The following is a 51718-nucleotide window of genomic DNA, read 5'->3' on the forward strand; positions in this document are numbered from 1 at the left end:
GCCGCCGACCACGCCTCCCACCACTCCGCCCACGACTCCTCCCACGACGCCGCCGACCACCCCGCCGACCGGTGACACCTGCCCCACCAAGCCCCGCCCCGCGGGCAAGGTCCTCCAGGGCTACTGGGAGAACTGGGACGGCGCCTCCAACGGCGTGCACCCGGGCATGGGCTGGGTCCCCATCACGGACAGCCGGATCGCCGCGCACGGCTACAACGTCATCAACGCCGCCTTCCCGGTGATCCTCTCCGACGGCACCGTCCTGTGGCAGGACGGCATGGACGCCGGCGTCAAGGTCTCGACCCCCGCCGAGATGTGCCAGGCCAAGGCGGCCGGCGCGACGCTGCTGATGTCGATCGGCGGCGCCGCGGCGGGCATCGACCTCGGCTCCAGCACCGTCGCGGACAAGTTCGTCGCGACCGTCGTCCCGATCCTGAAGAAGTACAACTTCGACGGCATCGACATCGACATCGAGACCGGCCTCTCCGGCAGCGGCAGCATCGGCACGCTGTCCGCCTCCCAGTCCAACCTGATCCGCATCATCGACGGAGTCCTTGCCCAGATGCCCGCGGGCTTCGGTCTGACGATGGCCCCCGAGACCGCGTACGTCACCGGCGGCAGCGTCACCTACGGCTCGATCTGGGGCGCCTACCTGCCGATCATCAAGAAGTACGTGGACAACGGCCGCCTGTGGTGGCTCAACATGCAGTACTACAACGGCAGCATGTACGGCTGCTCCGGTGACTCCTACCAGGCCGGCACCGTCCAGGGCTTCACCAAGCAGACCGAGTGCCTGAACAACGGCCTGACCATCCAGGGCACCACCATCAAGGTGCCCTACGACAAGCAGGTGCCCGGTCTGCCGGCCCAGCCCGGCGCGGGCGGCGGCTACATGGCGCCGAGCCTGGTCAGCCAGTCGTGGGGGGCCTTCGGCGGCGCCCTGAAGGGCCTCATGACCTGGTCGATCAACTGGGACGGCTCGAAGGGCTGGAGCTTCGGCGACAACGCGAAGTCCCTCCAGGGCCGTTGATGCCCCAGTGACACCGCGCTGACGTCGCGCTGACGTCGAGCGGACCGTCCGTTGCGGCAAGGGGTCCCGGGAGCACGTGATGCTCCCGGGACCCCTTCGTCGTCCGGTCGCCCAGGTCGCCGGCGTGGCCCCGGTCCGGGAGGGGGTTCAGTCGACCAGCGCCCGGAGGGCCAGGCCGGTGTACAGCAGGAGCAGCGGGATCGCGAAGCCGCCGAAGACGGCGGGCAGGACCGACTCCGGGCTGCCGATGCCGACGCCGGTGAGCAGTGGGCGGATCCACAGGAAGAGGAGGGTGGCCAGGACGGGGAGGGCGGTCTGGGCGAGGGGGCGCCAGGCCAGGTCGTGCAGCTGGTCCGCTTCCGCCGCGACGGACAGCGGCACCACGAAGCAGACGAAGAACAGGCCGAAGAACAGCAGCAGGAAGAGGCGCATGCCGCCGATCGTCGTGCCGGTGTCGACGTGCTGGGAGAGGTCCGAGGTGCGTACCAGGGGGCCCAGTTGGGGCGCCGACGGGGCCCACAGGACCTGCACCCGGTCGTCGGTGCGGGGCTCCTCGTAGGTGTCGGCGCCCCAGGCGGTGATCCGGCTGCCGTCGGGGAGGGCGAGTTCCAGATCGGAGTCGTAGTGCGTCACCACGCCGTCGGAGTCCTCGACCGCCCCGGCGTCCGTCACCCCGACCACTGTCGCGGTGGACAGCACCGCGCCCGCGTTCTTGAGCGCGCGCACGTCCTCGCCGCCGTCCATCGCGTGCAGGGCGCCCGGGAGCGCGGCCGCGAACGGCAGCAGCAGGAGGACGGCGGCCACTCGCACCCAGACCCAGGGGGTCGCGTCGAAGGTCAGCGGCACCCGGAACCGCAGCGGGCCGGTGTCCTTGGACAGGGAGACCCGGCGGCGCTTGCGCCGGGTCCACACCCGGACGGCCTTGGACGCCCACAGCGCCGCCACCCGCAGCCAGAGCAGACCGATGCCGATCCGGCCGAGGGTGTCGAGCGTGGTCAGCGGCTGGCGGGTCCCGCCGCCCAGGCCGAACGCCCAGACGACCGCGACGGACAGGACCGCCCACGCACCCACCGCACTCACCCGCGCCGTCCAGACCAGCACGTGCCCCACCGCCCCCGATGTCGATCATCCGGGCGGGATCCTCCCACACCGAGGTTTCGGGCCTGCGGTGCGGGGCTGTGCGGTGCGGGGCCGGGCTCCCGGCCCGGGTGAGGGGTGGTCGGTGCCGGTCGGTCAGCGGTTCTCGACGACGACCTTCTCGATCACGACGTCCTGCACCGGCCGGTCGTTGCGGGGGTTGGTCTCCGTGGTGGCGATGGCGTCGACGACCTTGCGGCCGGCGTCGGTGGTGACCTCGCCGAAGATGGTGTGCTTGCCGGTGAGCCAGGTGGTCGCCCCGACGGTGACGAAGAACTGGGAGCCGTTGGTGCCCGGCCCGGCGTTGGCCATCGCGAGCAGGTAGGGCCTGGTGAACGCGAGGTCCGGGTGGAACTCGTCCGCGAACTTGTAGCCGGGCCCGCCGGTGCCGTTGCCCAGCGGGTCGCCGCCCTGGATCATGAAGCCCTCGATGACGCGGTGGAAGACCGTGCCGTCGTAGAGCGGTTCCTTGCTCTTCTGGCCGGTGGCGGGGTCGATCCACTCCCGTTCGCCGGTGGCGAGTTCCACGAAGTTCTTGACGGTCTTGGGGGCGTGTTCCGGGAACAGCCGGATCTCGATGTCGCCCTGGTTGGTCTTCAGTGTCGCGTACAGTTCTTCCGCCATCACAAGTTCCTTGTCGGGTCCGACTGATGGGGCCAGTCTTGCGGCCGGACCGGGGGCCTCGGGGGCGGCGACACGGGATCTCACCCGATCGGGTGGCTTCGGCGGCCCGGGCCCGTCGCGGGTCGGTCAGAGCGGGTGGCCCGCTCCGTCGGTGTTCAGGCTCTGGGTGTTGAACCTGATCTGCCAGACGACCACCCGTCCGTCCGCGAACTCGCAGACGACGGCGCCGTCCTGCCAGATGCCGTCGGTGTCGTACCACTGACTGCCCAGCGGGTCGCCCTGGTTGAGGTGCACGTCGTGGACGCCGAGGCCCGTGGTGAAGCGCTGGCCGAAGACGTAGATCCGGTCGGCGGAGCGGAGCAGGGGCTCCAGCACGTCGAGCGCGTTGTCGCCGTTGCTGGCCACCCACGGGTACACCGCGACGGGGCGGTTCGGCAGCCTGTGGAGCAGCGCCACCAGCCGGTCGGCCACGGTCGGGCCGAACGCCGGCGCGCCGACGGGCTGCTTCTGCAGCAGCGAGACCACCCGCAGTACCAGCCCCCTGAGGGCGCGCAGCCAGTCCGGGTCGCGGAGCAGCGGGCTGCGGGCGTAGTCCAGCGCGCCGGAGGTGGATGAGGACTCGAGTCGCTGGAAGCCGTCGGGGAGCTGGGGGAGGGAGCCCAGGTCGGAGCGGTGCAGGCCGTCCACCAGCCGGTAGGAGACGCCCACGCTGCCGGGCGCGTCGACGTCGAGGGCGGCCTCGAAGGTGCCGGTGGGCGTCGTGAGGGTCAGATGGCCGTGGTACCACTGGCCGAAGTCGTGCGAGGGGTCGCGGGAGAAGTCCTGGAAGGTGCCGACGGCCACGCCGTACAGGGGAAGGGGCATGGCCCAGGTTTGCACGCCGCGGGCGCGTGCGCGCCCAGGCGCGGCCGGGCGCGCGTGGCCTTGCTCCGGGCGTGTCCCTGCCGGGGGCGGTCTGCCCCGAGGACGGTCCGGCCCGGGCACCCCGGAGTGCGGGGCGCCCGGGCCGGACCGACGGGTTCCGACGGGTTCCGGCGAGTTCCGACGGGTTTCGGGCGGTTTCGGGCGGGCTCAGTAGGTGAGGAGGCCCGGGTCGGAGAGGCCGGGGGCGCCGGTCTCGACGTGGCCGGCGAGGCGGCGGACGAAGTCGGCCGTCACGGAGGAGGTGACGGTGACGTCGTACCAGTTGCGGCAGCCGCGCAGGTCCACGGTGTACCCGACGGTCGCGCCCCGGCGGACGGTGACGGTCTGCGGGGCGCCGCCGTAGGCGTTGGCGACGGTGAGCACGGCGTCGGCGCCGGCGGGGTTGGTGAAGGTGAGGTCGAGGTTGCCGGTGGTCGGGTTGTGGCGCGCGGAGACCTCGGGCCCGGCGGTCTTGCCGGGGTTGCGGAAGCGGCGCAGGAAGCCGTTGGGGCCGTGCACGGTGAGGTCCGTGACGCCCTTGGAGTAGGTGGTGTTCCAGGCGTCGGAGATGTTCTTGCCCGCCTCCGCGGTGTAGGTCCACGGACCGTCGGTGCGGTTGGGCGAGGTGACCAGGAACTGCGCGCCGGCCGCCGCCCCGCCGCTGAAGGCCAGGCGGTACTTGCCGGTCGCGATGTCGGCCGAACCGTCCACGTACGGAGCGTACTTGAGCGGACGGGTGGGCTTGCTGCCGGCCTCCTGCTTCGGCATGGTGCCGACGGCGGGCGGGGCGGGTATGTAGTCCGGGTGCCGGTTGGCGTCCTGCGGGCGGTAGCCGGCGGTGGACGGCAGGGCCGCGGGCGCCGGGTTGGAGGCGGTGAAGTCGAAGGCGGTGGTCAGGTCGCCGCAGATCGCGCGCCGCCAGGGCGAGATGTTGGGCTCCAGCACGCCGAAGCGGCGCTCCATGAAGCGGATGATCGAGGTGTGGTCGAAGGTCTCCGAGCAGGTGTAGCCGCCGGTGCTCCAGGGCGAGACGACCAGCATCGGCACCCGCTGGCCCAGGCCGTAGGCGCCGGCGCCGTAGCCGATGCCGCCGCCGTAGTAGTCCGCGCCGGTGGCGACGGTCGACAGGCCCTGGGAGGCGGAGGAGGGCGGGAACGGCGGCACCACGTGGTCGAAGAAGCCGTCGTTCTCGTCGTAGGTGATGAACAGCGCCGTCCGGGCCCAGACATCGGGGTTGGAGGTGAGCGCGTCCAGGACCTGCGAGATGTACCAGGCGCCGTAGTTGGCGGGCCAGTTGGGGTGCTCGGTGAACGCCTCGGGGGCGGCGATCCAGGAGATCTTCGGGAGCGTGCCGGCCTGCACGTCGCGTCGCAGGAGGTCGAACAGGCCGTCGCCCGCCTTGACGTTGGTGCCGGTGCGGGCCTTGTCGTACAGCGGGCTGCCGGGCTTGGCGTTGCGGTAGTTGTTGAAGTACAGCAGTGAGTTGTCGCCGTAGTTGCCGCGGTAGGGGTCGTTGATCCAGCCCCAGGAGCCGGCCGCGTCCAGGCCGTCGCCGATGTCCTGGTAGATCTTCCAGGAGACGCCGGCCTGCTCCAGCCGCTCGGGGTAGGTGGTCCAGCCGTACCCGGCCTCCTGGTTGCCGAGCACCGGGCCGCCGCCGGTGCCGTCGTTGCCGGTGTGGCCCGTCCACATGTAGTAGCGGTTCGGGTCGGTGGAGCCGATGAACGAGCAGTGGTAGGCGTCGCAGAGGGTGAACGCGTCGGCGAGCGCGTAGTGGAACGGGATGTCCTGGCGGGTCAGATAGGCCATCGTGGTGGCCGTCTTGGCCGGCACCCACTGGTCGTACTTGGCGTTGTTGAACGCCTTGTGGCCGCCGGCCCAGTCGTGGTTGAGGTCCTGGACGAACTGCATGCCCAGGTTGTTCACCTGTGGGCGGAACGGGAGGATCTCCTTGCGGGCGGAGTCCGTCTGGTACCAGACCGGCTTTCCGCTCGGCAGGGTGACCGGGCGCGGGTCGCCGAAGCCGCGCACGCCCTTCATCGCGCCGAAGTAGTGGTCGAACGAACGGTTCTCCTGCATCAGCACGACGATGTGCTCGACGTCCTGGAGAGTCCCGGTGGCGCCGGCCGGGGCGATCGCGGCGGCACGCGCGATGCTCTGCGACAACGACGAGAACGCGGCGGTGGCGCCCGCCAGTTGGAGGAAACGGCGCCGGTTCGGCTCAGCCATGGGTGGGAGACCTCTGCCTGTCATGGGGGGTGGAGGAACGGTGCCTGAAGAGGACAGCGGCTACGGGGTACGTCCGGGCCGACCACCGGTGTCCGGTTGCTGTACGTCAGAAGAACGCCTCGACTTGTATGGACATCCTGTGGCGCCCCCGGGGGAGTGCGGCAGGGGTCGTGCGTCACCTGTGGCGGGCGTCACAGTACGGCCGTGCGACCGTGCGGCCCCCGGGGGGCGGGTGCGCGGCGGACCTGCGGTGCTGCGGTTCTGTGAGAGGGTCGGCCCATGGAACAGCGCGTTTTGGGACGAACCGGCCGATCTGTCGCGGTCGTGGGACTCGGCACCTGGCAGCTCGGTGCCGACTGGGGCGACGTCCGGGAGGAGGACGCCCTGGCGGTGCTGGACGCCTCGGTCGAGGCCGGCGTCACCCTCTTCGACACCGCCGACGTCTACGGGGACGGCCGCAGCGAGCAGCTGATCGGCCGCTACCTGAAGGGCCGTCCGGATGCGGAGGTGTTCGTCGCCACCAAGTTCGGCCGCCGGGCCGAGCAGCGACCGGAGCACTACAATCTCGCCAACTTCCGGACCTGGTCGGACCGTTCGCGGAGCAATCTGGGCGTCGACCGGCTCGACCTGGTGCAGCTGCACTGTCCGCCGACGCCGGTGTACTCCAGTGACGAGGTGTACGACGCGCTCGACACCCTGGTCGCGGAGCAGCGCATCGCCGCGTACGGGGTCAGTGTGGAGACCTGTGCCGAGGCACTGACCGCGATCGCCCGCCCGGGGGTGGCCAGTGTGCAGATCATCCTCAACGCGTTCCGGCTGAAGCCGCTGGAGGAGGTGCTGCCGGCGGCCGCCGCGGCCGGGGTCGGCATCCTGGCCCGAGTGCCGCTGGCCTCCGGCCTCCTGTCGGGCCGGTACACCGCGCAGACCCGGTTCGCCGCGGACGACCACCGGACCTACAACCGCCACGGCGAGGCCTTCGACCAGGGCGAGACCTTCTCCGGCGTCGACTTCGCGACCGGCGTCGAGGCGGCCGCCGCGTTCGCCGGGCTCGCTCCCGCCGGTGCGACGGCGGCGCAGACGGCCCTGCGCTGGGTCGTCCAGCAGCCGGGCGTCACCGCCGTCATCCCCGGCGCCCGCAACCCCGCGCAGGCGGCCGCCAACGCGGCCGCCGCCGGGCTCCCGTCACTGCCGGACGGCACGCTGGCCGCCGTCCGCGAGCTCTACGACGCGCGGATCCGCCCGCTGGTGCACGACCGCTGGTAGGTGCGTGACAGTCGGATGCGGCGGACGGCCAGGTGGCCGTCCGCCGCGTCTTCTGATGCCCGGATCCTGCCGGATTTCTGTGCCCGGATCCTGGCGGTTTTCGGCGCCCGGATTTTCGGCGCTGTCACCCTTGAGGCGCAAAACAGTCGTTTGACTGGAGTTAACCTGTCATTTGGTAATTAGACTGATTTGCATGCTGTCTGATCATCGCGCACTCCTTGGCTCGGTCACCGCCACGCTGCGCGCGGCGGGGCTCCCGCTGGCCGACGCGGTGCTCGGGACCGGTGGTGCCACGGTCTCCGACGGGGTCCACGGCGTGATCGTCTCCTGGCAGGCCGCGACCCGGGGTGCGGCGTCCGACCCGTCCGGCGCGGCCGGGGCCGACGGCGCCCGTCTGCAGGGTGGTGCCGCTGTCCGCTCGGGGCACTTCCAGGCCACTCTTCGCGTCGCCGCACTGCTGGCCGAGGTCGGCTTCCACAGCGAGCACCTCGGCGACCGCGTCCTGGTCAGCGGCCGCAACGCGGGCTGACCGGCCGCTCCGGGGCGCTTTCCGGGCGGGGTGCTTCCTGGTGCTGCACGGGCCTGCCCGGCCCGGGCCCGCTTCCTTCGGCGATCAGGATGTTTGCGATCCGGACCGGCGGTCCGTATCTTCCTGGAATGAAACGGACCGCTGGTCCGGATCGCCTCGGAGGGAGACGTCTGTGACACCCATGCCCGAAAGCGCCGGCCTCGCCGCGGGGAGCGCCCGATGACCGCCGCTGCGACCGCCGCCACCCTGGTCGTCGGCGCCACCGGGACCACCGGCAGCCGGACCGTCGCCCGACTGGTCGCGGCCGGTCGCCCCGTCAGGGCCGCCTCCCGTGGCGCCACCCCGCTTCCCGGTGCGGAACCGGTGCGCTTCGACTGGTACGACCGCGCCACCTTCGCCGAGGCCCTCGTCGGCTGCGACCGCGTCTACCTCGTGCCCCCGGTGGGAGAGCCGGACCCGGCGCCGGTCATGCTGCCGTTCCTGCGCCTGGCCCGGGCGGCGGGCCTGCGCCGCGCCGTCCTGCTGAGCTCCTCGGCCGTACCCAGGGGCGGACCGGCGGTGGGCGCGGTGCACGAGGCGCTGCCCGGGCTGTTCGCGGAGTGGGCCGTGCTGCGCCCGTCCTGGTTCATGCAGAACTTCACCGGCGCGCACCCGCATGCCGAGAGCATCCGCGGCGAGGGCGCCGTCCGGACCGCGACCGGCGGCGGCCGGGTCGGCTTCGTGGACGCCGAGGACATCGCCGCCGTGGCCGCGCACGCCCTCACCGACGACCCGGCGCCCAATCGCGAGCTGGTGCTGACCGGCCCAGAGGCCCTCGGTTACGACGACATCGCCCGGATCGCCGGGGAGGTTCTGGGTCGTCCCGTCGTGCACCGGTGCCTGACGCCGGAGGAGCTGACCGCCGCCCTGGCGGAGCGGATGCCGGCCCGGTTCGCCGCGCTGCTGGCGGACCTGGACCGCGCCATCGCCGGAGGTGCCGAGGACCGCACCACCGACACCGTCCTGCGCGTCACCGGCCGTCCGCCGAAGGGCTTTCGGGAGGTCGCCGAAAGGGAATTGACGACTCGTCAAATTGCTGCCCCGTGAGCCTGTTGGCGCGTGGGTTCGTGGGTTCGTGGGTCTATTGGTCCGTGAACGGGTGAAGTGCTGGGCCCGGCCCTCCCTTCGGGGGAGGCCGGGCCCCGTGCTGTTCCGGGCGGGGCGCCGGAGTGCGGGGGTCGAGGAGATGGTGCGCGCACCCTTGACGGTGTAAGTAATGTTCCTTAACTTAATGCCCGCGCCGCCTCCTCCTCCGCTCCGTCCCCCACCTCATGGAGCCACCCGTGTCCACAGGCTTCACCCGAAGAATCGGCCTCTTCCAGGCCACCACGATCAACATGAGCCAGATGTGCGGGATCGGCCCGTTCGTCACCATCCCGCTGATGGTCGGTGCTTTCGGCGGTCCGCAGGCCGTCGTCGGCTGGATCGCGGGCGCGCTGCTCGCGCTCGCCGACGGCCTGGTCTGGGCCGAACTCGGCGCCTCGCTCCCCGGCGCCGGCGGTACCTACGTCTACCTGCGCGAAGCCTTCCAGTACCGCAGCGGGCGGCTGATGCCGTTCCTGTTCGTGTGGACGGCGATGCTGTTCATCCCGCTGATCATGTCGACCGGCGTCCAGGGCCTGGTGCAGTACCTCGCCTACTTGTGGCCGGGCATGACGACCGGCCAGGGCGACATCGTCGGCGTCGCCGTCCTCGCCCTGGTGGTGCTGCTGCTGTGGCGCAAGGTCGAGAACATCGGCCGGGCCACCGTCGTGCTCTGGGGCGTGATGATCGTCTCGGTCGGTGCGGTGATCCTCGCCTCCTTCACCGACTTCCACCCGTCGATGGCCTTCACCTGGCCCGCCCACGCGATCGAGCTGACCCACGGCCAGTTCTGGATCGGCTTCGCCGCCGGTCTGACCATCGGGATCTACGACTACCTCGGCTACAACACCGCCTCCTACCTCGGAGCCGAGATCAAGAACCCGGGCCGGGTCATGCCGCGCGCGATCATCCTCTCGATCGTCGCCATCATGGGCATCTACCTGCTGATGCAGATCGGCGTCCTCGGCGTGATCCACTGGCAGGACATGCTCGACCCCGACAGCGTCGCCTCCACCTCGGTCGCCTCCGCAGTCCTGGAGCAGACCTGGGGCAAGGGCGCCGCCGACACGGTGACCGTGCTCATCCTGATCACCGCCTTCGCCTCCGTCTGCGCCGGTCTGCTCGGCGGCTCCCGCGTCCCCTACGACGCGGCCCGCGACGGGATGTTCTTCCGCGCCTTCGGCAGGCTCCACCCCGAGCACGGGTTCCCGGTCGTCGGCCTGCTCTCCATGGGCGCGATCACCGCCGGCGGCTTCCTGTTCGCCCGGCACATCGGCAACGTCGCCGCACACCCGCCGCTGACCGTCCTGATCACCCTGCTCACCAGCGTCATGGTGATCGTGCAGGCGCTCGCCCAGATCGCCGCCGTGATCGTGCTCCGCAAGCGGCAGCCCGACCTGGCCCGCCCGTACCGGATGCTGCTGTACCCGCTGCCGGCCGTCGTCGCCGCGATCGGCTGGACGGTCATCTACGGCTACGCGGACAAGGCCAACCCCGGTGTTCACCCCGTCGAATGGTCGCTGGCCTGGGTCGCCCTCGGCTGCGTCGCCTTCCTGATCTGGTCCAGGGCCGAGGGCGCCTGGCCGTTCGGCCCCAAGGAGATCCGCGAGGAGTTCCTGGCGGACCGGGCCACCGAGGCGGAAGCCGCGCGGGCCGGGTAGCCGCCCGGACCGTTCCCCCCGACCGCCGGGCGGCGGGTGGGCGGCGCCGCACCGCCTCCCGCCCGCCGTCCGGCCACCACCCGGCCACCACCCGAGGACGCTCTCTTGACCACCGACCCCGCCGTCCGCCCGGACCCCGTCCCGCGCGCCCACCCGCGCTCCTGCCCCGACGGAGCCGTCATCGGCATCGACTTCGGCGGCACCAAGACGGAGGTCGCGCTCGCCGACTCCACCGGCACCCCCGTGCGGCGGATCCGCTTCGCCACCCGGCCCGAGCAGGGGCCCGACCGGGTCCTCGCCCGTGCCGGTGCGGCGGCCCGCGAACTCACCGAGCACGCCCGGTCCGTGCTCGGCCTGCCGGTGGTCGCCCACGCCGCGGTCAGCCCGGGCGTCATCCGGCCGGACCGGATCCTGCTGACCCCGAACCTGCCCGGCTGGGAGACCCTCGCCCTCGCCGACCGCCTGGCGCTCGAACTCGGCGTGGACAGCGTCGCGGTGGCCAACGACGTCCGTGCCGGGGCCCTCGCGGAGCTGCGCCGGGGCGCCCTGCGCGGCGCCGACCCCGGCGTCTACCTCAGCCTCGGCACCGGCGTCGCCGCCGCGCTCACCGTCGGTGGCCGGGTGCTCGACGGCGCGCACCAGGCGGCCGGCGAGATCGCCTACCTGGACCCCGGCCGGTCGCCCGGCGTGTCCGGCCCGCCCGCCGCCGCCTTCGCCGACGGGCACGCGCCGCTGGAGGAACTGGTCGGCGGCAAGGCCCTCGGCGAGCGCAGCGCCGCCGCACTGGGCGAGGAACTCACCGCCGACCGCCTGTTCACCAGCCCCGACCCGGCTGCCCGGCGGATCGCCCGGGAGGCGCTCGACACGCTCGCGACGGCCGTCGCCAACATCGCGGTGCTGCTGGACCCGGAGCGGGTCGTGGTCGGCGGCGGCATGATGGCCGCCGGAGCGGTGATCCTGCCCGCCCTCACCGAGCGACTGGACCGCGCCGTCCCCTTCCCGCCGGCCGTCCTCCCGGCACACTTCACCGCCGACGCCTCCCTCCACGGGGCGATCACCCTGGCCCTCGACCACCGGTGCGTCTCCGCGGGTTGTTGAGGCCGGACCGGAACGGGAGCCGGGGTGGGTGCACCGACGGCGGCCGGACTCCGTGCCCCCGGCCGGACGCCGCCGGCCCCGGTCCGGGCCGGTGGGCAGAGGAGGAAGGGCTCGGGAGCACCGTCCCCGGTCAGGGCGGCTCCGGTCAGGACGGCATCGGTCAGGACGGCTCCGGGGCGGGAGCCGCGGCGGGTTCGGTCGCGTAGCGGTGCATCAGCCGGAGCTGCGCCTCGGGTGTCACGGCCTCGCTGCCGGCGTGGAGGTCCCGCAGCTCCCGGAAGTACCGGACGTACGGGTCGGGGGTGAAGGTGCTGAGCATGACGGCCGGTTCGCCGCGGACGTTGGCGAAGGTGTGCGGTGCTCCCGGCGGGACGACGACCAGGGTGCCCGCGACCGCGTCGTGCTCCTCGGCCCCGACGGTGAACCGCACCGAGCCGGAGACGATGTAGAAGCCCTCGTCGTGCCCGGCGTGGCGGTGCTGCGGCGGGCCCGGTGTGTGCGGGGCGATGACGGACTCGGCGATGCCCAGGCGGTGTCCGGTGGTGCCGCCGTCCTCCAGGATCCGCATCCGGGTGGTGCCGAGCAGGACGGTCTCGCCCTCGCCCGGGCCGACCACGGACACGGTGGGGGCGGTGGGGGCGGCCGTTGTTGCGGCAGGCGCGGCAGGCGCGGCAGGGTCGGTGCCGGACGGGCCGGTGTTCGGTGTTTCGGTCATGCCTCGATTCCACCGCCGGGGCGGGCCGTCCGTCCAAGACCCGTTCTGTGGCGGCCGATACCGCGCGGGTATCGTTGCGGGTATGGAGCTGCGGACGCTGCGCTATTTCGTCGCGGTCGGCGAGGAACTCCACTTCGGCCGGGCCGCGGCCAGGCTGCACATGAGCCAGCCGCCGCTGAGCCGTGCGATCCGGCAGTTGGAGAGCGAGCTCGGAGCCGTCCTGCTGAACCGCTCGGCCACCGGGACCACGCTCACCCCGGCCGGGGAGGCCCTGCTGACGGAAGCGCGGGAACTGCTCGACCGGGCCGAGCGGGCCCGCGCCCGGGTCACCGCGGCCGCCGGCCCGGCGTCGCTGACCGTCGGCATCCTGGCCGACAGCTCCGACCTGGGGGTGAACCGGCTGGCCGCCGCCTACCGGCAGAGGTTCCCCGAGGTGGAGGTCCGCGTCCGCGAGGCCGACCTGACCGACCCGACCTGCGGGCTGCGCGCCGGCCTGGTCGATGTCGCGCTGACCCGCGGCCCGTTCGAGGAGACCGGCCTGGCCGTGCGCGAACTGCGGGCCGACCCGGTGGGGGCGGTGCTGCGCGCCGACGATCCACTGGCCGGTCGTGCGCGGCTGCGGCTGGCCGACCTGGCCGACCGGCGGTGGTTCCAGTTCCCGGAGGGCACCGATCCGCTCTGGCAGGCGTACTGGAACGGCGGTGAGCGACGGCAGGGTCCGGTCGTCCGCGCCGTCCAGGAGTGCCGGCACGCGGTGCTCTGGAACGGCACGGTCGGGATGGCCCCGCTCGGGCACGAGCCGCCCGCCGGACTGGCCGTCGTGCCGGTGGCCGACATGCCGCCGAGCCAGGTGGTGGCGGTCTGGAACACGGGGGACCCGAATCCGCTGGTCCGCTCCTTCGTGCGCACCGCCGCCGCCGTGTACGGGGCCTGACCGTCCGTCGGCGGGCGGTCGTCCAGCGGCTCGGCAGGTCCTCGACGGTTCGTCCGAGGGCCGTCGACGGTTCGTCGGCGGGCTCTCGACAGTTCGTCGGAGGGTCGGAGTTCCGGATTACCGGATTGTTGAATTCTGTTGCACCGGCGAATCGGTGACGGATCGTCATGCTCCCGGTGCGGAACGTTCCGGGGCCGAACGGGGTAGCGGTAAAGGACTTCCAAAGGAGATGTGACATGTGCCATGGTACTGATCACCGCTCCCCACCGGTCACGACGGAGCCCTGTCAAGGCACCGTCGCCCTTTGGTCCTCACCCCCACCGGTCGCGTCCCCAACGCGACCGAACCATGGCCCGGAGGCCCCCACGTGAGAACCGCACGTCTGTCGCACCTTCGGCAGTTGGCAAGACTATTGACGCTCGCGCTCTCCCTGGTCCTGACGATCGGCCTGTTCGCCCCACTCGGGCAGGCCGCACCCGTCGCCACGTCCCCTGTCGCCGTACCGCCGGCCACCCGGGACGCCGCAGGAGCCCACACGGCTCCCTCCGACGAGCTCCCGCCGCCCGGCGTCGAGCAGGTCGAACAGTCCGACAACGCCGCCGCGGTACCCGCCGAGCACAACGGGGCCCTCAGCTCCGCCGACATCGGGCCCCGCCACGACTTCGCCCCCTGGCGCACCCAGCAGCCGGCGGCCAAGCCGTCCGGCCGGGGCGCGGCCACCGGTGAGGTGACCGCCGAGGACTCGGGCGAGGCGGTGGCGTGCAACCCGACCGACTTCGGGCGGACCGGCGCGGAACTGATCAAGCTCATCAAGTCCGTGGACATGAACTGCGTCGACAGCCTGTTCCGGATCGAACCCCGCTACGCGGCCGCGGCCTTCCGCGAGTCCCAGATGCTCACGGTCACCGACGCGGTGCGCGCGGCCGCCGTCGCCTACCAGGGCAACAACAGCGGCTCGATCCAGCAGCTGATGTACTACCTGCAGGCCGGCTACGCCGTGCAGTGGGTCAACAAGGCAGTGGTCGGCAGCTACGACCGGCTCCCGGCCGCGATCTACACCGGCGTGCAGGCCTTCTTCGCCAACCCGCACGCGCTGGAGGCCACCGCCGAGAACGCCGGCCCGCTGATGAACGCCGCCACGCTGGCCGACGTCCCCCGCGAGCCGCTCGCCTACCTGCCGATCGTCAAGCGCCTGCTCACCGCCTACAACGGCGGCGCGTGGGACAAGAACAACCTGATGTGGTCGCTCAACCCGGCGTTCCTGGTGCTCTACCGGGGCGTCCGGAGCGAGGACCCGGCGTTCCGCGCGGCGCTCCAGGCCGACCCGGCCCTGATCGACGCGGTGGCCGCCTTCGCCAACCGGGCCCTCGTGCACGCCGGCGGCCCCTACGACCCGGTGCTCACCAACTCGGTCAAGGAGTTGAGCCGGTTCATGTCCTTCCCCGAGTTCCGGCCCAGGGTGCGGCCGTACCTCCAGGCGCTCACCGCGAAGTTCGAGGTCACCGGCCCCACCCGGAACCAGCGCGCGGAGGCCGCGATCGGCGTGCGCAGCTACGACAAGGAGAACTGCGCCCTCTACGGCACCTGCCAGGACGCGGAGCGCTTCAGGACCGCCTACCTGACCAACATCAAGCAGTGCAGCCCGAGCATCCGCATCCTCGCCGAGGCCATGACCCAGGCCCAGCTGGACGCCACCTGCACCAGCCTCAACGGCCAGGACGCCTACTTCCACGCCGTGGCACGGGACAGCGGCCCGGTCGCGGACGACCTCAACAGCACCATCGAGGTCATCGTCTTCGACGACTCGCCCGAGTACAAGGCGCTCTCCCCGGTGATGTTCGACAACGCCACCGACAACGGCGGCATGTACCTGGAGGGTGACCCGGCCAAGGCCGGCAACCAGGCGCGGTTCGTCGCCTACGAGAAGTCCTGGGCGCGCCCCGACTTCGAGGTCTGGAACCTCAACCACGAGTACACCCACTACCTCGACGCCCGCTTCAACATGTACGGCAAGTTCGAGCTGGCCGACCCCACCCCCGTGGTGTGGTGGACCGAGGGCTTCGCCGAGGTCGTCGCCGACTCCTACGTCAACGTCGTGAACACCAAGGCCATCGAGCAGGCCGCCCGGCACACCTACCGGCTGAGCGACCTCTTCGACACCTACTACGGCGACGAGGACCGGACCTACCGCTGGGGCTACCTCGCCGTCCGTTACATGCTGGAGCGCCACCGGCCCGACGTGGACACCCTGCTCGCCCTGTACCGCAAGGGCGACTGGGCCGGCTCCCGCACCCTCCTCAAGTCGACCATCGGCACCCGCTACGACGCCGACTTCGACGCCTGGCTGACCTCCTGCGCAGGCGGCGAGTGCAAGAACACCCCGAGCTTCCCCAGGCTCACCGAGTGCGCGGGCGGTGACCTCCGCAAGCTCGACCGCAACTGCGGCCGGAGCAACCTGGCGGCGACCACCGGCAACTACGCGCACTTCTACCTCTCGGTGCCGGCGGGCACCCGCCAGATCCGGGTCACCACCAGCGGCGGCACCGGCAACGGCGAGCTCTACTACAACCCGTACGGCTGGGCCTACACCAACGCGTACAGCACCCGCTCGGCGGGCCCGGACAACTCCGAGTCCCTCACCATCACCAACCCCCCGGCGGGCTACGTCTTCTTCAGCCTGTACGCCCAGCAGGGCTTCAGCGGGGTGAGCGTCACCAGCGAGTTCTGATCCCGTCCCGGCCGGGCGCCCCGCGCGCCCCGGTACGGACCCAGTTCGGACCCAGTACGGACCCAGTACGGACCCAGTACGGAACCGCCCCGGCAGCCGGCCGGGGCGGTTCCGTCCGGTTCGGCGGCGTCGGTTTCGGTGTCGGCGTCCTGGTGGTCCTGGTGGTCCTGGTGGAGGTCGTCGTGGTGATGGTGGTGGGCCGGGCCGGTGCTCAGCCGTCGATCCGGTGCTCCCGCCAGAACGGGGCGAGGTCGACGGGGGACAGCCCCTGGGCGGCGGCCTTGAACGCGGCGGTGGTCGAGACGCCGTACCAGTGGGCGCGGGCGTAGTCGCGCAACAGGGCGGCCATCCTGTCCTCGCCCAGCAGTCGGCGCAGCTCGTGCAGGGCGCAGGAGCCGTGGTCGTAGACGACCGCCTCGTACCGGTCGGGGTGCGCGTCCCAGTGGCTCATGGGCGAGGTCAGCCGCTCGTCCTCGGACGCCCAGCGCGCGGCCGCCGCGCAGTCCTCGTCGGCCCCGCCGAGGACGAGGTCGGTGGCGTACTCGCTGAAGGACTCGTCCAGCCAGGGCGCGCGGTACTGGTCGTCGCCGACGATGCCGTACCACCACTGGTGCGCCAGCTCGTGGACCAGCGCCGAGGGCTTGACCCGGTCGAGGACGAAGCCCGGGTACTCCATGCCGCTGAACCAGAAGGCGTTGTCGAGGACGACGGCCAACTCGCCGTACGGGTAGGCGCCGAAGCGGGCGGAGTGCGCGTCGATCGCCCCGCTCGCGACGTCCAGCATCCGGCGCGCGTCCTCGGCGGTGACGTCGGGGGTCGCGAACACGCCGATCCGTACGCCGTCCGCCGACCGGCCCGTGAGCCGGGTGAACGGACCGGCCGCCCAGGCGAAGTCACGGACCCGGCGGGCGGTGACGGTGGTGAGGGTCCGGCCCGGACCGCCGGGCGCCTCCACGGCGCTGCCGGTGGCGGGGACCAGCAGGCCGGAGGGGTGGTCCAGGGTGACCGAGTAGTCGGCCGCGAGGGAGTAGAAGGACTCGCCGTTGCCGGTGTACGGATCGAGGTGCCAGCCGTCGCCGTCCAGGACGGCGAGCGTCGGCAGGGCGTTGCCGAGGATGTTGTACGCGCCGTCGCGCCCGAAGCGGTCGAGGCCCTCCGGGACGTCGATGGACAGCTCGAAGTCCAGGGTGCCGGACTCGCCCTGCCGCAGCGGCCGGGGCAGTGGCACCCGCAGCGTGGTGCAGTCCGCCGTGGCCGTGCCCGTGGCCGTGCCCGCGATACCCGTCAGCCTGACGGCGGGCGCCGCGCCCCCGCCGCGGGCGTTCCCCCAGAGCCGCAGGTACACGGCGGACAACGGTTCCGGCGCGACCTGGGTGAAGCTCACCCGCTGGCGCCCCCGCCAGGCGGCACCGGTCGCGTCGCTGCGCAGCGCCACGGTGTGGGTGACGGCCGCCGGGGTCCGCGAGTCGTCGCCGGGCTTGCGGGACCCGGTGGGGTGGCGGCCGGGCGGGGCGGCGGCCACCACCGACAGGAGCACGGCGAGCACGGTGATCACGGTGAGGATCGCTGGGACGGCGTTCAGGGCGGGCGGGCCGTGGCGGCGTCGCATCGGTCCTCGTGGCTCCTGTCGGTGGCGGTCTGTCGGTGGCGGCCGGTGGGGCAGGTCGGGCGGGGGAGGTCAGGCGGGTCGGGCGGTGCCGCGGTGGCGGGCCAGGACCCGCTGGACGGCGCGGTCGACGGCGGGCAGCGAGGCGGCGAGGTCGGTGTAGACCACCTCCTCCACCTCCGCCACCGTGTGCAGCCCCTGGACCAGGAAGGTGTACTCCCGGCCGCGTTCGAGCAGCAGCACGATGGGCTTGCCGAAGGCGCTGGCCCAGCCGATCTCGATGTGCGTGCCGGGGGAGGCCGGCGAACCGGGCAGGGCGACGAAGAGCTCCGCCTTGCGGATCTCCTCCTGGTCGAGCGCGGTGCACTGCTCGGGGCGCATCAGTTCGGCGCCCCAGGCCTCCCGGCGGTGGGCGTTGTGGACGGCGACGCCCTGCGACTCGAAGTGCTTGATCAGCAGATCGAAGGGCTCCCGGGCGCCCGGCGGCATCTCGCCGGTCTCCGGGTCGAGCAGCTGGATGAACGGCCCGGCCAGGAACAGGGTCCGCGGCGGGGTGGCGAGGTGGGTGGTCATGGGCGCTCAGTCCTTGAGGAAGCACTGGATGTAGGCGTCACCGCTGGTGCCGTGGGTGTACTCGGTGGTGTCGTACGCGGTGTAGGGGTGGCGCTCGACCCGGATCGAGCGGAAGTGCGGGGTGTACTGCCAGCGCAGCTCGGGCTTGGTGCTGAAGAAGGGGATGAACACCCCGCCGGGGCGCAGCACCCGGACCACCTCGGGCATGGTGCGGGCCCACAGCTCGGCGTCGGTCCACACCTCCATGTCCAGGGCCGGGTCGAAGAACATCCCGTCGATGCTCTCCGAGGGCAGCTCGAAGACGCGCCGGAAGAAGTCCCCGCGCTCGACGGTGAGGTTCTCGGGGACCTGGGGGTGCTGGGCGCGGAAGAGGTCCTCGACCTCGTCGAAGAGTTCCAGCACGGTGTGGCGGCGGGTGGCCGGGTTCTGCGCGATCCGCAGGGCGGACAGGCCGAGGCCGAGCCCGACCTCGTAGAAGTCCTGGCCGTACTCGCAGAGCAGGTCGGCGCTCGCCCACATGAGGTCGCGCTCCCAGGCCTGCATGGCCTGCTCTCCGCCGATGCTGAGGGTCACCTCGCCGTTCTGCTCGATGAGCTGGATGTCGGGCTTGGCGCCGGGCTTGGTGCTGGTGGGGGTGCTGGTCATGGCAGTGGTGTCCTCGGGGTGTGCGGTCGGGGTGGCGGGTCAGCCGGGCAGGACGCCGAAGTGGCGCCGGGCCGTGGAGACGGCGAGGTCCTGGACGGCGAAGACGGTGAAGTAGTAGGCCTGCGGGGCGGTGGCCGGGTCGAAGCGGACGCGGAACCCGACGTCCGTCGGCCGGCCGCCGACGGCGCGGACCTTGGCGTGCTCGGGCTCGACCGTGACGTCCGCGCGCAGGTAGCTCGGGACGAACAGGCCGAGCCGGACCGGGCCGGTGCGGGCGGCGGTGAGTTCGGCGCGCACCTCCAGGACGCCGCCCTGCGGCACCTCGTCGGCGCTGTGGGCGAGCAGCGAGGGCGCCTCCGGCAGCCGGAAGGTGACGTCCCCGCAGCGCATGCAGACGGCGCAGACGGTGTCGAGGATCTGCGGCAGCAGGCCGCGCCGGGTGAACTCCTGGGCCGGGCGCCCGCAGTGGCAGGCGACCTCGCGCACCTCGGGGTCCAGCGAACTGCGGTCGCCGAAGTGCGCCGGGTAGTTCATCAGCTCGTCCTCGGGGTCCGCCGCGACCTGCCCGGCCAACACATGGTCGAGCGACTGCAGGTCGGCGGTGAGCGAGGCCCGGATCTCGGCGGCGGACTGGTCGGCGAGATGGGTGGGCCGGGCCACCCAGAGGTCCACCTTCCGGGCCAGCTTGGTCAGCCGGGGCCGCAGGGCGTGGTTGTGCGGCAGGAGTTCGGAACCGAGCAGCGCGTTCAGTCGACGGCCGACGGTGAGCAGCAGCGGGTCCGGCCGGTGGTCGGCCGGCTCGGGAGCGGGCGTGGTGGCGTCGGGCAGGCCGAACCGCAGGAACGCCGGGTACGGGTGCGAACCGGCCAGGCTGGCGTTGAGAGTGTCCACGGTGTCGCCGCCGGTGAGGGCCGCGCGCATCCAGGCGACGTTCTCGGGCCGGTCGGAGTCGTGCACCGAGACGGCGGCGACCACGGTGCGGGCCGGGCCGTCCAGCGCGTTGAGCAGCAGCTGGTACTTCGGGTCGTACAGCGCGAGGTCGGCCAGCGGGCCGCTGTTGCAGGCGCTGAGCACCACCTCGACGGCCGGCACCCGGTGCAGCGGGACGAGCTTGTCCTCGGGCTTGTAGCAGGGCAGCCCGTAGGAGCAGCGCGGGCCGAGCAGCCCGGGCCGGGCCTCGGCGGCCGGGCTGAGGCCGCAGATGGTGAACTCGCCCAGATTGACGCTGTCGTCCTTGCCGTGGCCCTGGAAGGCGACCTTGCGCCAGTGGGTACCGAGGATCGCGGCCTGGATGTCGACCCGCTCGAAGTCCCGGTCGTCGTGGACCTGGACGCCGGGCAGGTGCGGCGGCCGGTCGGTGTCGGTGAACAGCCCGACGGCCCCGATCGCGGCCGCCGGACGGGCGTACTGCTTGGCGACGCTCCAGGCGAGCGAGGCGGCGTCGCGCCCGCTCAGCAGGGTCAGGGCGTGGGTGGGGCTGCGGTAGGTGGCGAACAGCAGGGAGCGCACCGGGTCGAGGGTGAGGTGGTCGTAGCAGCCGACCAGCAGCAGGCTGCCGGGGCGGTCGCGGAGGAAGGTGGCGGTGTCGGCGAGCTGTTCCTCGGGCAGCCACTCGGTGGCCAGCGGTCCGGCCAGCTCGGCGAGGCCGTCCGGGAGCCGGTCGGCGCCGAGGACGATGCCGAGGTCGAGCGGCCGGGGGCGGTGGAGGGCGTCGTACAGCTGCTCGGCGAGGTCCAGGCTCTGCGCCAGGTCCGTGCGGCCGTCGACCGGGACCGGCACCCCGACTACCCCGACGGTGCCCGGGGCGAGTGCGGGGGAGGCGTTCGGGTCGGCGTCCGAGGCGGCCAGGAACTCCTTGACGGCCGAGGGGAATTGGGCGAGCTTGACGGGCCGGAACAGCGGGCCTTCGGGCTTCATCGTCGGTGACCTCGTGGGCGGGAGGGGAGTGGTGGGTGGCACCGGAGCGGCGGGTGACACCGTCCGGCGGGTGGTGCCGGGGCCTGCGCCGGCCCTGGAAGGGGTGCGGGTAGGGGGACGGGGACGGGGCGTCCGGTCATGCGGCGTACTCCGCGGCGGTCGCGGTCGCGGTGCCCCGGTCGAGCAGCGGGCGGACGGCGAAGGCCAGGACGGCGGCGCCCAGCGCGACGGCGAAGGCGACGGCGAACACCCCGCGTGCGCCGAGCGGTTCCACCAGCAGCCCGCCGGCCTGCTGGCCCACCGCGTCGCCGAGCACGGTGGCCAGCGAGGCCCAGGTGAAGGCCTCCGCCAGCGAGCCGTTCGGTGCCACCGAGCCGACCAGGGTCATCTCGACGGCCGACACCAGCGCGATCGGCGCGCCGCCGACGGCCAGGGCGAGGGCGAGCAGTGGCTGCGAGCCGGCCGCCAGGGTCAGGCCCGTCCCCAGCGCGTAGGCCAGCACCAGTCGCGGGAAGCGCACCGCCGCCGGGACGTCGGACTGCGAGCGCCCGAGCCAGATCGCGCCCAGCGCGCTGCCGACGCCCCAGCAGGCGTAGACGAGGCCGGTGCCGCCGGGGGAGCCGTGCGCCACCACGAAGGCGGGGATGCCGAGGGTGAGCAGCCCGATCGGCACGGCGCTGGCCGCCATGACGGCGGTGAGCGCCAGCATCGCCGGGTTGTGCAGCGGCCCGAGCAGGTCGCGCCGCTCGGTGCCGGGGTCGGGGTCCGTCCCCGGCGGGAGCCGGACCAGGGCCAGCCCCAGCGCACCGGCGCCGCCGAGCGCGGCCACGGCGGTGACGGCCAGTGCGGCCGATCCGGTCAGCATCAGGGCGGCCAGCATCAGCGGTGCCCCGATCACCAGGACCTCGGTGAGGATCGCCTCCCAGAGGTAGGCGGTGTCCCGCTCGCTGTCGGCGAGCGGCAGCCGCGCCCAGAGCGAGCGCATACAGGCGTTGGCCGGCGGCAGGGCGATCCCGGCGGCGGTGGCGGCGGCCAGCTGTCCCCAGGAGCCGGGCCGGGTGCTCCAGGCCAGCGCGGCGAGCGCCGCCGGGTAGCACAGACCGGTGGCGAGCAGCACGGGCCGCCGCCCGGCGCGGTCCAGCCGCCGGGCGACCAGTGGCCCGCCGACCGCCATCCCGGCGGTGTAGAGCGCGCTGGTCAGGCCCGCCTGGGCGAAGCTGCCGCCCTGCTCACGGACCACCAGCACGGTGGCCAGCGACATCAGGTAGACCGGCAGCCGGCAGACCAGGCTCCACCCCGCCACCGCGGGCACGTGCGGGCGGCGCAGCAGCGTGCCGAAGCGCTGGGCCAGGGTGTCCCGGTCCGGGCCGGAGGTGCTCACCTGGTTCAACGGGCTCCTTCCCGGGCGGGGGTCTGGTCGATGACGGGGGCCGGATCGATCACGGGGGTCTGGTCGATGACGAGGACCGGGTCGACCACGGGGGCCAGGTCGATCACGAAGGCGCCGAGCACGTCGCGCATCCGCCGCTCCACCTCCTCGATCGAGGCCCCGACCACGTGGACGTACCCCGAGGCGTTGTGCGAGGCGCGCCGGGCGGAGACGGTGTCGCCGACCCCGACCTTGAGAACGGCGTCGACCACCCCGGGGACACGCAGCAGCTCCTCCGCCGGGGTGATCCGGCGGACCGTCCCGGAGCCCGGCAGTGGCAGCAGGAGGTCGCCCGCACACCGTCTCTGACGATAGCTCAGCTCCGGTGCGAGCCCCCGGTAGACGTCCAGGGTGGCCCCGAAGACGTCGAAGCCGTACGCGTGCCCGTGGTTGGCCGGGATCTCGCAGCCGGCCAGCCGCAGCCCGATCTCGCCGGCGTACAGCTCGCCGTCGACGAGGAAGAACTCCATGTGCGCGTAGCCGTGGTCGATGTCCATGCCGGTGACGACGGTCTGCAGCAGCGCCCGCAGGTCCACCGGCGGCGCCTCGTCGGTGCCCACGCTGATGTTGGCGTTCATCGCCCCGTCGACGATGTCCAGCGGACGGCAGGGCATCGCGCTCGGCCAGGCGTCCAGGACCTCGCCCCGGTGGATGACCGCGCAGACCTCCCACTCGGTACCGCCGAGGAACTGCTCCACCATCCAGTCCCGGGCGGTGAGGTCGAGGCCGGACAGCGCCTCGGGGCCGTCCAGCCGGTGGGTGTCCACGCAGGCGAAGGAGTCCACCGGCTTGAGCACCAGCGGCCAGCCGTGCTCGGCGGCGAAGGCCGTGATCCCGGCGGCCTCCCGGACCCGGGCGAACGCGGCGGTGCGCAGGCCGAGTTCGCGGAAGCGGCGCTTCATCGCGGCCTTGTCGCGCACCCAGGCCACCTGCTGCTCGGTCAGGTGCGGCAGCCCGGCGAGGGCGGCGAAGCGCTGGGCGAGCGCCTGCCGCGGCTCGGACGGGTTGCAGAACCGCTCGGGCGCGACGGGGAGTTCGGCGGCCGCCCAGGCGCGGTAGCGCTCCGCCTCCCGCTCCAGCGGCTCACCGGCCCGCACCCAGAAGGCGGGCAGATGGGCGGTGCGGCGCAGATGGTCCTCGGAGAGGTCGGCGCGCAGCTCCTCGAAGCGCAGCAGCACGAGGTGCTCGGGGAGCGTGCGGGCCGCGTACCGGGTGAAGGTGGACGGCCGGTCGTCCACCATGAGCAGCACCGGGCCGGTGCCGCTCACACCGCCTCCAGCACGCGCCGGATCGTCTTGACCGCGGCCGCCTGCTCGGCCTCCGGCAGTTCGGGGGAGAGCGGCAGGCACAGGGTGCGGTCCAGCAGGTCGCGGGTGCGGGCGAAGCCGTCCCGGCTGAGCTGGAGCGGCCCCTCGGGGGCGTGGTTCCAGGGGAAGCCGTCGGCGTAGAGCGAGCGGCGGCCGGTGAGCACCGGGTGCTCGGGCAGCAGGTACTTGCCGAGCGTCCAGTGCGCGATGCCCTCGGCGGTGAGGGCCGCCACGGCGGCGTCCCGCAGCTCCCGGGACTCGCAGCGCAGGCGCATGCTCACCTTGACGTCGCCGCGGGCCCGCGGCAGCGGCCGGATGTCGGTGCGGCCGGGCAGCTCGGCCAGGGCGAGCGTGTACATCCGCTCCAGCCCGGCCAGCACCTCGTCCAGGTGCCGGAACTGCTGGCACTGGACGGCCGCGACCTCCTCGCTGGTGACGAAGTTCTCGCCGTAGTGGGCGTCCTGGTCCCAGGTCGGGTAGTGGCCGGGCACCCGCGCCGAACCGTGGTCGTGGTAGCAGCGCATGGTGGCCCCGGCCCGCTCGTCGCCCGTGACCACCAGGCCGCCCTCCCCGGAGGTCAGCACCTTGTTGTGGTGGAAGCTGAACACTCCGGCGTAGCCCGCCGTGCCGACCTCCCGGCCGTCCGGGAACCGCCCGCCGAGGGTCTGCGCGCAGTCCTCGATCAGGTAGGGCACGCCCTCCGGCAGGGTGGCCACCGAGCCCTCCATGTGGGCCACGATCACCCGCTGGGCGTCCGGCGGCAGCAGGGTCCGGTCCAGGGCGAGCGACTCGTCGGCGTCGACCAGCACCGGGACCAGCCCGCAGGACAGCACCGCTCCGGCCACGGCGACGAAGGTGACGGCCGGGATGTACACCGGGTCGCCGATCGAGGGGCGGGTGGAGATCAGCGCCAGCCGCAGCGCCTCCGTGCAGTTGTGCACGGCCAGCGTGTGGGCGACGCCGAGCCGCTCGCCCACACGGCGCTCCAGCCGGGAGGCCATGCTCTCCTGCTCGGTCTGGTAGCGGAACAGCACCTGGTGGTCGATCACCTCCTTGAGCTCCGCCATGTCGGACCAGTCGAGGTAGTTGGCGCCGTAGGGGAGGAAGCGCTGGCCTTGCCGCTGGTGGAGGGTCATCGGGCGTCCGTCTCCGTGATCGGGTGCGTCGTCGCGTCGACGAGCAGCTGCTGGCCGCGGAAGTTGTGCAGCAGCAGGCCGCCGTCGGGCGTCTCGGTGAAGGAGGGGCGGGAGACCGGGATCTTGCCGATCTTCGTGGTGAGCACGTACTGCGGGACGCCGAACCCGGTGATGTGGCCCTGGAGGCCCTCCATGATCTCCCAGCCCTTCTCGACGGAAGTCATGAAGTGCGCGACACCGGTGACGTTGTCGCAGTGGTACAGGTAGTACGGGCGGACCCGGATGCGCAGCAGTTCGGTCATCAGCCGGCGCATGGTCGGGACGTCGTCGTTGATCCCGCGCAGCAGCACGGTCTGGTTGCCGACCGGGATGCCGTGGCGCAGCAGCCGGTCCACGGCGGCGGCCGACTCCGGGGTGATCTCCTTGGGGTGGTTGAAGTGGGTGTTCAGCCACACCGGGTGGTAGCGGGAGAGCATCGTGCAGAGCTCCTCGGTGATCCGCTGCGGCAGCAGCACCGGGAAGCGCGAGCCGATCCGGATGATCTCCACGCTGGGGATGGCGCGCAGCCCGGCGACGATCTCCTCCAGTCGGCCGTCCTGGTAGGAGAGCGGGTCGCCGCCGGTGAGCAGCACGTCCCGGATCTCCGGGTGCTCGGCGATGTAGCGGAGGTCCTCGTCGTAGGCGCCGCCCTCGTCGTCCCGGAAGTAGCTGCCCTGGAGGTCGGTGGTGTGGAACTTGCGGGTGCAGTGCCGGCAGTAGACCGGGCAGGCCTCGGTGACGAGCAGGATCACCCGGTCCGGGTACTTGTGCACCACCCGGTTGGTGCGCCGGTAGAGGGTGTCCCCGACCGGGTCGACCTCGGCGCCGGGGAACTCCAGCAGCTCCTCGGCGGCGGGCACGGCCTGCTGGCGGACCGGGCAGCTCGGGTCGTCCGGGTCCATCAGCGAGGCGTAGTACGGGGTGATGCTCCAGCGGTAGCGGCCGGCCACCCCGGCGATGGCCCGCTCCTCGTCCTCGGTGAGGTTGATCCACTCCCGGGCCTTCTCGAGGGTGTTGACGCGCTTGCGCATGTGCCAGCGCCAGTCGTCCCACTCGGCCCGGTCCGGGGCGGGCCTGGCCGGGGGCGGTCCGGTGGTGTCTTCGCGGTCGGTGGGGGCGGCGTGGGACATGGCGTGGCTCCTCGCGAGGGGGGACGTCGGCCGACGGCGGTGGGCGCGGCGACTGCGGCGACTGCGGCGGGGGTGCCGACTACGGCGGTGCGAGCAGGAGTTGGCGGACGGTGCGGGCGACGCCCTGCGCGCCGCGCAGATCGTCGAGCCCGGGGCCGACGGCGCCCCACTGCTCCTCGGCCGACGGCGGCTGCCAGAGCGCGGGATCGGTGGGGTCGGCGGCGCGGGGCACCGGTACGAGCCGGGTGACCCGCTCGGCGAGCTCCCGCTGGGCGGTGCCGAGCGGGGGGAGGAAGGCGAGCGGTGCGCGCCGGGCCTGGGCCAGCGCGACGGCTCCCCACGTCGGCGAGGCGAGCAGGAGTTCGGCGCGGGCGTGCAGTTCGTCGGCGTCGGCCTCGGTCGCCGCGTCGACCGTCACCCCGGGCAGGCCGGCGATGGCCTCGCGGACCGGGTCGAGCCCGGTGTCCCCGACCACGGCGCAGGAACCGGTACGGCGGACGGCCTCCCGGACGAGCGCGGGCAGCGGCCCGGTGGCGAAGGCCTCGGCCTCGGGCGGCGGGACGGCCCAGAGCGAGAGCAGCAGCAGGGTGCCGCGCCGTTCCCGCCGACGGCTCAGCCGGGCCGGCGCCAGCAGTCCGGTGGGCCGCTCGCCGGCCGGGCGCTCCAGCCAGCCGGGCCACTGGGCGCGGGTGAGCATCCGGTCGGCGGGGAGCGGGGCGAGGGCGCTGCCGGGGGCCGAGCGCAGGTGCAGTACCGGCACCCCGAGCCGGGCGAGGCGCGCGGTCGTCGCCTCCTCGTCGCAGACCAGCGCGGCGCCGGGCAGGGTCTGGCCCGGCAGCGCGTGCCCGTTGTCGGTCGACCGGGGCAGGTCGCCGAGATGGGCGGCCACCCGGCGCAGCGCCAGCACGGAGTCCAACTGCTGCTCGCGGCAGGCGAGCAGCACCGTCGGGCCGGTGGTCGGCGCCGCCGGAGCGGTGGTCAGTACCGCCACGGTGCCACCTCCCCGAGCCGGGCCACGTCGTCGCTGTAGCCGGCCGCCGTGGTCGAGCAGCCGCTGCACATCCGGGGCCCGTGCGTGCGGAAGTGGTCGGCGTGCTCCCGGAAGGCCGGGGTGTCCAGGAGCAGCGCGCCGTTCTCGCGGATCGGCGCGCCCCCGGGGCCGTCGGCGTCCTCCCGGTGCGGGATGCAGCTGCAGGCGTGCATCCGGCCGCGCCGGCCGTCGATGTAGATCACGTCGTCCGTGACGTGGCAGAGCGGCAGCGAGGCCCGGGGCGGGGTGGACTCCTCGAAGTAGTGCCACTGCTCCTCCGGGGTGTCGCCGTAGAAGCGCTTGCCCATCGGGACGAGTTCGCTCTGCGGACCGGCCGTGTAGAGCGGGTCGCAGACCGCCCGCACATGGTCCGGGTCGGGGTAGCGGATCGAGCGGTCCAGCTTGAGCGCGGACAGCTCCCACTGCCGTACCCCGGCCTCCGTCAGCACCCGCCGGAGCTCCGGCATCTCGGTGTAGTTGTGCGGCCCGACGACGGTGTTGACGCGCGGCAGCACCCCCAGCTCGCCGGCCATCCGCAGGCCCCGCAGCCCGGCGTCGAACATGCCGGGGGAGCGGCGGTAGGTGTCGTGGGTGGCCGCCGAGGCGCCGTCGAGGCTCACGATCACCTGGGCCAGCCCGGCCGCGGCGAGGTCCTTCACGAGCTTCGGAAGCATCGAGCCGTTGGTGATCAGCGACATCCGCATGCCCGCCTCGGCGCCGGCGCGCACCAGCTCCACGACGTCCGGGTGCATCAGCGGCTCGCCGCCGGTGAAGCGGACGTACCCGACCCCGGCGGCCCTGGCCTGGGGCAGCAGCTCGGCGAAGTCGGAGCGGGAGAAGCGGAAGGTGTCGCGGGAGAGCGCGAAGTCGCACATGAAGCAGTCGGCGTTGCAGGCTTCGAGGATGCGGATGAACAGGTAGCGAGCGCGCGTCGGCGTGGTGGCGGACACCCGGACCCTTTCGTCGGCGTGGTGGTCGGAGCGGTCGGACGGATCAGCGGGCGGGGCCGACGGCCCCCAGGACTTCGACCATGGCGTCGGCGACCTGGGCGGCGCCCCCGGTGCCGACCTCCGCCGTCAGCGCGCCCCAGTCGGTGCCGGGCTCCCGCTCCACCCGGCGCAGCGCCTCGGCGACCAGGCCCCGCACCGCGGCGGAGGTGGCGCGCCGGTGCTGCTGGGCGGCCCGGGCGATGCCGCCGTAGATGAGGTCGAGCGCGCGCCCCTCGCCGCCGGCCCGCAGGGCCAGCGCCTCCTCCTCGGTGAACACCTCCTTCGGCCAGACCACGCGTGTCCCGCCGCCCACGGCCCGCTCGTGGAAACGGCCGTTGAAGATCTGGCTGAGGTTCTGCGGCGGCAGGCAGACCGTCGGCACGGCCAGCCGACCGGCCTCCAGCAGCGTGGTCAGCCCGGGAGAGGCGAGCAGCACGTCGCACTCGGCGAGGCGGTGGAGGAAGTCCTCGTGGGCGAGCGCGCCGACCGTGGTGGCCGCCGGTACCGGACAGGAGTCCACCAACTGCCCGGCCAGCCAGGCCGGGAGGTTCCCGGCGACGTGCACCTCCTCGACCCCGGACGCGGCCAGTGCCTCCAGCGCGGCGGGCAGCACCAGCTGCGGATAGCTCGCCCAGTCGTCGAGCTGGGGCGCGCGCAGCCCGCCCAGGCTGACCAGCGCCCGGCGCGGACGAGGCCCGGGAACGGCGCGCCGGCCGGCCCCGCCCCCGGCGATCACCGCGTCCACCCAGCGCAGCCGCCGTACGTCGGCCAGCACCCCGGTGCACTCCGGCGGCAGGTCGACGCACCGCTGCGCGCAGTAGACCTCGGCGTCCAGGGGGAGTTCGGCGCGGTCCCCCTCCGTCCAGAGGAACGGCAGGCTGTCCACGAAGACCACCGGGACCCCGCAGTCGCCGAGGGCCCGCGCGAGCCCGCCGTCCAGCACCACCAGCGCCGCCGCGACCCGCTGCTCCCGGACGATCCGCGCCAGCTCCCGCTCCGGCTCCGCGTCCGGCAGGTCGAACCAGCGCTCCACGGGCGAGCCCGCCAGCACCGGCCGACCCAGCCCCGAGGCCAGCCCGACGAACCTGGTCCGCTCGCCGCCGCGGGCCTGCAGGGCGGCCAGTACCGCGCTCAGCTTCCCGGAGCTGCCCCAGCCGAAATCCACCCCGGCCACGGCAACCGTCCGGCTCTCTCCACTCACCCGCATCCGCCCCGCCTCCTCCCGCGCCGGCCCGTCCCGGTCGACCACCGCGCCCTGTGGCGCATGCTTCGTAGTCTTAGCACCCAGACAGGACGGGACAGTTGGCCTACTGACGGATTTGCCCGCTACTCCACCCCGGCAGGTGAACTTCGTCATCGTTGTGTTGACGTACGGCCGTTGGGCCCCCGCCCCTCCCGCGGTCGCCCGGCGTGCGGACGCGCCTCCCGCGGCCCGCCCGGGGGCACCGTCGGTCGGGGCGAGCCTCCCCCGGGTCGGCGCACCCGTGTCCGCGGGCGGTCTCGCGCGCTTCGCGCGAGTGCTCCGTCGCGCCCCCGAGCGCCCCCGGCGGGCGGCTTGTCGCCCTCGGGGCGCGCGAGTTCAGTGAAGGAGCGTGCGGTGTCGATTCCGCGCCGTCCGGCTGAACGGCCCGCGCGCCCGACTCCCGTGTGCGCCGCCTGCCGAGGGGAATCACGATGCGACCGGTCCCGCCGTTCACGGTCCTGCCGTCCGCGGCCCCGCCGTTCACGGTCCGCCGTCCGCGCGCGCCCCGGCCGGGGCGGTCACCCGGGTCGACCGCTCGGCCATGACGGTCGGCCGCCCCGGCCCTCCCGGGGCGGCGAGCACCGGGCAAAGCTTCAACGGCGGGGACATGACATCTTGATGATCGCGACCTGTGAAACGTCACATAGCACCAGGAGACGCCCTCCGCCGCCTGCTAGCTTCCCGGCTGCCGGAGCCACCGGCGACCCGGCCGACCACAAGTCGGCACCACCACCGCACCGTTGACACGAAGGGACCCTCCACGTGACCGTGCGCAAGCTGACGCTGTCAGCCGCCGCGACAACGACCGTGCTCCTCCTCTGCGGCAGCATCCTGGGCGCGACCTCGGCCACCGCGGCCGGACCGGCGCCCACCACGACCACCACGGCCACCGCGCCCGCCACCACCGCCTCCGCCCGCGCCGACGCCCCCGACGCCCCCGACGCGCCCGGCGTGCCCGGCGTTCCCACGACGCTGGCCCCGCCGGCCACCGGCACCACCTCCGAGGCCACCGTGGTGACGCCGGCGCAGGGCAGCGCGCCCGCGACCACCACCGCGGCCCCGGCGCTCGCGCTCTCCTCCTACGACCCGAAGGCCGGCACCGCCGTGCTCGCCCCGGCCGGGGCGGATTCCGCCAAGGGGGCGGCCAAGACCGAAGCGGCCGAGACCGAAGCGGCCAACCCGGAATCCGCCCAGGCCGAGTCCGCCGCGGCCGCCGTCCGGCCGGGCCAGCTGATCGACAGTCCGCCCACCCCGGCCGCCCCGCACGGCGCACTGGTCGCCGTCACCGGCGTCCAGCCGGCCGCCGACGGGACGGTGGCCGTCACCACCCGCCCGGCGACCCTCCCCGAACTGCTCGGCGCGACCAGCGCCGACCTGCACAGCGCGATAAGCCCCGCCGCCTTCGAGGTCAAGCCGTGGATCAGCGGCCTCCAGGTCACCACCGACCTCGGCCCGACCTCCGGCAGCGGCTCGGTCTCCGGCGGCCTCGGGCTGAGTGCCGACGCCACCGTCCCGCTGCCGGGCGGCTCCTCGGCCAGGCTCTCCGGCTCGGTCGAACTCCACCCGGCCGTCGACTTCTCCTACCGGGGCGGCCTCGGCCTGATCGACCCGCAGCAGGCCCGGATCGGCTTCACCCTGGGCGCCCACGCCGACTGGCACGTCAGCGCCGCCCTCACCGGCAGCACCGGCCCGGTCCGGATCGCCCTGGCCTCGTACAGCGCCAGCCCGGTGGTCATGGTCGGCGTCCTGCCCGTGGTGATCAACCTGGCCTTCACCCTCTACGCCGACATCAGCGCCGACGGCACCGTCACCCTCGACGCGGAGCAGGCGTACGACGGCACCTGGGGCGTCCACTCCGACTACGTCAAGGGCCCGGGCTGGACCACCACCACCGACCCCGGCACGTCCACCGTCTCCCCGCTGCGCCTCGACCTCCGGGGCTCCGCCACGGCGAAGGCCGGGCTGCTCGCCGAGGCCTCCGTCGCCCTCTACGACACGGTCGGCGTGAAGGCGTCGATCGAGCCGTACCTGCGGGTGGCGGTGAACGGTTCGGTGCTCCTGGACGCCACCCACCCCGAGCCGGAGATCAACGGGACGATCGCCCTCTACGGCGGACTCGACATCAACGGGGCGCTGATGGCCCGCCTCGTCATCCTCGGCACGCCGATCCTCGAACAGGACCTGCCGTTCCTCGCCTTCCACCGCGAGTGGCCGATCACCTCCTGGAGCGCCGGGCAGTCCCCGGTGCCGCTGGTGAACTGGACCACGCTCAGCGCGAGCCTGATCGACGACAACCAGTCCGCCTACCTGCGGACCCGGCCCGACTGGGACCCGTCGGCCCTCAAGGCCTCCTGCCCCGACGGCAGCCGGCTGCTGGGCCTCGCCCACGGCAGTGACAACGGCCTGTGCAGCGACGTCACCCGCGCGAACCTCTGGGGCGCGAACCACGGCTACCTCGTCGACCACGGCGGGACGTACGTGAACACCGACTGGGCACCGGGCTACGCCAAGGCGCAGTGCCCCGCCGGCTCCTTCGTCTCCGGCTACAGCCGCAACGGCCGGACGCTCGGCGTGCTCTGCGCCGAGTCCGCCACCCCGCTCGGCACGGCGAGCCGCACCCTGTGGTTCGACAACGGCGACAACCGCCCGGCGGTGGCCGGCGGCGGCGACTTCGCGTACGGCTTCGGCAAGGGCCAGTGCGCGGACGACGAGTTCATCGCCGGTGTGGCGTACAGCCAGCCCTGGTGGCAGCTCTGGGCGGCGCGGCCGTACGCGCTGCTCTGCCAGAAGCTCGCCTGACTCCGCAACCGCCCGGCGGCGGTCGGTCCGCCGACCGCCGCCGGGTGTCCGGGTGTCCGGGTGTCCGGGTGTCCGGGTGTCCGGCGGAAGTATCCTCGGCGCGCCCGCCGCCACCCGCCCGGGCACGGGCAGGTCGACCGTGCTCGACTCTGGTGTGCCCGGGCACCCTGAAGGCCCTCGGCGGCGGTACGGCGATCGTCCCCGGCACCTGCGTGACCGCCGGACCGCGCAACGACCTCAACGGGTTGGCATGCCTCCGTGCGGGCTGTTGACCACCAACGGCAGCGACCCTTCAGCAAGGTAGAAGTGCCCGGGGAAGTAGTCGATGTGAAGGTGACCGCCGTCCTCGGCGGAAGCCATGCCGCGCAGGTTTTCCGCAAGCACCGTCCTGCCGGCGGAGTCACCACTGATCACAAGGACCTGTCGCTCGGAATCCAGATGGACAAGGACACCGGGGCCGGCGGTCTTCTTGACCTCGATCCCCGCCAGGGCGTCGCTGCCCGCCGAGGGCGTGGAGCTGAGCAGCCCCTCGCCCTCGGCCACCGCGGCCGCCAAACGGTTCAGTTCCTCTGCCGACGCCGTGAGATCCACTTCGCCGTGCACGGGGTCGCAGATGAGTCTCACGCGGTCGGCACTCCTTCAGGATCGGACTCCCATGATGCCAGCCGGCTGCCAGACACCATCGGGCACTTCGGATCCACTCGTCCAGGGGCCAATCGACCGCTCTTCCAGTCCGAGCGGGCGAGGCGGTCGCGCCTCGCGTGTCCCGTCCAAGCGGGCCGGCTGCGGCTGCGGGCGTCAACGGCCCATATTGATCAACTTCGGTGCGCCGACGAGAGCGCGGCCGAACCCCGCCAGGACCTCAACCCCGCCAGCGCCGGGTGCCCCGGGCGCGAGCGCCCGGCGGGAGGTCGGGTGCGCGCTCGTACCCGAAAGCCGTCCGAGAAGGTGAGGTGCTCGGGCCTGCTGTCGCCGACCGAGCAGACGCGGCTGGCGATGTAGAAGTCCTGTGCCGACGACTCTCCGGTCCGGTCGTCGTCGACGTCCGCGTCGGGGTGCACACGCCGGACCACCTCTTCGATGCCGTCCGCGAGATCATCCGCGCCTGCCTTTTCAGGCCCCTGCGGGTCGGCGGTAGGCCCACGGCCGGTCGGTGTCGATTGTCTGATCTGCCGCGGGTTCGCTCGCATAGCAGAGCCTGGTCGCGCTGTATTCAAGGTGGGGCAAGGTTCACTCCAAGGTGCGAAGGTCATGACAAATGGTCAGGACTTCTGACGCTGTACTGGCAATCTCGACACACAATCAGTTCCTCGGCCGTGGACAGGGTGAGGCGCCATTCGGGACCCCTGTGGGGCAGCCTGCGGTCCGCCGTGAAGGCCGACCTGTGGCGGCGCGCGGTGCGTTGGGGGTGGTGCCGGTGATTTCGGGATGGTTGGACCGTCCTTCCGTTGACCGTACGTATGTTGGAGATTCCGATGAGTGAAGAGCCCAAGTTCGTTCTGCTGGCGCTGACGGTGAGTTCGGAAGGGAGTGAACGGCTGCGGCTGGACCCTGCCGACACTGGCCTCCTGACCAATCCGGTCGTCTTCAAGGAAGGCGCGGAGTACAGCCTCGGCGTGGAGTTCCGTGTCAATCCCGGCGACATCTCGCGGTACACGTACGTACACCTGGTCAAGCGCGCGGGCGTGAAGGTGGACAAGCTGGAAGGCACCCTCGGTTCGTACGGTCCCTCTCCTGAGGGACGACCGTACAAGAAGGAGCTCACGACCGAGGAGATGCCCGAGGGCGTGCTGGCCCGCTCCGGCACTTACGCTGTCCAAAGCCGGATTCTCGACGATGACGGGACCGTGTACGCCGACTTCAAGTGGTCCTACAAGATCGCCGCAGATTGGCGGTAAACAGCGATCACAGGGTGCTCGGCCTAGCCGAGCCGGCCATGCCGCGCTGTCTGGTCGACGACAGCGTCAGCATGACCGAGAGCCGCCGCACCCTCAAGATCGGCCGGTCCACCGTCTACGCCGTCCGGCGTGGACGGTGGACCGCGCTGTGCCCGCCGACCGGCGTGATCGTCGGAAGCGCCCGGTACTGTCCAGCTCCCAGCCCGCCGCGACCACATCCTCGCCCACCTGCGCGAAGCCGGCCTCGGCGCCTTCGCGGACCTCGGCTCCCGCCGCCGGCCCGCTCCGCCTGGCCGGACCACCTCTTCGACGCGTCCGCGAGATCATCTGCATCGGCCTTCTAACGGCGCTGTGCGCGATTGAGGTCAGGGCGTGTCGGCCTGGCGGGTTGTCTGATGAGTGATCACCTCTCGGCAGCGCGGTCGGAGACCGGGCCGGCTACGGCTGTGCAGGTCTCGTCGAAGTCTTCGCGGCGGCCGCGGAAGCGTTGCAGGGCGCGCCACTGCTCGTGCTCGGCGTTGGGGTGCTCCACGCAGATCCGCTCCGACGACTGTTGGTGGCGTTCCGCGTTCCAGGCGGCGACTTCTTCGGGCGTCGCGTCCTTCTTCGGTTTGAGCGGCGGGGCCTGGAGCTGGTCGGGAAGCTCCTTCGCCAGGCCCCGGTATCCGGCGTCGACCTTGGCTTTGACCTGTGGGAACTGCCTGAACAGGTCGGCGATTCCCTCTGTGCGCACCGCCGTCCGGTCGTGCATCCGCCCGGGGCGGAACGCCCCGGCCCATAGAGCACGCCCAAGGCCGCGTGCGGGAGCTGGAAGCGCAGGACGACCAGCGTGGCGATGACCCGGTCGGTGAACACCAGCTGGTGATTCGGTCCCGCCCCGGCAGCACGCAGGCGGTCACGACCCCGCTGCTCGTGCAGTCCTCCCTCCTCCGAGGCCGTCCATGCCGGGGCCAACTTGTTGATCAGCGAGCCGAGTCGACGGCGTGGCAGGCCGGTGAGGATAGGATGGGACAAGGTCGTGCGGGTCAGGGATTGCGTCACAACAGACCCAACCCGCACGGCCTTCCTCACGTCACGGCCGCTCCCGTGCCCGGCCGACACGTGGGCTACTCCTGCCAGCCCGCTGTCGTGGCAGCGCGCTCCTGCCACTGCCTGACTCCCGGGCCGTTCGACTCCCAGCGGTGGCAGAACAGCTCCAGCTCTGCGCACCTGGCCAGCATGGCCGCCTGGCGAACCGGCCACGCGGGCACCGGCCCGCCGTAGGCGTGGAAGAAGCGGTCGAGCGCCTGGCGGTGCTCGGCGTGGTGCATCCGTACGATCCACTCGCACCAGGCCAGGTCCTCGACCGCATCGCCGAGGTGGGCGAACTCCCAGTCGACCACGGCAGCGACCTGGAACGTCACCGGGTCCAGGAGCATGTTGTTGGGCCCGAAGTCCCCGTGGACGAGCACCTGCCCGGCATCCTGGGCACCCGCCCCGAGAACGCTCGGCGCGGTCTCATGGATGCGGCGCAGCAGCGTCCCACATGCCTCCAGGACCTGCGCCGCGCGACCAGCGTCGATCAGGTCCTGGCCCGGAGTACCGGTGACGAACCCGAGGGTGAGGATCCCGTTGTCCAGGCCATGTACCGGGGGCACGGGCAACTTCCCCTGCAACCGGGTCAGCAGCGTGTGCTCCCGCGCACGGCGGAGCCCCGCATCGGGGCCTTCGTAGGTCTTCTCCACCACCGATCCGTCGCCGACGGTGCGGTTGGTATAGCCGTGCTTCAACGGACGCATCCACAGATCATCGATCACGGCACCACGCTGCATCTGCACCAACCCTGACTCCATTCGCGCACCACGTCGTAAGGAAATGAGTGGCCGCTCGCACGTTGACGGCATCAACAAGTACAACGACTTCCTGAACAAGCAGGGCAAGAGGTAGTGAGCACGCTCGGCGCTTGACCGCTCTGCCCTGGTACGGCCTCTCTCGGACGCCGCGCCAGGGCAGAGCGGCGGCGGGAACTGTCGGTGGGGTAGGGCTGGGCAGAGACTGTTCGGCCGATCGCGTGGATGCTGCCTGACCTGGTCATCCGGCCGCGACCTGAGGCGTTCCGTCGCCGGGACGGGCCGGCCGGACGGTGGACCTCGCGGTGCCGATCAGGCCAGGGGTGCCCTTGCGGGTCAGGGCCGCTGCCCGAAGTCGACCGTGAACTCCAGGCAGAAGACGTCCTCCTCGCGCCCGGTGAAGGCCTCGAGCCGAATCTTGAACTTGGCCGCCGGGATCTCCCTCGGCAGCGTCTTGGAGAACTCGACATCGAACCGTCCCGTCGCCGACGGCACCGACGCACCCCACTCGGCGAAGAACTCCTTCAGGGTCTGCCGCTTCTGGTGGACCTTGATCAGCCCGAGCTTCACCGTGATCTCGACGTACGCCTCGTCGTCGAGCAGCTTCTGGACGTCCCCTCCGACCCTGATGGTCAGGCCCTGGCCCGGCCTCGGCGGATCGGGGGTCACGCTGATGGAGCGGATCAGGAGGGTGCCCTCCGGAGTCCCGCAGTCTTCGTAGCTCCAACCGGCCATGCTGCACTCCCAACGGTGAGGCCACCGCGAACCGGTGGCGGGGTCTGGTGATCACCATCGTCGGTCGGCGCCCTGAGCCAGCGGCGAAACGTCGAGCACTTCACCCGTATGCGCGGTGACACGGCCGCAGTGACGGTGAAGGCGGCGTCCGCCGGGACAGCGGTGGTGCACAGCGCGTCGGCGGTTGCTCTTGTGGAGGGGGTGGCGCCCTGGCGTGCATTCGCGCCGCCGGGCCCGCGCCACCGGCCCGGTGCGGAGTCCGTTCCTCGTACTGGTCAACCCCGTACGAGGTGCCATCACCCGCAGGGTGAGTGTTTCCCACCCCGGCGTCCTCCCCGTGCCGTTGCGGCCCTTGGGCGCGACGACCGGCGGATACATTGCGGCCACTGTGGGTGACGCTAGGAGGTCTCCGTCATGAGTGTGACGAGTCGGTACCTGGGTGCCTGGGAGGGTTTCTGGCGGGATGCGCCGGACGAGCCCGGGGCGGTGATCTGGGACGCGGAAGCGGCCCTGGTGGCGGAGCGCCACCTCGCGCTGTTCCGGCCGGGGCTGGTCGACCCGGAGCTGCCGGTGGTCGACCTCGGCTGCGGCAGCGGGACGCAGACGCGCTTCCTGGCCGGACGGTTCGGCCGGGTGCTCGGGGTCGACCTGTCGGAGGCCGCCGTGGAGCTGGCCCGGCGGAACGACCCGGCCGGACTGGCCGAGTACGCCCGGCTGGACGCCACCGACGCCGGAGCCGTCCGCGCGCTCCACGACCGCCTCGGCGACGTCAACCTCTATCTGCGCGGGGTGATCCACCAGAGCGATCCGGCCGACCGGGGGCCGGTCGCCGAGGCCGTCGCGGTGCTGGCCGGGCGGCGCGGCCGGGCGTTCGTGGTCGAGCTGGCCGAAGCGGCCAAGCGGGTCCTGGCGGACCTGGCCGCGGGGCCGGCCGGGCCGCCGCCGAAGCTGCGCCCGGTGTTCGCCCACGGGCTGGCCCCCGCCGAGGTGGCCGACGGGGCGTTCGCGGAGCTGTTCGGCGCGGCCGGGTTCGCGGTCCTGGACTCCGGTGAGCTGCCGCTGGCCACCACGGAGTTCACGGCGGACGGTGACCGGATCGAGCTGCCGGCGCGCTGGCTGCTGGTGGGCGCGGACGAGCAGGCGGCCGGCCGCGCCTGAGGTGTGCCGCGGCTGGTGTCATCTGGCGTCGAAGTGGCGCCAGTGTCGCCCCGGGGCCGCTCGGAGGGCAGTGCCACGTAGTCCGATCCGGTCCCGGAGCCGTCCGGCGCCATGGTGCCACCGGCCCGAGGCTGCCATAGGCGCCCGGATGGAGGGTGGGTGTCGCCGGACCTGAGCCACTCGGGCACATAAAAGGCTTGCGCTTGGCGTCATCATGGTGCCATCATGGCGTCATGAAGCTCATCGCGTACGCCGAGACCCCGCGCCGCGAGGTCGGGCCGGTCCACCGGTAGCACTGTCCACCGGTAGCACCAGCTGCCGGACCGACCCACCAGGCCGCCACCCGAGACCCCGAGGACGGGATCACCATGCCTTCGTTCGACACTCCCGACCCGATCGCCGTCACCGCGCACGTCGAGGCCGGTTCCATCCATTTCATCGCCGTCGACCGGCCGGACACCGTCGTCGAGGTGCGGCCGCGCGATCCGAAGAAGGACCTCGACGTGCGGTCCGCCGAGCAGACCGAGGTCGGCTACGCCGCCGGGGTCCTCACCGTACGGACGCCCAAGCCGCGCTACCTGGTCGGCCGCGTCGGCACCGTGGACGTCACGGTCGAGCTGCCCGCGGACTCGCGGATCGAGGTGAGCGGCGCCTGGGCCCAGGTACTGGGCGAGGGGCGGCTGGGCGAGACCGAGGTGAAGACCTCCTCCGGGGATGTCCGTTTCGACACCACCGGCCCGCTGCGGCTGGCCGCCGCGCACGGCTCGATCACCGTGGACCGGATCGAGGGCGAGGCGGAGATCACCACCAGCTCCGGCAGTCTGCGGATCGGCCGGATCGACGGCGCCGCGGTCCTGAAGAACACGCACGGCACTACGACCGTCGACCTCGCCAACGGCGATCTGCGGGTGAGCGGCGCCAACGGCGACATCGAGGTCCGGCGGGCCGGCGGCTCGGTCGCCGCCACCACCGCCCACGGCACCCTGCGCATCGGCGAGGTGGCCCGGGGCAGTGTCCAGCTGGAGACCTCCTACGGTGCCATCGAGGTCGGCATCCGGGAGGGCACGGCGGCCTGGCTGGACCTCGGCTCGGCCTCCGGCCAGGTGCGCAACATGCTCGACGCCTCCGACGCCCCGGGGAAGTCCGAGGACACCGTCGAGGTCCGCGCCCGCACCCGGTACGGCAACATCGACGTCCTCCGCGCCAAGCCCTGATCCCGCGGCTCCGCTCCCCACCCGGCCTCCGAACGCCCCGAACCGTCACCAGCCCCCAGCCCCGGCCAGTAGCCAGTAGTCCCCAGCCACCAGTCCGTCGTCACCGAGTCCCCGAACAGGAGGACCACATGCCTTCGATTGTCATGCCCGCGTCCAGGCGGCCCGACTCCCCTCCGCCGCCCGCCGCCGTCACCGCGGTCGGCCTGCGCAAGTCCTACGGCGACCGGACCGTCCTCGACGGCATCGACCTGCGGATCCCGGCAGGCTCGGTCTTCGCGCTGCTGGGGCCCAACGGCGCCGGCAAGACCACCACGGTGAAGATCCTCTCCACCCTCGTCACGGCCGACGGCGGGCACGCCCAGGTCGCCGGCCACGACCTCGCCGAATCGCCGGACGGGGTCCGCGCCGCGATCGGCGTCACCGGGCAGTTCTCCGCGGTGGACGGGCTGATCACCGGGGAGGAGAACATGCTGCTGATGGCGGACCTGCACCACCTGTCCCGCCGGGAGGGCCGCCGGGTCGCCGCCGGGCTCCTGGCCCGGTTCGACCTGGTTGACGTCGCCAAGAAGCCCGCCTCCGGCTACTCGGGCGGCATGAAGCGCCGCCTCGACATCGCCATGACCCTGGTCGGGAACCCGCGGATCATCTTCCTCGACGAGCCGACCACCGGCCTCGACCCGCGCAGCCGCCACACCATGTGGGGGATCGTCCGCGAACTCGTCGCCGAGGGCGCCACCGTCTTCCTCACCACCCAGTACCTGGACGAGGCCGACGAACTGGCCGACCGCATCGCGGTGATCGACGGCGGCCGGATCGTCGCCGAGGGCACGGCCGAGGAGCTGAAGCGGCTGGTCCCCGGCGGACACATCCGGCTGCGGTTCACCGACCCGGCCGCCCACCGTGCGGCCGCCGCCGCGCTGGCGGACGCCGAGCGGGACGACGCGGACCTGACCCTGCGGATCCCCGGCGACGGCAGCCAGCGCCGGCTGCGCGCGATCCTCGACCGGCTGGACGCCGCCGGCGTCGAGGCCGACGAGCTGACCGTCCGCACCCCCGACCTCGACGACGTGTTCTTCGCCCTGACCGGTGGTCCCACTCCGCCGCACCAGACCCAGGAGGTCGTCCGATGAGTTCCCTCTCCCTCGCCGTCCGCGACTCGTCGACCATGCTGCGGCGCAACCTGCTGCACGCCCGTCGCTACCCGTCGCTGACCCTGAACCTGCTGCTCACGCCGGTCGTCCTGCTGCTGCTCTTCGTCTACGTCTTCGGCGACGTGATGAGCGCGGGGATCGGCGGTGCCGGCGCCGACCGCTCCGCGTACATCGCCTACCTGGTCCCGGGCATCCTGCTGATGACCATCGGCGGCACCACGGTCGGCACGGCGGTCTCGGTCTCCAACGACATGACCGAGGGCATCATGGCCCGCTTCCGGACGATGGCGATCCACCGCGGGTCGATACTGACCGGGCACGTCGTCGGCAGCGTGCTGCAGGCGGTGCTCAGCGTCGTGCTGGTCGGCGCCGTCGGCGTTGCCATCGGCTTCCGCTCCACGGACGCCACGGTGCTGGAGTGGCTCGCCGCGTTCGGGCTGCTCACCCTGTTCGCCCTGGCGCTCACCTGGATCGCGGTCGGGATGGGCATGGTCAGCCCGAACGCCGAGGCGGCCAGCAACAACGCGCTGCCGCTGATCTTCCTGCCACTGGTCTCCAGTGCCTTCGTCCCGCTGGACGCCATGCCGGGCTGGTTCCGGCCGATCGCCGAGTACCAGCCCTTCACCCCCGCCATCGAGACCCTCCGCGGACTGCTGCTCGGCACCGGCATCGGCCACAACGGCTGGCTCGCCGTCGCCTGGTGCCTGGGCCTGACGGTGCTCGGCCACCGCTGGTCGAAGCGGCTGTTCGACCGGGACCCCCGGTGAGCCGGCGGACGGGATGTCGGTGAGCCGACACGCGGGACCCCCGCCGGGGCGGCGGGCGTCGGCACGGCCCCGAGCGTGACCGCCCCGGGGAACCCGACCAAGATCGGGTGAACCGCGGAAGGGTCTCGAATCGTCCTATTCGGTATGAACGATGTGTTGATCCACCTCGGACGGGGCCGTTCCCGGGCCGCCGTGCCCGCCGCGGCCCCGGCCTTCCGCCGCTCCATACGCGGGGCCGTCGCCCGGTGGGCCGGGTGACGGCCCGGCTGCCCGCGGGGCGGGCGAGGTACGGGGCGATCGCCCTGGTGGTCCTCGCCGCCGTGGCGGCGGGCACCTGGTGGTGGCGGCCGTGGGCGGAGGCCGCGCCGAAACCCCTGGCCTTCACCACGGCGCCCGGCGGCACCGAGCGGGTCGGCTCCGGGGAGCGCCTCTACCGGTACAAGGTACGGGCGGAGAACGGGCTGAAGGTCACGCCCGCGCAGTTCGCCGCCGAGGTGGACGCCGTGCTCGGGGACACCCGGCGCGGCTGGGCCGCCGGCGGTGAGCGGGCCTTCCAGCGGGTGGACGCCGACCCGGTGGACTTCACCGTGTACCTGGCGACCCCGCAGTCCACCGACCGGATCTGCGGACAGTACGGCCTGGACACCGGCGGCTGGGTGAACTGCGCCGCGGGCAAGCAGGTCGTCATCAACCTCAAGCGCTGGCAGGAGCTGTCCGAGTTCTACACCGGCAAGCCCGAGCTCTACCACGCGCTCGCCGTCAACCACGAGGTCGGACACATCATCGGCCAGGGCCATGTCGACTGCCCGGGCCAGGGCGCGCCGGCGCCGGTGATGATGCAGCAGATCAAGGGGCTGCACGGCTGTGTGCCGAACGGCACGCCGTACGCCGAGGACGGCACCCTGATCACCGGCCCGCCGGTGGTCGCCTCCACCGCGACGCCGGTGCCCTGACGGCGGGGACGATCGCGCCACCAACGGCCGGTCAGCCCAGGGCGGCGGCCTTGCGCAGCAGCACCGACCGCTCGCGGGTGTTGCGGCACATCCGGGCGGCGAGCTCCAGCTCCGACCGGGCCTCGGCGGTGCGGCCGAGGCGGGTGAGCAGTTCGCCGCGCACGCCCGGCAGCAGGTGGGAGCCGGACAGCCGGCCGGACTCGGCCAGCCCGTCGACGATCCGCAGGGCCTCCTCCGGTCCGGCGGCCATGGCGACGGCGACCGCCCGGTTGAGGTCGACCACGGGGGAGGGCGCGATCCGGCCGAGCGCCTCGTAGAGCAGCACGATGCGGGGCCAGTCCGTCTCCGCGACCGACGGCGCTCCGGCGTGGCAGGCGGCGATCGCCGCCTGGAGGCCGTAGGGGCCCAGGCCGTGGCCGGTGGCGGTCGCCCGGTCGAGCGCGGCCAGTCCGCGCCGGACGGCCGAGCGGTCCCACCGGCGGCGGTCCTGGTCCTCCAGGAGGACCGGTTCGCCGTCGGGCCCGGTGCGCGCGGGGAAGCGGGCGGCGGTGAGCTCGAACAGGGCGAGCAGGCCGGACACCTCCGGTTCCCCGGGCAGCAGCGCGGCCAGGGTCCGGGCCAGCCGGATCGCCTCGTAGGCGAGGTCGGTGCGCAGCAGCCGGTCCCCGCTGGTCGCCGTCGAGCCCTCGGTGAAGAGCACGTAGAGCACGCTCAGCACCCCGCCGAGGCGCTCGCGCCGCTCCTCCGGCGGGGGGACCGCGAAGGGGACGCCGGCGGCGGCGACGGTCTTCTTGGCCCGGGTGATCCGGGCCTGGAGGGTGGGCACCGGCACCAGGAGGGCGCGGGCGATCTCCTCGCTGGACAGTCCGGCGACCACCCGCAGGGTCAGCGCCGCGCGGGCCTCGGGCGACAGCACGGGGTGGCAGGCGACGAACATCAGCGCGAGCACGTCGTCCTCGATCAGGTCCGGGTCCCACGGCAGCTCGTCCGGCTCGGCGGGGGCGGGCTCGGCGCCGGAGCTCGCCCCGCCCTCGGTCAGCCGGCCGGCGAGGGCCGCGTAGCGCTCGTCGAGGGCGGAGCGGCGGCGGAACCGGTCGATGGCGCGACGCCGGCCGGTGGCGAGCAGCCAGCCGACCGGGCTGGCCGGCTCGCCGTCGCGCGCCCAGGCGACGAGCGCCTCGGCCACCGCCTCCTGGGCGACGTCCTCGGCGAGGTCGAAATCGCCGGTGAAGCGGGTGAGGGCGCCGACGATCCGCGCCGACTCGATCCGCCAGACGGCCTCGACGGCCCGCCGGGCGGCCTCGGCGGCGCCCGGCGGGCCGTCGAGGTGCCCGGCGGACCCGCCGGCGCCGTCGGTCGGTCCGGTGCTCAGAGCTGGCCGGTCCGCTCGCGCCATTCCCGCTCCTGGATGATCCACTTGTTGTCCTGCGGGAACTCGTCGATGCCCGGCACCCGCCGGATCTCGATCTTCATCCCCGGGAGGGACGGCAGCCGCTTCGCCCAGGCGACCGCCTCGTCCTGCGAAGCCACGTCGAGGATGTAGAAGCCGCCGAACAGTTCCTTGGTCTCACCGTAGGGCCCGTCGGTGACAATCGGCGCCTCCCCGGTGAAGTCGACCACCACGCCCGTCGACGCGTCGTCGAGCCCCTCGGCGGCGATCAGCACCCCGGCCCGGATCAGCTCGTCGTTGTAGCGACCCATGATGTCGAGGATCTCCTCGAAGGGCGTGTCCATCATCTTCTCGCGCGTCTCGTCGCTGCCACGCATGATCAACATGTACTTCGCCATGGCTGTTCTCCTTGGTACGGGTTTGGTGCGGGGTCGGTACGGGAGTCGCTGTCCGACCCTCTCTACCCCAGGTCGAACGGGACGGCGCGGGATCGACACGACGGGGGCGTCCGGAGCGAAATTCTCTCCGGACGCCCCCTGCCGCGCCTCCTGAGGTCCGCGTGCGGCGCGATGCCCCCGCTACACGCCCGCCCGGTCCACCGGCGGCACCCGCCGGACGGCCGCGGCCGCGCCGCCCCCGGAGCCGTCGGCGTCCAGGGCCCGGAGGATGTCCTCCACGCTCTGCTTGGCGTCGCCGAACAGCATCGCGCTGTTCTCGCGGAAGAACAGCGGGTTCTGCACCCCGGCGTAGCCGGAGGCCATCGACCGCTTGAACACGACCACCTGCTCCGCCTCCCACACCCGCAGCACCGGCATGCCCGCGATCGGACTGGCCGGATCGTCCATGGCCGCCGGGTTGACGGTGTCGTTGGCGCCGATGACGAGGACGACGGTGGTCGCGGCGAGGTCGTCGTTGATCTCGTCCATCTCCAGCACGATGTCGTACGGCACCTTCGCCTCCGCCAGCAGCACGTTCATGTGCCCGGGCAGCCGCCCGGCGACCGGGTGGACGCCGAAGCGGACCTCGACACCGCGCTCGCGCAGCCGCCGGGTGAGTTCCGCGACCGGGTGCTGCGCCTGCGCCACCGCCATGCCGTAGCCGGGCGTGATGACGACCGACTTGGCCTGCGCGAGCTGCCGCGCGACCTCCTCGGCCGGGACCTCCCGGTGCTCGCCCTGCTCCTCGGCCCCGCCCGCGGCGGCCTCGATGCCGAAACCGCCCGCGATCACCGAGAGGAAGGAACGGTTCATCGCCCGGCACATGATGTAGGACAGATAGGCACCGGAGGAGCCGACCAGCGCGCCGGTGACGATCAGCAGGTTGTTGTCGAGCAGGAAGCCGGCCGCCGCCGCGGCCCAGCCGGAGTAGCTGTTGAGCATGGAGACGACGACGGGCATGTCGCCGCCGCCGATCGAGGCGACCAGGTGCCAGCCCAGCGCGAGCGCCAGGACGGTGACCGCGATCACCGCCCCCAGGCCCGGGCTGACCGTGAACCAGACCGTCAGCCCCACGAACGCCGCCAGCGCGCCGATGTTGAGCGCGTTCTTGCCGGGCAGCACCAGCGGCCGCGAGGCGATCCGGGCGGACAGCTTGAGGAAGGCCACGATCGACCCGGTGAAGGTGACCGCCCCGATGAAGATGCCGATGAACACCTCGGCGTGGTGGATGCCCAGCAGGTCCCCGGCGACGGCGGTCTGCGCCGCGCCGTGCGCCTCCACCTCCAGGTAGCTGTTCCAGCCGACCAGCACCGCGGCGAGGCCGACGAAGCTGTGCAGCACGGCGATGAGTTCCGGCATCTGCGTCATCTCGACCTGCCGGGCCCGCCACAGCCCGGCCGCTCCGCCCAGCGCCATCGCCAGGACGATCAGGGCGACCGCCCCGGCGCTGATGCTCCTGGACGCCACCACCACGGTGGCGGCGAGGGCGAGCGCCATCCCGGCGATGCCGTAGACGACCCCGGCGCGGGAGGTGCGGTGCTGGGACAGCCCGGCCAGGCTGAGGATGAACAACAGGGCGGCGACGAGATCCGCGGCGTGGGCCGCCGTCGTGGACGTCATCGGGCTCAGCGCCTTTCCGGGGACGAGGAGAACATGCTCAGCATGCGGCGGGTGACGGCGAAGCCGCCGAAGATGTTCACACTCGTCAGCAGGATCGCCACGAAGGAGAGCACGGTGACCGTCGCGCTCCCGTGCCCGATCTGGAGCAGGGCGCCGATCACCACGATCCCGGAGATCGCGTTGGTGACCGACATCAGCGGGGTGTGCAGGGCGTGGTGGACCTTGCCGATCACGTAGTAACCGATGACCACGGCGAGTGCGAACACCGTGAAGTTCTGGGCCAGTTGGGTCGGGGCGAAAGCGATCAGCAGGAACAGTGCGAGCATCCCGGCGCCGATCAGGCCGAACCGGGCCGCCGGGGTGAGCCGGGGCCGCGCCGGTTCCACGGCCGCGGGCGCGGCGGGCGTCGCGGCGGGTGCGGGCGCGGCCGACACGGCGACCGGCGGTGGCGGCCAGGTGACCTCGCCCGCCCGGACCACGGTCACCGCCCGCTGGACCACGTCCTCGAAGTCCAGCACCGGCTGCCCGTCCTTGCCCGGGGTCAGCAGCTTCAACAGGTTGACCAGGTTGGTGCCGAACAGCTGCGAGGCCTGGGCGGGCAGCCTGGCCGCGAGGTCGGTGTAGCCGATCAGCGTGACGCCGTTGTCGGTGACCACCGTCCGGCCCGCGACCGTGCCCTCGACGTTGCCCCCCTGGGCGGCGGCCATGTCGACGACGACGCTGCCCGGCCTCATCGCCGCCACGTCCGCCGCGGTGAGCAGCCGGGGGGCCGGCCGGCCGGGGATCAGCGCCGTGGTGATGACGATGTCCACGTCCTGGGCCTGCTCGTGGTAGAGCGCGGCCGCGGCCCGGTCGTAGTCGGCCGAAGTGGCCTTCGCGTAGCCGTCGGTGCTCGTCTCCTGGGCGGCCTGCACCGGCAGGTACTCCCCGCCGAGGGACTTCACCTGGTCGGCGACCTCAGGCCGGGGGTCGGTCGCCCGGACGATCGCGCCCAGGCTGGAGGCGGCGCCGATCGCGGCGAGCCCGGCCACACCGGCGCCGGCCACCAGGACCTTCGCCGGCGGGACCTTGCCCGCCGCCGTCACCTGGCCGGTGAAGAAGCGGCCGAACACGTGCGCCGCCTCGATCACCGCCCGGTACCCGGCGATGTTGGCCATCGAGCTGAGCACGTCCATCGACTGCGCGCGGGAGATCCGCGGCACCGCGTCCAGCGCGAGCGCGGTGACCGGGCGCGCCGACAGCGTCTCCAGCAGATCGGGCCGCTGCGCCGGGGCGAGCAGGCCGATCAGGGTCGCGCCGTCGCGCAGCCGGGCGACCTCGGCGGTCGACGGCGCGTTGACCTTCAGGACGACGTCGGCCGCCCAGGCGTCCCCGACTCCCGCTCCGGCTGCGGTGTAGGCCTCGTCGGTGAACCCGGAGGCGGTACCGGCCCCGGACTCGACCACGACCTCGTAGCCGAGGGCGAGGATCCCCCGCACCGTGGACGGTGTCGCGGCGACCCGGGTCTCCCCGGCGGTCGACTCGGCGACCACACCGATGCGCCGCGGGGGGTGGTGCGTGGCGTCCTGTGCAGACATCACTCGTGCCTCTCTCCTGGGAGGAGCCAATGACGGCGGGATCCGCGTCCGGGGGAGCGTTGCTCCCCTTGGAGGCAGGAACCTACCCGCCCGGACCCGCCGGGGCACCGGGGCGAGGCCGTGACGTGCTTCACCGATTCACCGGGCGGCGGGTCCGCTGCGGCGCCCGGGGCGCCAGGGAGTGGCGGGTCGGGCTCAGAACCCCTGGGCGCGGGCTCCGTCGCGCAGCAGGGCGAAGGCGGCGGCGGTCTCGGCGACGGCCTGCGGGCCGGCCTCGGCGATGTCCTGCCCGTCGGCCAGCCTGGCCCAGGCGGTGCGGGCGAGCACCTGGCGGACGGCCACGTACTGGGCGGCGAACAGCCGGGCCGTGATGCCGCCCGCCGGGTCCAGCGCCTCGGCGAGCGCGTCCGCGTCGGCGTCGACGTAGTCCAGGAGCTGGGCGGACAGTTCCGGGGTCTCGTAGACCAGCCGGAGGAAGGCGAGCACCTCGGGATCGTCGGTCAGTCCGGTCTGGGGCTCGTGGGCGGCCAGCCCGGCGAGGTGGTGGCGCTCCAGGGCGTCCAGCGGGGTGAGTCCGGCGGCGCGGTCGCGCACCACCCGGCCGGCCTCGCCGAGGTGGTCGGCGAAGCGGTGCAGGACCAGCTCCTCCTTGGTGGCGAAGTACCGGAACAGGGTGGGCTTGGAGACCTCGGCGGCGGCGGCGATCTCGGCCACCGAGACCTGTGCGAAGCCCCGGTCGAGGAAGAGGGCGATGGCGACATCGGCGATGGTCTGCCGGGTGCGCTGCTTCTTGAGGGTCCGCAGACCCGGTTCTGGTTCGCTCGGACTCATGCCAAGGATCATAACCCGGATAAATTCGTTACTGGGTTGCGTTCGTTACTGAGTTGCTGTTTCATGGAGCCATCGACGAGTCATCGACCACCGGAAGGTACGGACACACACATGACGAACGTGGTGATCGTGGGAGCGGGGCCGACCGGACTGACGCTGGCCTGCGGGCTGGCCCGGCAGGGCGTGGCGGTACGGGTCCTGGAGCGGGCCACCGCCCACGCCGAAGGCTCCCGCGGCAAGACGCTCAACCCCCGCAGCCTGGAGATCCTGGCGGACCTGGGCATCGCCGAGGAGCTGGCCGCGGTGGGTCGCACCCACCTGCCGTTCCGCAAGTACTTCGAGGGTGCCTTCGTCAACGAGACCGAGCCGTTCGCCGGCGCCCGGCCCAGCGCCACCACCCCCTACGCGGCCAGCCGCTGGCTGCAGCAGCCGCAACTGGAGGCGCTGCTGCGCGAGCGGCTCGCCGCCCTCGGGGTGACGGTCGAGCTCGGCACCGAGCTGGTGGACGTCCGGCAGGACGCCGACGGGGCGGAGGCCGTGCTCGCGGACGGCCGGCGGATCGCCGCCGAGTACGTGGTCGCCTGCGACGGCGGCCGCTCGACGGTGCGCAAACTGCTCGGCATCCCCTTCGTCGGCGAGGGCGACCCGGAGCCGATGATGGTCTGCGGCGACGTGGAGGTCGAGGGCCTGGAGCCGGGTGCCTGGCACCAGTGGTTCGGGCCGCAGGGCGCCTTCATGCTCTGCCCGTTCGAGGACAGCCCCCGCTGGCAGCTCCAGGCCAGCCCGGAGACCGCCCCGGACGGCACAACGGTCCCGCCGTCGCTGGAGAGCTTCCAGCGGCTCGCGGCCACCCACACCGGCCGCGAGGACATCCGGCTCGGCAACGCCACCTGGCTGTCCACCTGGCGGGTCAACGTCCGGATGGCCGAGCGCTACCGCGAGGGCCGGGTCCTGCTGGCCGGGGACTGCGCCCACGTCCACCCCACGGCGGGCGGGCTCGGCATGAACACCGGCATCCAGGACGCCTGGAACCTCGCCTGGAAGCTCGGCCATGTGGTGCGCGGACTCGCCGCGCCCGCGCTGCTGGACACCTACCAGGAGGAGCGGCTGCCGATCGCCGCGTGGACCCTCGACGTCACCAGCGCCGGGATGGCGGCCGTGATGGACGGGATCGACACGCCCGGCATCGGGGTCGAGGCCGGCGGGGTCGGCGACTTCACCGGACTGTCCCTCGGCTACCGGTGGAGCAGCCTCGCCGGAGGCGCCCCGGCCGAGGGCGACCCGGAGGCGCTGCTCCGGGCCGGGGACCGGGCGCCCGACGGCCCCTGCCCGGGACCGGACGGCGCCCCGGGCAGGCTCTTCGAGCGGTTCGCCGGCGACGACTTCACCCTGCTCGTCCTCGGGGCGGGCGCCCGCCCCGAGCTCGCCGGACTGCCCGGCCACGTCCGGCCGGTGCGGGTCGAGGACCGGGACAGCGAGGTCCGCCGGGCCTACGGCGTGACCGGCGAGGCCCTGGTCCTGGTCCGGCCGGACAACCACATCGCGCTGGTCACCCCGGCCGCCGAGCCCGGCCCGGTGCACGCCTACCTGGCGCGCCTGGCCGCCACCGGGTGATCAGGGCCTCGGCACCGGTGGCGCGGTCAGGGGCGGGGGCGGACGGCGAGGCCCGGGCGGCGGCGGTGCACCGTCAGGTAGGCGACGCCCTCCGGCCCCGCCGCCACCGCGCGCTCGGCGCCGCGCGGCAGCAACCGCAGCGCGCCCGGCTCCAGTGCGTGCTCGACGCCCGCGCAGTGCAGGGTCCCCCGCCCGGCGAGGCCCAGCACCAGCACGTCCAGGTCGGGTTCGACATGGGCGGCCACGGCCGCCCCGGGGCGCAACCGCACCACGTTGGCGTCCAGTTGGCGCTCGGTGCCGGTCAGCCGCCACAGCGCCCCGGCGGCGTCGGCACCGGCCTCCCGCAGCAGCGCCTCGACCGCCACGCCGTCGCCGAACCCGTCCGGCCCGCGCGACCCGTCAGAATCCCTCATAGCGGACATCCTCCCACCGCACAGCGGCCCTGCCGGGTCCGGGCCCGTCAGTCGACGCTCCCGCCCGTGTTGCGGATCAGCTGCCGGAGCACCTTCAGCGCGGTGACGTAGTCCGCGTCGTCGATGCCCGCGTGGAGGGCGGCGCGGATCGCGGGGGCGTTGCGGGCGAGGTCGACCCGGGCCTGCTCACCCTCCTCGGTGAGCCACAGCCGCTGCTCGGCGTCCTGGGTCAGCCAGCCGCGCTCCACCAGTACGGCGGCCTCCGCCGTCAGGTCGTCCTCGGACCGGAGGTAGGAGGCCATGGCCGCCCGGAGCTCGGGCACCGTCATGCCCGCCCCGTCCGGCGAGATGTCGTTCTTCGACAGGTTGCGCAGCAGCCAGAACTGCGGCTGGGTGTAGCCCTTCTCGGCCTGCCGGGCCCGGGTGAACGCGATGAGGGCCTCGTAGGCGACACCGGTCCAGTAGGCGGCGGGCTGGCCGGCGAGTTCGGCGTCGGAGATCTGCTGGGTCGACACGGGGGTCCCCTCCTGGTGTCTCGGGTGAGCGGCCCGCACGCGGTGCGGGTCGTACGAGAACCGTAGGACTTGAAGTGCGGTTGAGGGCAAGGGAGGGAAGCCCCGGCGGTCGGCCCTGTCAGCCACTGTCAGCCCCTGGCGGCCTGCTCGGCCAGGGTCACCGGCAGACCGGCCTCGATCCGCCGCAGCAGCCGGCCGCCGTGGACGCCCGGGGTGTCGAAGCCGCGCCACTCGTCCGGGTCGGTGTCGGCCCCGGTCAGCAGCACCTCGGGGACCAGCACCGTCTCCGGGGCGACGGGCACGGCGCCGGGGAAGGGCGCGAGGTACGACGGGCGGAGCACCGGCCCGAACAGCTCGCCGCCGACGAGGTCCGGCTCGAACTCGGAGGAGAGCACGGTGACCCGGGTCCTGAGGTCCCCGTGGATCATCACCAGCTTGTCCGTCAGATGGCCGACGAAGGCCCCGACCTGGACGTCCCCGCCGACGATCAGCTTGGCGTCGCCCTCCAGGTAGACGGCGGCCGCCCGGAGGTCGCCGAGGACGACCAGCGCGGGGCAGCCGTCGTCGGTGTTGATGACCGCGCCGTCCACCAGAAGGTCGCCGTCCACGATGTAGCCGGTGCCGTCGGGCTCGGCCGCGTCGAGGTCGAGATTGCCCTCGACCGCCAGGGCGCCGGTGTGGACGTCGTACTGCTCCTCGTAGAGGTTCTGGTAGGAGTCGGCGGGCAGGCGGCGCTGCTCGAAGAGCGCCACGGCCTGGTCCCAACTGTGCGGGGTGGTGGTGATGTTCATGGGCGGAACTGTGCCACGGGCCACTGACGGCGGCCGCCACGGGGAGGGCGGCCGCCGACCCGCGGGCGGCTCAGGAACGCGGCTGGTTGATGTTGACCAGCCAGGTGACGCCGAAGCGGTCCGTGCACATTCCGAAGACGTCGCCCCACATCTGCTTGTCCATCGGGACGGCCACCGAGCCGCCGCCGGACAGCTTCTCCCAGTAGCCGCGCAGTTCGGCGTCGTCCTCGCCGCTGACACTCACCGAGATGTTGCCGCCGGGCGTGTGGTCGGTGCCGGGCGGGTTGTCGGCGGCCATCAGGGTGAAGCCGCTGCTGGTGGTCAGCATGCCGTGCATGATCCGGTCGCCGCCCGGGCCCTCCCCGGCGCCGAAGTCGCCGTAGGTGTTGAGGCTCAGCTCGCCGCCGAAGACCTGCTGGTAGAACTCCAGGGCCTGCCGGGCGTCGCCGTTGTAGGTGATGTACGGGTTGAGGATGGACGGCATGATTGATCCCTTTCCTGATGAATCCGGGGGAAATAACCGTTTCCTCAGCCTAGGGAACGCCGGGCCGGGGCGCCGCCCGGCGCGACGCCCGGCGCGACGCGTGCCCCGGCGCCGTCCCGTCGCCCCCGCTGTCGTCCCGTCGCCCCCGCCGTCGTTCTGCCCGAACGGACCTTCCCTTCCGCGGACGCGTCTGGCAGCATCGTCCGCTATTCGGTGATCATGGGCCGGTGACCGGTGGGCCGACTGCTCCGGGGTGCCCGCCGGGGGAGGGGCAGCATGCTGACGCACCGCGAGCGCGGTCGCCGAGGGGACGAGCACCGGCCCGCGCCCTGGGTGCGCACCCGGCTGCGCACGGCGCGTGCGGCCGCCGTGCTCACCGCCGTCCTCACCTTCGTCACCGTCCTCACCGTGACCGCGCTGCCCCGGGCCACCGACCGGGGCGCGAACAGCGCGCTGGCCGCCTTCGCCCAGGACCGCGGCGTCAAGGCGACCAGCCTCCACCTCACCGCCCGCCCGCGCCCCGAC

46 protein-coding genes are annotated in these 51718 nt (G+C 72.9%); 17 read left to right on the forward strand and 29 right to left on the reverse strand.

What is annotated here, in order from left to right; all coding sequences use genetic code 11:
- Positions 1-1030: chitinase (locus tag ADK60_RS26990; RefSeq protein ID WP_053649405.1), on the forward strand; the 1030-nt coding region annotated here is incomplete at its 5' end.
- 147 nt (positions 1031-1177) lie between these two features.
- Here the strand turns inward: ADK60_RS26990 and ADK60_RS26995 are convergent.
- From ADK60_RS26995 to ADK60_RS27010, 4 genes are all read right to left on the reverse strand, one after another.
- Positions 1178-2131, reverse strand: coding sequence for a hypothetical protein (locus ADK60_RS26995; RefSeq protein ID WP_159400601.1), 954 nt, complete (start codon positions 2129-2131; stop codon positions 1178-1180).
- Between the two features lie 132 nt (positions 2132-2263).
- Entirely contained in the window at positions 2264-2791 is a 528-nt protein-coding gene (locus ADK60_RS27000; RefSeq protein ID WP_045943670.1) for a peptidylprolyl isomerase, read from the reverse strand.
- A 126-nt stretch (positions 2792-2917) separates the two neighbouring features.
- A complete protein-coding gene (locus ADK60_RS27005; RefSeq protein WP_045943673.1) occupies positions 2918-3655 on the reverse strand; it encodes a DUF2278 family protein in 738 nt (245 codons plus the stop codon).
- A gap of 207 nt (positions 3656-3862) precedes the next feature.
- On the reverse strand, positions 3863-5923 hold the full coding sequence (locus tag ADK60_RS27010) for a phosphocholine-specific phospholipase C (protein ID WP_053649409.1): 2061 nt from the start codon (positions 5921-5923) through the stop codon (positions 3863-3865).
- Between the two features lie 279 nt (positions 5924-6202).
- On the opposite strand from ADK60_RS27010, the gene ADK60_RS27015 reads away from it, so the two are divergent.
- From ADK60_RS27015 to ADK60_RS27035, 5 genes are all read left to right on the forward strand, one after another.
- Positions 6203-7186 (forward strand): aldo/keto reductase, encoded by a 984-nt coding sequence (locus tag ADK60_RS27015; RefSeq protein WP_053649411.1) that lies wholly within the window; start codon positions 6203-6205, stop codon positions 7184-7186.
- Positions 7187-7379: 193 nt separating this feature from the next.
- Complete coding sequence (locus ADK60_RS43855) at positions 7380-7715, forward strand: hypothetical protein (RefSeq protein WP_053649412.1); 336 nt, start codon at positions 7380-7382, stop codon at positions 7713-7715.
- A gap of 219 nt (positions 7716-7934) precedes the next feature.
- Positions 7935-8801, forward strand: coding sequence for an NAD(P)H-binding protein (locus ADK60_RS27025; RefSeq protein WP_053649413.1), 867 nt, complete (start codon positions 7935-7937; stop codon positions 8799-8801).
- A gap of 224 nt (positions 8802-9025) precedes the next feature.
- Positions 9026-10498: an APC family permease gene (locus tag ADK60_RS27030; protein WP_053649414.1), complete on the forward strand. Its 1473-nt coding sequence runs from the start codon at positions 9026-9028 to the stop codon at positions 10496-10498.
- A gap of 105 nt (positions 10499-10603) precedes the next feature.
- Positions 10604-11596: an ROK family protein gene (locus ADK60_RS27035; RefSeq protein WP_079008708.1), complete on the forward strand. Its 993-nt coding sequence runs from the start codon at positions 10604-10606 to the stop codon at positions 11594-11596.
- 160 nt (positions 11597-11756) lie between these two features.
- Here the strand turns inward: ADK60_RS27035 and ADK60_RS27040 are convergent, their stop codons facing one another.
- On the reverse strand, positions 11757-12311 hold the full coding sequence (locus ADK60_RS27040) for a cupin domain-containing protein (protein ID WP_079008709.1): 555 nt from the start codon (positions 12309-12311) through the stop codon (positions 11757-11759).
- A gap of 82 nt (positions 12312-12393) precedes the next feature.
- On the opposite strand from ADK60_RS27040, the gene ADK60_RS27045 reads away from it, so the two are divergent.
- Together ADK60_RS27045 and ADK60_RS27050 are read left to right on the forward strand one after the other, a co-directional pair.
- Complete coding sequence (locus ADK60_RS27045; protein WP_053649416.1) at positions 12394-13245, forward strand: LysR family transcriptional regulator; 852 nt, start codon at positions 12394-12396, stop codon at positions 13243-13245.
- Between the two features lie 367 nt (positions 13246-13612).
- Positions 13613-15973 carry a M9 family metallopeptidase gene (locus ADK60_RS27050; RefSeq protein WP_063783275.1) on the forward strand — a complete coding sequence of 787 codons (2361 nt, stop codon included), beginning with the start codon at positions 13613-13615 and terminating at the stop codon, positions 15971-15973.
- Positions 15974-16184: 211 nt separating this feature from the next.
- Here ADK60_RS27050 and ADK60_RS27055 read toward each other — a convergent pair whose 3' ends face one another.
- The 11 genes from ADK60_RS27055 to ADK60_RS27105 form a co-directional block, all read right to left on the reverse strand.
- Positions 16185-17582 (reverse strand): M1 family metallopeptidase, encoded by a 1398-nt coding sequence (locus ADK60_RS27055; RefSeq protein WP_079008711.1) that lies wholly within the window; start codon positions 17580-17582, stop codon positions 16185-16187.
- A gap of 69 nt (positions 17583-17651) precedes the next feature.
- Positions 17652-18152 carry a TIR domain-containing protein gene (locus ADK60_RS27060; RefSeq protein ID WP_045943658.1) on the reverse strand — a complete coding sequence of 167 codons (501 nt, stop codon included), beginning with the start codon at positions 18150-18152 and terminating at the stop codon, positions 17652-17654.
- A 6-nt stretch (positions 18153-18158) separates the two neighbouring features.
- Positions 18159-18797, reverse strand: coding sequence for a class I SAM-dependent methyltransferase (locus ADK60_RS27065; RefSeq protein WP_053649420.1), 639 nt, complete (start codon positions 18795-18797; stop codon positions 18159-18161).
- 39 nt (positions 18798-18836) lie between these two features.
- Positions 18837-20714: a hypothetical protein gene (locus ADK60_RS27070; RefSeq protein WP_053649422.1), complete on the reverse strand. Its 1878-nt coding sequence runs from the start codon at positions 20712-20714 to the stop codon at positions 18837-18839.
- Positions 20715-20850: 136 nt separating this feature from the next.
- Positions 20851-22095 carry an MFS transporter gene (locus ADK60_RS27075; RefSeq protein ID WP_053649472.1) on the reverse strand — a complete coding sequence of 415 codons (1245 nt, stop codon included), beginning with the start codon at positions 22093-22095 and terminating at the stop codon, positions 20851-20853.
- Positions 22096-22100: 5 nt separating this feature from the next.
- Positions 22101-23411 carry an ATP-grasp domain-containing protein gene (locus ADK60_RS27080; protein ID WP_234371264.1) on the reverse strand — a complete coding sequence of 437 codons (1311 nt, stop codon included), beginning with the start codon at positions 23409-23411 and terminating at the stop codon, positions 22101-22103.
- Positions 23408-24586 carry a DegT/DnrJ/EryC1/StrS family aminotransferase gene (locus ADK60_RS27085; RefSeq protein WP_053649424.1) on the reverse strand — a complete coding sequence of 393 codons (1179 nt, stop codon included), beginning with the start codon at positions 24584-24586 and terminating at the stop codon, positions 23408-23410. Before ADK60_RS27085 ends, ADK60_RS27080 begins: the two co-directional genes overlap by 4 nt.
- Positions 24583-25755, reverse strand: a complete 1173-nt coding sequence (gene blsG, locus ADK60_RS27090; protein WP_052709570.1) for an arginine 2,3-aminomutase — start codon at positions 25753-25755, stop codon at positions 24583-24585. The genes ADK60_RS27085 and blsG overlap by 4 nt, the downstream gene beginning before the upstream one ends.
- A gap of 79 nt (positions 25756-25834) precedes the next feature.
- A complete protein-coding gene (gene blsF / locus ADK60_RS27095) occupies positions 25835-26746 on the reverse strand; it encodes a CGA synthase-related protein (RefSeq protein ID WP_234371266.1) in 912 nt (303 codons plus the stop codon).
- Complete coding sequence (blsE, locus tag ADK60_RS27100) at positions 26734-27735, reverse strand: cytosylglucuronate decarboxylase (RefSeq protein WP_053649425.1); 1002 nt, start codon at positions 27733-27735, stop codon at positions 26734-26736. Before blsE ends, blsF begins: the two co-directional genes overlap by 13 nt.
- Positions 27736-27778: 43 nt before the next feature.
- Positions 27779-28981 carry a hydroxymethylcytosylglucuronate/cytosylglucuronate synthase gene (locus tag ADK60_RS27105; RefSeq protein WP_053649428.1) on the reverse strand — a complete coding sequence of 401 codons (1203 nt, stop codon included), beginning with the start codon at positions 28979-28981 and terminating at the stop codon, positions 27779-27781.
- Between the two features lie 798 nt (positions 28982-29779).
- On the opposite strand from ADK60_RS27105, the gene ADK60_RS27110 reads away from it, so the two are divergent.
- Positions 29780-31816 (forward strand): hypothetical protein, encoded by a 2037-nt coding sequence (locus ADK60_RS27110; RefSeq protein WP_053649430.1) that lies wholly within the window; start codon positions 29780-29782, stop codon positions 31814-31816.
- Between the two features lie 237 nt (positions 31817-32053).
- Here the strand turns inward: ADK60_RS27110 and ADK60_RS27115 are convergent, their stop codons facing one another.
- Positions 32054-32440, reverse strand: a complete 387-nt coding sequence (locus tag ADK60_RS27115) for an Imm32 family immunity protein (RefSeq protein WP_053649431.1) — start codon at positions 32438-32440, stop codon at positions 32054-32056.
- 851 nt (positions 32441-33291) lie between these two features.
- Here ADK60_RS27115 and ADK60_RS27125 point away from each other — a divergent pair.
- Complete coding sequence (locus ADK60_RS27125) at positions 33292-33714, forward strand: rho GDP-dissociation inhibitor (protein WP_159400602.1); 423 nt, start codon at positions 33292-33294, stop codon at positions 33712-33714.
- Positions 33715-34117: 403 nt separating this feature from the next.
- Here ADK60_RS27125 and ADK60_RS46985 read toward each other — a convergent pair whose 3' ends face one another.
- The 3 genes from ADK60_RS46985 to ADK60_RS27140 all read right to left on the reverse strand — a co-directional run bounded on the left by ADK60_RS46985 (position 34118) and on the right by ADK60_RS27140 (position 36278).
- Positions 34118-34465, reverse strand: coding sequence for a transposase family protein (locus tag ADK60_RS46985; RefSeq protein WP_234371268.1), 348 nt, complete (start codon positions 34463-34465; stop codon positions 34118-34120).
- A gap of 355 nt (positions 34466-34820) precedes the next feature.
- A complete protein-coding gene (locus tag ADK60_RS27135) occupies positions 34821-35525 on the reverse strand; it encodes a phosphotransferase family protein (protein ID WP_234371271.1) in 705 nt (234 codons plus the stop codon).
- Between the two features lie 354 nt (positions 35526-35879).
- Positions 35880-36278, reverse strand: a complete 399-nt coding sequence (locus ADK60_RS27140; protein ID WP_053649440.1) for an ML domain-containing protein — start codon at positions 36276-36278, stop codon at positions 35880-35882.
- A 414-nt stretch (positions 36279-36692) separates the two neighbouring features.
- On the opposite strand from ADK60_RS27140, the gene ADK60_RS27145 reads away from it, so the two are divergent.
- The 5 genes from ADK60_RS27145 (at position 36693) to ADK60_RS27165 (ending at position 41521) form a co-directional block, all read left to right on the forward strand.
- Positions 36693-37436, forward strand: a complete 744-nt coding sequence (locus ADK60_RS27145; protein ID WP_053649441.1) for a class I SAM-dependent methyltransferase — start codon at positions 36693-36695, stop codon at positions 37434-37436.
- Between the two features lie 368 nt (positions 37437-37804).
- A complete protein-coding gene (locus ADK60_RS27150) occupies positions 37805-38650 on the forward strand; it encodes a DUF4097 family beta strand repeat-containing protein (protein ID WP_045943640.1) in 846 nt (281 codons plus the stop codon).
- 128 nt (positions 38651-38778) lie between these two features.
- A complete protein-coding gene (locus tag ADK60_RS27155; protein WP_502687462.1) occupies positions 38779-39780 on the forward strand; it encodes an ATP-binding cassette domain-containing protein in 1002 nt (333 codons plus the stop codon).
- Positions 39777-40568, forward strand: a complete 792-nt coding sequence (locus ADK60_RS27160; RefSeq protein ID WP_053649445.1) for an ABC transporter permease — start codon at positions 39777-39779, stop codon at positions 40566-40568. Before ADK60_RS27155 ends, ADK60_RS27160 begins: the two co-directional genes overlap by 4 nt.
- A 254-nt stretch (positions 40569-40822) precedes the next feature.
- Positions 40823-41521: a DUF3152 domain-containing protein gene (locus tag ADK60_RS27165; protein ID WP_053649446.1), complete on the forward strand. Its 699-nt coding sequence runs from the start codon at positions 40823-40825 to the stop codon at positions 41519-41521.
- 31 nt (positions 41522-41552) lie between these two features.
- On the opposite strand, the gene ADK60_RS27170 is transcribed toward ADK60_RS27165, so the two are convergent.
- The 5 genes from ADK60_RS27170 to ADK60_RS27190 all read right to left on the reverse strand — a co-directional run bounded on the left by ADK60_RS27170 (position 41553) and on the right by ADK60_RS27190 (position 47376).
- Entirely contained in the window at positions 41553-42917 is a 1365-nt protein-coding gene (locus ADK60_RS27170; RefSeq protein WP_053649448.1) for an RNA polymerase sigma factor, read from the reverse strand.
- Positions 42890-43309 (reverse strand): YciI family protein, encoded by a 420-nt coding sequence (locus ADK60_RS27175; protein ID WP_045943636.1) that lies wholly within the window; start codon positions 43307-43309, stop codon positions 42890-42892. Before ADK60_RS27175 ends, ADK60_RS27170 begins: the two co-directional genes overlap by 28 nt.
- A gap of 180 nt (positions 43310-43489) precedes the next feature.
- Entirely contained in the window at positions 43490-44968 is a 1479-nt protein-coding gene (gene pntB / locus ADK60_RS27180; RefSeq protein WP_053649450.1) for a Re/Si-specific NAD(P)(+) transhydrogenase subunit beta, read from the reverse strand.
- Between the two features lie 5 nt (positions 44969-44973).
- Complete coding sequence (locus ADK60_RS27185; RefSeq protein WP_053649453.1) at positions 44974-46545, reverse strand: Re/Si-specific NAD(P)(+) transhydrogenase subunit alpha; 1572 nt, start codon at positions 46543-46545, stop codon at positions 44974-44976.
- 195 nt (positions 46546-46740) lie between these two features.
- Positions 46741-47376, reverse strand: coding sequence for a TetR family transcriptional regulator (locus ADK60_RS27190; protein ID WP_045943632.1), 636 nt, complete (start codon positions 47374-47376; stop codon positions 46741-46743).
- 111 nt (positions 47377-47487) lie between these two features.
- Between ADK60_RS27190 and ADK60_RS27195 the strand changes: the two genes are divergently transcribed.
- On the forward strand, positions 47488-48990 hold the full coding sequence (locus tag ADK60_RS27195; protein WP_053649455.1) for an FAD-dependent monooxygenase: 1503 nt from the start codon (positions 47488-47490) through the stop codon (positions 48988-48990).
- Between the two features lie 26 nt (positions 48991-49016).
- Here ADK60_RS27195 and ADK60_RS27200 read toward each other — a convergent pair whose 3' ends face one another.
- From ADK60_RS27200 to ADK60_RS27215, 4 genes are all read right to left on the reverse strand, one after another.
- Positions 49017-49403 carry a cupin domain-containing protein gene (locus ADK60_RS27200; RefSeq protein WP_053649456.1) on the reverse strand — a complete coding sequence of 129 codons (387 nt, stop codon included), beginning with the start codon at positions 49401-49403 and terminating at the stop codon, positions 49017-49019.
- 47 nt (positions 49404-49450) lie between these two features.
- On the reverse strand, positions 49451-49918 hold the full coding sequence (locus tag ADK60_RS27205) for a winged helix DNA-binding protein (RefSeq protein WP_053649458.1): 468 nt from the start codon (positions 49916-49918) through the stop codon (positions 49451-49453).
- Positions 49919-50046: 128 nt separating this feature from the next.
- Positions 50047-50709, reverse strand: a complete 663-nt coding sequence (locus ADK60_RS27210; RefSeq protein WP_053649460.1) for a hypothetical protein — start codon at positions 50707-50709, stop codon at positions 50047-50049.
- A 70-nt stretch (positions 50710-50779) separates the two neighbouring features.
- Complete coding sequence (locus tag ADK60_RS27215) at positions 50780-51193, reverse strand: VOC family protein (RefSeq protein ID WP_053649462.1); 414 nt, start codon at positions 51191-51193, stop codon at positions 50780-50782.
- Between the two features lie 276 nt (positions 51194-51469).
- Between ADK60_RS27215 and ADK60_RS27220 the strand changes: the two genes are divergently transcribed.
- On the forward strand, positions 51470-51718 hold a 249-nt coding region (locus ADK60_RS27220; RefSeq protein WP_053649464.1), incomplete at its 3' end, for a hypothetical protein.

This window comes from Streptomyces sp. XY431 (genome assembly GCF_001279805.1).
Lineage (GTDB): Bacteria > Actinomycetota > Actinomycetes > Streptomycetales > Streptomycetaceae > Kitasatospora > Kitasatospora purpeofusca.

Bases quoted from the DNA above. Each gene is read 5' to 3' on its own strand.
- ADK60_RS27000 (WP_045943670.1), bottom strand. From the start codon at position 2,791: ATGGCGGAAGAACTGTACGCGACACTGAAGACCAACCAGGGCGACATC.
- ADK60_RS27005 (WP_045943673.1), bottom strand. From the start codon at position 3,655: ATGCCCCTTCCCCTGTACGGCGTGGCCGTCGGCACCTTCCAGGACTTC.
- ADK60_RS27010 (WP_053649409.1), bottom strand. From the start codon at position 5,923: ATGGCTGAGCCGAACCGGCGCCGTTTCCTCCAACTGGCGGGCGCCACC.
- ADK60_RS27015 (WP_053649411.1), top strand. From the start codon at position 6,203: ATGGAACAGCGCGTTTTGGGACGAACCGGCCGATCTGTCGCGGTCGTG.
- ADK60_RS43855 (WP_053649412.1), top strand. From the start codon at position 7,380: ATGCTGTCTGATCATCGCGCACTCCTTGGCTCGGTCACCGCCACGCTG.
- ADK60_RS27025 (WP_053649413.1), top strand. From the start codon at position 7,935: ATGACCGCCGCTGCGACCGCCGCCACCCTGGTCGTCGGCGCCACCGGG.
- ADK60_RS27030 (WP_053649414.1), top strand. From the start codon at position 9,026: ATGGAGCCACCCGTGTCCACAGGCTTCACCCGAAGAATCGGCCTCTTC.
- ADK60_RS27040 (WP_079008709.1), bottom strand. From the start codon at position 12,311: ATGACCGAAACACCGAACACCGGCCCGTCCGGCACCGACCCTGCCGCG.
- ADK60_RS27045 (WP_053649416.1), top strand. From the start codon at position 12,394: ATGGAGCTGCGGACGCTGCGCTATTTCGTCGCGGTCGGCGAGGAACTC.
- ADK60_RS27055 (WP_079008711.1), bottom strand. From the start codon at position 17,582: ATGCGACGCCGCCACGGCCCGCCCGCCCTGAACGCCGTCCCAGCGATC.
- ADK60_RS27060 (WP_045943658.1), bottom strand. From the start codon at position 18,152: ATGACCACCCACCTCGCCACCCCGCCGCGGACCCTGTTCCTGGCCGGG.
- ADK60_RS27065 (WP_053649420.1), bottom strand. From the start codon at position 18,797: ATGACCAGCACCCCCACCAGCACCAAGCCCGGCGCCAAGCCCGACATC.
- ADK60_RS27070 (WP_053649422.1), bottom strand. From the start codon at position 20,714: ATGAAGCCCGAAGGCCCGCTGTTCCGGCCCGTCAAGCTCGCCCAATTC.
- ADK60_RS27085 (WP_053649424.1), bottom strand. From the start codon at position 24,586: ATGACCCTCCACCAGCGGCAAGGCCAGCGCTTCCTCCCCTACGGCGCC.
- blsG (WP_052709570.1), bottom strand. From the start codon at position 25,755: ATGTCCCACGCCGCCCCCACCGACCGCGAAGACACCACCGGACCGCCC.
- ADK60_RS27105 (WP_053649428.1), bottom strand. From the start codon at position 28,981: ATGCGGGTGAGTGGAGAGAGCCGGACGGTTGCCGTGGCCGGGGTGGAT.
- ADK60_RS27125 (WP_159400602.1), top strand. From the start codon at position 33,292: ATGAGTGAAGAGCCCAAGTTCGTTCTGCTGGCGCTGACGGTGAGTTCG.
- ADK60_RS46985 (WP_234371268.1), bottom strand. From the start codon at position 34,465: ATGCACGACCGGACGGCGGTGCGCACAGAGGGAATCGCCGACCTGTTC.
- ADK60_RS27135 (WP_234371271.1), bottom strand. From the start codon at position 35,525: ATGCAGCGTGGTGCCGTGATCGATGATCTGTGGATGCGTCCGTTGAAG.
- ADK60_RS27140 (WP_053649440.1), bottom strand. From the start codon at position 36,278: ATGGCCGGTTGGAGCTACGAAGACTGCGGGACTCCGGAGGGCACCCTC.
- ADK60_RS27145 (WP_053649441.1), top strand. From the start codon at position 36,693: ATGAGTGTGACGAGTCGGTACCTGGGTGCCTGGGAGGGTTTCTGGCGG.
- ADK60_RS27150 (WP_045943640.1), top strand. From the start codon at position 37,805: ATGCCTTCGTTCGACACTCCCGACCCGATCGCCGTCACCGCGCACGTC.
- ADK60_RS27155 (WP_502687462.1), top strand. From the start codon at position 38,779: ATGCCTTCGATTGTCATGCCCGCGTCCAGGCGGCCCGACTCCCCTCCG.
- ADK60_RS27160 (WP_053649445.1), top strand. From the start codon at position 39,777: ATGAGTTCCCTCTCCCTCGCCGTCCGCGACTCGTCGACCATGCTGCGG.
- ADK60_RS27170 (WP_053649448.1), bottom strand. From the start codon at position 42,917: ATGGCGCGAGCGGACCGGCCAGCTCTGAGCACCGGACCGACCGACGGC.
- ADK60_RS27175 (WP_045943636.1), bottom strand. From the start codon at position 43,309: ATGGCGAAGTACATGTTGATCATGCGTGGCAGCGACGAGACGCGCGAG.
- pntB (WP_053649450.1), bottom strand. From the start codon at position 44,968: ATGACGTCCACGACGGCGGCCCACGCCGCGGATCTCGTCGCCGCCCTG.
- ADK60_RS27185 (WP_053649453.1), bottom strand. From the start codon at position 46,545: ATGTCTGCACAGGACGCCACGCACCACCCCCCGCGGCGCATCGGTGTG.
- ADK60_RS27190 (WP_045943632.1), bottom strand. From the start codon at position 47,376: ATGAGTCCGAGCGAACCAGAACCGGGTCTGCGGACCCTCAAGAAGCAG.
- ADK60_RS27195 (WP_053649455.1), top strand. From the start codon at position 47,488: ATGACGAACGTGGTGATCGTGGGAGCGGGGCCGACCGGACTGACGCTG.
- ADK60_RS27200 (WP_053649456.1), bottom strand. From the start codon at position 49,403: ATGAGGGATTCTGACGGGTCGCGCGGGCCGGACGGGTTCGGCGACGGC.
- ADK60_RS27210 (WP_053649460.1), bottom strand. From the start codon at position 50,709: ATGAACATCACCACCACCCCGCACAGTTGGGACCAGGCCGTGGCGCTC.
- ADK60_RS27215 (WP_053649462.1), bottom strand. From the start codon at position 51,193: ATGCCGTCCATCCTCAACCCGTACATCACCTACAACGGCGACGCCCGG.